Annotated in this window: 44 protein-coding genes, 1 tRNA gene, 1 other RNA gene and 2 pseudogenes (1 of these 48 only partly in view); 26 read left to right on the forward strand and 22 right to left on the reverse strand. The window is 45.1% G+C overall.

Annotation, left to right across the window (positions count from 1 at the left end):
• Positions 1-445 precede the first annotated feature (445 nt).
• Complete coding sequence (locus AACV78_RS06290; RefSeq protein ID WP_194009993.1) at positions 446-1,450, forward strand: hypothetical protein; 1,005 nt, start codon at positions 446-448, stop codon at positions 1,448-1,450.
• A 537-nt stretch (positions 1,451-1,987) separates the two neighbouring features.
• Here the strand turns inward: AACV78_RS06290 and AACV78_RS06295 are convergent.
• The 6 genes from AACV78_RS06295 to rpmI all read right to left on the reverse strand — a co-directional run bounded on the left by AACV78_RS06295 (position 1,988) and on the right by rpmI (position 6,768).
• Entirely contained in the window at positions 1,988-4,180 is a 2,193-nt protein-coding gene (locus AACV78_RS06295; RefSeq protein ID WP_194009994.1) for a sensor domain-containing diguanylate cyclase, read from the reverse strand.
• On the reverse strand, positions 4,177-4,785 hold the full coding sequence (locus AACV78_RS06300; protein WP_194009995.1) for a chemotaxis protein CheC: 609 nt from the start codon (positions 4,783-4,785) through the stop codon (positions 4,177-4,179). Before AACV78_RS06300 ends, AACV78_RS06295 begins: the two co-directional genes overlap by 4 nt.
• The gene (locus tag AACV78_RS06305) at positions 4,782-5,159 is read right to left on the reverse strand and encodes a response regulator (protein WP_194009996.1); all 378 of its coding nucleotides are present in this window, start codon (positions 5,157-5,159) and stop codon (positions 4,782-4,784) included. The genes AACV78_RS06300 and AACV78_RS06305 overlap by 4 nt, the downstream gene beginning before the upstream one ends.
• A gap of 239 nt (positions 5,160-5,398) precedes the next feature.
• Positions 5,399-5,929, reverse strand: a complete 531-nt coding sequence (locus AACV78_RS06310; protein ID WP_194009997.1) for a tetratricopeptide repeat protein — start codon at positions 5,927-5,929, stop codon at positions 5,399-5,401.
• Positions 5,930-6,194: 265 nt separating this feature from the next.
• The gene (gene rplT / locus AACV78_RS06315) at positions 6,195-6,551 is read right to left on the reverse strand and encodes a 50S ribosomal protein L20 (RefSeq protein ID WP_194009998.1); all 357 of its coding nucleotides are present in this window, start codon (positions 6,549-6,551) and stop codon (positions 6,195-6,197) included.
• A 19-nt stretch (positions 6,552-6,570) separates the two neighbouring features.
• A complete protein-coding gene (gene rpmI / locus AACV78_RS06320; RefSeq protein WP_194009999.1) occupies positions 6,571-6,768 on the reverse strand; it encodes a 50S ribosomal protein L35 in 198 nt (65 codons plus the stop codon).
• 262 nt (positions 6,769-7,030) lie between these two features.
• Here rpmI and AACV78_RS06325 point away from each other — a divergent pair, with 262 nt between their 5' ends.
• Positions 7,031-8,029: an MrcB family domain-containing protein gene (locus AACV78_RS06325; protein WP_194010000.1), complete on the forward strand. Its 999-nt coding sequence runs from the start codon at positions 7,031-7,033 to the stop codon at positions 8,027-8,029.
• A 76-nt stretch (positions 8,030-8,105) separates the two neighbouring features.
• On the opposite strand, the gene ssrS is transcribed toward AACV78_RS06325, so the two are convergent.
• Both ssrS and AACV78_RS06335 read right to left on the reverse strand, forming a co-directional pair.
• Positions 8,106-8,293, reverse strand: a non-coding RNA gene (ssrS, locus tag AACV78_RS06330) — 6S RNA.
• A gap of 50 nt (positions 8,294-8,343) precedes the next feature.
• Positions 8,344-9,660, reverse strand: coding sequence for a 5-(carboxyamino)imidazole ribonucleotide synthase (locus tag AACV78_RS06335; protein ID WP_194010001.1), 1,317 nt, complete (start codon positions 9,658-9,660; stop codon positions 8,344-8,346).
• A 337-nt stretch (positions 9,661-9,997) separates the two neighbouring features.
• Between AACV78_RS06335 and purD the strand changes: the two genes are divergently transcribed.
• Positions 9,998-11,278: a phosphoribosylamine--glycine ligase gene (purD, locus tag AACV78_RS06340; RefSeq protein ID WP_194010002.1), complete on the forward strand. Its 1,281-nt coding sequence runs from the start codon at positions 9,998-10,000 to the stop codon at positions 11,276-11,278.
• Positions 11,279-11,695: 417 nt separating this feature from the next.
• The gene (locus AACV78_RS06345; protein ID WP_194010003.1) at positions 11,696-13,861 is read left to right on the forward strand and encodes a HAMP domain-containing sensor histidine kinase; all 2,166 of its coding nucleotides are present in this window, start codon (positions 11,696-11,698) and stop codon (positions 13,859-13,861) included.
• 253 nt (positions 13,862-14,114) lie between these two features.
• Here AACV78_RS06345 and AACV78_RS06350 read toward each other — a convergent pair whose 3' ends face one another.
• A complete protein-coding gene (locus AACV78_RS06350; RefSeq protein WP_194010004.1) occupies positions 14,115-15,461 on the reverse strand; it encodes an O-antigen ligase family protein in 1,347 nt (448 codons plus the stop codon).
• 34 nt (positions 15,462-15,495) lie between these two features.
• Here AACV78_RS06350 and AACV78_RS06355 point away from each other — a divergent pair, with 34 nt between their 5' ends.
• The gene (locus tag AACV78_RS06355) at positions 15,496-16,926 is read left to right on the forward strand and encodes an SLBB domain-containing protein (RefSeq protein WP_194010005.1); all 1,431 of its coding nucleotides are present in this window, start codon (positions 15,496-15,498) and stop codon (positions 16,924-16,926) included.
• A gap of 21 nt (positions 16,927-16,947) precedes the next feature.
• Positions 16,948-19,185, forward strand: a complete 2,238-nt coding sequence (locus AACV78_RS06360) for a GumC family protein (protein WP_194010006.1) — start codon at positions 16,948-16,950, stop codon at positions 19,183-19,185.
• Between the two features lie 305 nt (positions 19,186-19,490).
• On the opposite strand, the gene AACV78_RS06365 is transcribed toward AACV78_RS06360, so the two are convergent.
• The 3 genes from AACV78_RS06365 to AACV78_RS06375 form a co-directional block, all read right to left on the reverse strand.
• Entirely contained in the window at positions 19,491-20,390 is a 900-nt protein-coding gene (locus AACV78_RS06365; protein ID WP_194010007.1) for a S1 RNA-binding domain-containing protein, read from the reverse strand.
• Between the two features lie 193 nt (positions 20,391-20,583).
• Positions 20,584-21,330 (reverse strand): dienelactone hydrolase family protein, encoded by a 747-nt coding sequence (locus AACV78_RS06370; protein WP_194010008.1) that lies wholly within the window; start codon positions 21,328-21,330, stop codon positions 20,584-20,586.
• A gap of 392 nt (positions 21,331-21,722) precedes the next feature.
• The gene (locus AACV78_RS06375; RefSeq protein WP_194010009.1) at positions 21,723-24,179 is read right to left on the reverse strand and encodes an ATP-dependent helicase; all 2,457 of its coding nucleotides are present in this window, start codon (positions 24,177-24,179) and stop codon (positions 21,723-21,725) included.
• 156 nt (positions 24,180-24,335) lie between these two features.
• On the opposite strand from AACV78_RS06375, the gene AACV78_RS06380 reads away from it, so the two are divergent.
• A complete protein-coding gene (locus tag AACV78_RS06380; protein ID WP_194010010.1) occupies positions 24,336-25,346 on the forward strand; it encodes a DUF4349 domain-containing protein in 1,011 nt (336 codons plus the stop codon).
• A gap of 227 nt (positions 25,347-25,573) precedes the next feature.
• Here the strand turns inward: AACV78_RS06380 and AACV78_RS06385 are convergent, their stop codons facing one another.
• Positions 25,574-26,668 carry a RuBisCO accumulation factor 1 gene (locus tag AACV78_RS06385; protein WP_194010011.1) on the reverse strand — a complete coding sequence of 365 codons (1,095 nt, stop codon included), beginning with the start codon at positions 26,666-26,668 and terminating at the stop codon, positions 25,574-25,576.
• Positions 26,669-26,784: 116 nt separating this feature from the next.
• Between AACV78_RS06385 and AACV78_RS06390 the strand changes: the two genes are divergently transcribed.
• Both AACV78_RS06390 and AACV78_RS06395 read left to right on the forward strand, forming a co-directional pair.
• Entirely contained in the window at positions 26,785-27,957 is a 1,173-nt protein-coding gene (locus AACV78_RS06390; RefSeq protein WP_194010012.1) for an RNA-guided endonuclease InsQ/TnpB family protein, read from the forward strand.
• 168 nt (positions 27,958-28,125) lie between these two features.
• Positions 28,126-29,070, forward strand: coding sequence for a response regulator (locus AACV78_RS06395; protein WP_194010013.1), 945 nt, complete (start codon positions 28,126-28,128; stop codon positions 29,068-29,070).
• A gap of 126 nt (positions 29,071-29,196) precedes the next feature.
• Here AACV78_RS06395 and AACV78_RS28650 read toward each other — a convergent pair whose 3' ends face one another.
• Positions 29,197-29,415 (reverse strand): hypothetical protein, encoded by a 219-nt coding sequence (locus AACV78_RS28650; protein WP_370528841.1) that lies wholly within the window; start codon positions 29,413-29,415, stop codon positions 29,197-29,199.
• On the opposite strand from AACV78_RS28650, the gene ubiE reads away from it, so the two are divergent.
• From ubiE to AACV78_RS06425, 6 genes are all read left to right on the forward strand, one after another.
• Positions 29,372-30,073, forward strand: a complete 702-nt coding sequence (gene ubiE / locus AACV78_RS06400) for a bifunctional demethylmenaquinone methyltransferase/2-methoxy-6-polyprenyl-1,4-benzoquinol methylase UbiE (RefSeq protein ID WP_194010014.1) — start codon at positions 29,372-29,374, stop codon at positions 30,071-30,073. The genes AACV78_RS28650 and ubiE overlap by 44 nt on opposite strands.
• Before the next feature lie 213 nt (positions 30,074-30,286).
• Positions 30,287-31,519: a DUF445 domain-containing protein gene (locus tag AACV78_RS06405; protein ID WP_194010015.1), complete on the forward strand. Its 1,233-nt coding sequence runs from the start codon at positions 30,287-30,289 to the stop codon at positions 31,517-31,519.
• A 202-nt stretch (positions 31,520-31,721) separates the two neighbouring features.
• The gene (locus AACV78_RS06410; RefSeq protein ID WP_194010016.1) at positions 31,722-32,030 is read left to right on the forward strand and encodes a DUF3493 domain-containing protein; all 309 of its coding nucleotides are present in this window, start codon (positions 31,722-31,724) and stop codon (positions 32,028-32,030) included.
• A gap of 455 nt (positions 32,031-32,485) precedes the next feature.
• Positions 32,486-33,064, forward strand: a complete 579-nt coding sequence (locus AACV78_RS06415) for an alpha/beta hydrolase (protein WP_194010017.1) — start codon at positions 32,486-32,488, stop codon at positions 33,062-33,064.
• Positions 33,065-33,680: 616 nt separating this feature from the next.
• Positions 33,681-34,889, forward strand: coding sequence for a DegT/DnrJ/EryC1/StrS family aminotransferase (locus AACV78_RS06420; protein ID WP_194010018.1), 1,209 nt, complete (start codon positions 33,681-33,683; stop codon positions 34,887-34,889).
• Between the two features lie 567 nt (positions 34,890-35,456).
• The gene (locus AACV78_RS06425; RefSeq protein WP_194010019.1) at positions 35,457-36,515 is read left to right on the forward strand and encodes a glycosyltransferase; all 1,059 of its coding nucleotides are present in this window, start codon (positions 35,457-35,459) and stop codon (positions 36,513-36,515) included.
• 109 nt (positions 36,516-36,624) lie between these two features.
• On the opposite strand, the pseudogene AACV78_RS06430 reads toward AACV78_RS06425, so the two are convergent.
• Both AACV78_RS06430 and AACV78_RS06435 read right to left on the reverse strand, forming a co-directional pair.
• Positions 36,625-37,354 (reverse strand): annotated as a pseudogene (locus AACV78_RS06430) (IS1 family transposase).
• Between the two features lie 108 nt (positions 37,355-37,462).
• Entirely contained in the window at positions 37,463-40,345 is a 2,883-nt protein-coding gene (locus AACV78_RS06435) for a CBS domain-containing protein (RefSeq protein WP_194074276.1), read from the reverse strand.
• Positions 40,346-40,904: 559 nt separating this feature from the next.
• On the opposite strand from AACV78_RS06435, the gene psbZ reads away from it, so the two are divergent.
• The 6 genes from psbZ to AACV78_RS06465 all read left to right on the forward strand — a co-directional run bounded on the left by psbZ (position 40,905) and on the right by AACV78_RS06465 (position 47,368).
• Positions 40,905-41,096: a photosystem II reaction center protein PsbZ gene (gene psbZ / locus AACV78_RS06440; RefSeq protein ID WP_194011167.1), complete on the forward strand. Its 192-nt coding sequence runs from the start codon at positions 40,905-40,907 to the stop codon at positions 41,094-41,096.
• 242 nt (positions 41,097-41,338) lie between these two features.
• The gene (gene ribH / locus AACV78_RS06445; protein WP_194011166.1) at positions 41,339-41,923 is read left to right on the forward strand and encodes a 6,7-dimethyl-8-ribityllumazine synthase; all 585 of its coding nucleotides are present in this window, start codon (positions 41,339-41,341) and stop codon (positions 41,921-41,923) included.
• A 484-nt stretch (positions 41,924-42,407) separates the two neighbouring features.
• A complete protein-coding gene (locus AACV78_RS06450) occupies positions 42,408-43,043 on the forward strand; it encodes a Uma2 family endonuclease (protein WP_194011165.1) in 636 nt (211 codons plus the stop codon).
• A 101-nt stretch (positions 43,044-43,144) separates the two neighbouring features.
• Positions 43,145-43,270, forward strand: coding sequence for a hypothetical protein (locus AACV78_RS06455; RefSeq protein ID WP_255512988.1), 126 nt, complete (start codon positions 43,145-43,147; stop codon positions 43,268-43,270).
• 322 nt (positions 43,271-43,592) lie between these two features.
• On the forward strand, positions 43,593-44,915 hold the full coding sequence (gene rimO / locus AACV78_RS06460; RefSeq protein ID WP_194011164.1) for a 30S ribosomal protein S12 methylthiotransferase RimO: 1,323 nt from the start codon (positions 43,593-43,595) through the stop codon (positions 44,913-44,915).
• Positions 44,916-45,901: 986 nt separating this feature from the next.
• Complete coding sequence (locus tag AACV78_RS06465) at positions 45,902-47,368, forward strand: DEAD/DEAH box helicase (protein ID WP_194011163.1); 1,467 nt, start codon at positions 45,902-45,904, stop codon at positions 47,366-47,368.
• A 305-nt stretch (positions 47,369-47,673) separates the two neighbouring features.
• Here AACV78_RS06465 and AACV78_RS06470 read toward each other — a convergent pair.
• A pseudogene (locus tag AACV78_RS06470) lies at positions 47,674-49,077 on the reverse strand (IS5 family transposase).
• 823 nt (positions 49,078-49,900) lie between these two features.
• Here AACV78_RS06470 and AACV78_RS06475 point away from each other — a divergent pair.
• The 4 genes from AACV78_RS06475 (at position 49,901) to AACV78_RS06490 (ending at position 54,616) form a co-directional block, all read left to right on the forward strand.
• Positions 49,901-50,965 carry a reverse transcriptase family protein gene (locus tag AACV78_RS06475; RefSeq protein WP_194011161.1) on the forward strand — a complete coding sequence of 355 codons (1,065 nt, stop codon included), beginning with the start codon at positions 49,901-49,903 and terminating at the stop codon, positions 50,963-50,965.
• 188 nt (positions 50,966-51,153) lie between these two features.
• Positions 51,154-51,224 (forward strand) — tRNA-Ile (locus tag AACV78_RS06480).
• Positions 51,225-51,701: 477 nt separating this feature from the next.
• Positions 51,702-53,228 carry a slipin family protein gene (locus AACV78_RS06485; RefSeq protein ID WP_194011160.1) on the forward strand — a complete coding sequence of 509 codons (1,527 nt, stop codon included), beginning with the start codon at positions 51,702-51,704 and terminating at the stop codon, positions 53,226-53,228.
• Positions 53,229-53,413: 185 nt separating this feature from the next.
• Entirely contained in the window at positions 53,414-54,616 is a 1,203-nt protein-coding gene (locus AACV78_RS06490) for a Coenzyme F420 hydrogenase/dehydrogenase, beta subunit C-terminal domain (protein WP_194011159.1), read from the forward strand.
• 165 nt (positions 54,617-54,781) lie between these two features.
• On the opposite strand, the gene AACV78_RS06495 is transcribed toward AACV78_RS06490, so the two are convergent.
• From AACV78_RS06495 to AACV78_RS06510, 4 genes are all read right to left on the reverse strand, one after another.
• Complete coding sequence (locus tag AACV78_RS06495) at positions 54,782-55,117, reverse strand: XisI protein (protein WP_194011158.1); 336 nt, start codon at positions 55,115-55,117, stop codon at positions 54,782-54,784.
• Positions 55,105-55,524 (reverse strand): element excision factor XisH family protein, encoded by a 420-nt coding sequence (locus AACV78_RS06500; protein ID WP_194011157.1) that lies wholly within the window; start codon positions 55,522-55,524, stop codon positions 55,105-55,107. Before AACV78_RS06500 ends, AACV78_RS06495 begins: the two co-directional genes overlap by 13 nt.
• Before the next feature lie 164 nt (positions 55,525-55,688).
• Positions 55,689-56,060, reverse strand: coding sequence for a DUF2237 family protein (locus AACV78_RS06505; RefSeq protein ID WP_194011156.1), 372 nt, complete (start codon positions 56,058-56,060; stop codon positions 55,689-55,691).
• A 52-nt stretch (positions 56,061-56,112) separates the two neighbouring features.
• Entirely contained in the window at positions 56,113-56,673 is a 561-nt protein-coding gene (locus tag AACV78_RS06510) for a GNAT family N-acetyltransferase (RefSeq protein ID WP_228042095.1), read from the reverse strand.
• A gap of 82 nt (positions 56,674-56,755) precedes the next feature.
• Here AACV78_RS06510 and AACV78_RS06515 point away from each other — a divergent pair, with 82 nt between their 5' ends.
• Positions 56,756-57,388 (forward strand): Vat family streptogramin A O-acetyltransferase, encoded by a 633-nt coding sequence (locus tag AACV78_RS06515; RefSeq protein WP_194011155.1) that lies wholly within the window; start codon positions 56,756-56,758, stop codon positions 57,386-57,388.
• Between the two features lie 211 nt (positions 57,389-57,599).
• Here the strand turns inward: AACV78_RS06515 and AACV78_RS06520 are convergent, their stop codons facing one another.
• A protein-coding gene (locus tag AACV78_RS06520) for a methionine gamma-lyase family protein (protein ID WP_194011154.1) crosses the window boundary here: on the reverse strand, positions 57,600-57,671 show its 3' portion. The gene runs 1,161 nt beyond the window's last position; the window shows 72 of its 1,233 coding nt (coding positions 1,162-1,233); its start codon lies beyond the right edge, outside the window — the gene reads right to left on this strand; the stop codon is at positions 57,600-57,602.

The following is a 57,671-nucleotide window of genomic DNA, read 5'->3' on the forward strand; positions in this document are numbered from 1 at the left end:
TCGCAGGTCAAAAGGTTTTGAATAGATAGGAGAAATAGTCTCAGAATGCCGCACTAGAAGCTAATGTGGTAATTGACACTCCTCGGCCTAAAGGCACGAGGATTCTTAAGACATTTGGGTCTTAATATCCCATGCAAGTGTGGGTTCCCAGGCTGACTACGTTTGCAGCGTAGCTGCGTAGTCATATCTCCTCAAAAATGTTTTGGGCGTAGACTTTCCCCCAGTCCGGAGGTAGGTTTTTACATCTTGTCTGATTTATCTATTCTACCATATTTATTTGTTAAGATGGGTTTGTTATTTTACTGAAAAATGGAAAAAAGCCGTCCTCAAAGGACGGGGTTTTCAACCCCATTTGCTGATAAATATTGTCCGCCGCCTAACGCCGATCGGTTAATAATATTATTTGCCGGCTCTCCACCCCCCCAAAAAAAAAAGAGCGCTACCCATGACACAACAGAACCTGCAGGAACTTCTCAAGCAGGGCGATCCAGAAGCGATCGCATCTAGCATCAACCGTACACTCAAACCCAAAGGCATCAACGCTGACGTGACGCGGGACAACGGCTGCCTCCACATAATTCTGGAGTCAGACAAAGTACCGAGTCAAATGGCATTGGTCGATTTCATCCGCAACGGGATGACGAATTTGGGAGTTGAATCAATTCATACTGTCAAGGTTTACGGGCGTCGAACAGGTGACGGCTCGGCTGCGTGGGAAGATGAAATAAATCTGATGCCCGAAGAGTCGCTTTACCCCTCCGAGAGTGGAATACCTGATGATTCTATAGGTTTAGATGATGTCGAACCCGAAGACGAAGACTATTATCAAGAATCAGAATTCGATCGAGATGACGGCGACGAAGACGAACACGAACACGAAGACATAGCCACGCCTGCGAAAAAACAATTCCCCAAATGGGTAATACCTGTGGGTATCTTAGTGCCTGTGGTGGCGATCGCAGGGCTTTACTTCACGGGAAATTTGCCCTTTGGCGGCTCGAACCCAGAACCAAGCGTCCCCGAAGCTGCTTCCCCCTCCCCCAAAGCCTCATCTGCATCAAAAACCCCCACCGCACCCTCTCCAAACGCATCTGGCGCAACTCCAAAGCCAGCTTCTCCTGTACCCAAAGCCTCTCCCACAGCAGCGCCCGCCAGCCCAGCTCCGACATCTCCAGCGCCCAAGGCAGCTTCTCCTGCACCAAAAGCCGTCGCGCCTAAGCCAGATCCTTGGAGAGAAGGCGTTAACAACGCTCAGAAGGCGGCTGTGTTGGCCCAGACGGCTCAGTCTCAAAATGAGTGGATTGCAGTAGCAAGCGAGTGGCAGAAAGCGGTTGGGCTGATGAGAGCCGTGCCGTCAACTAGCCCCAACTATCAAAAGGCTCAGCAAAAAGCGGCAGAGTATCAGGCTAATCTGATTGTGGCCAACCGCAGGGCGGCGGCAGCGCCTTAAGCTTTTCTGTTTCAAGATGGACTCGTTGGGTGGGGGATTTCTTGGGATGATGTGAAAGCCCAAAATTAGACTGGGTATGGGGAGACGGGGATACTGCTAAATGTATCAATGGGTAGGAGCATCTGGTGTTTTGCAAAAAGCATTTTTTGATGATAGTGCGAGTTCTTGATGTGCTCGCACGCTAAAATGCAAAACACCAGATGCTCCCCAATGGCTTTACTAGATTTAAATCCTATATTTCGGGAATCCATCAAAAATTATTAAGCCCGCTCCCGATCGCCATTTCGATCGCCGCACACAATCTTTCTGGCGCAACAGCTTATATGGTTTCCGGTCGATTGACCGAGCTCGCGATTGGTTCCTAGGCTGACACCAGGACGCACTACGAACCGTTTTTGTTATGTTAAATCGATCGCCCAGGATATTATTGCCAATTATTAAATTATTTAATTTTTAATCTAAAGTCTTAAATCTCAGGCGGTATTAATCCGGCATTCTTGCCAGTGTCTGTTCCCAATGCACAAATATGGGCAGAAGTCAAACGCTTGTCGGTGACGGGAAATTAGTATTGGGCCGGGAAAACTCCTCCCGGCGCGCGGGAGTTGCTGTGCCGTTGGTTTTGGGTGAGGCAGGGTCTACTTGGTAAACTTGGATGCGATCGCGCCCAAGTCGTTTAGCTTCATATAGCGCTCGATCGGCTGCAGCAATCAAAATCGAGGCACCCGATTCAAAGGCAGGAACCATACTCGCTACACCCAGACTGACGGTGACGTATGGGCTTACCTGAGAACCAGCGTGAGGAAGCTGCAAAGCTGCGATTGTGAGCTGTATGTGTTCCGCTACTCGCACGGCTCCTTGAATCTCGGTATTTGGCAAAATTACGGCAAATTCTTCGCCTCCGTAGCGAGCTACTAAATCGGCGGGACGATCGACTGAACGGCCGATCGCGCCGGCGACTTGCCGCAAACATTCGTCTCCCCCTGGATGTCCGTAGGTATCGTTGTAACTTTTAAAAGAATCAATATCGCACAGAATCAGCGACAGAGGCGTTTGTTCCCTGGCTTGTCTGCGCCACTCGATGTCTAAATACTGATCGAACCGGCGGCGGTTTGCTAGCTGAGTGAGTGCGTCCAAAGTAGCCAAACGCTCTAACTTGAGGTTGGCTGCTTGCAATTGCTGGTAGAGTTCTGCTTGCTTGATCGCGATCGCCAACTGGGCGGCCAGATTCGACAGCAACTCCACCTCTAACTGCATCCACTGTCGGGGACGAGACTGGTGCGCCATCAGCAGCCCCCACAACTCCTCTCCTTGTACTAGCGGCACTACCAAATAAGCTTTCACGGCGAATTGTGCGAGCCAGTCAATTTGATATGGTGGCAAATCGGCCGCCGAGACATCGGCCACGGGTCGGATTGCTCGATGTTGGTACGCTTCGATATAGAACTCGTCAAAAGAGAAATTGTCTAGGGTTTCCCCCAGCATCGGCTTGCAGTTGGGAGCTACAGATTCTACTGTTACTGACCCCGTGGGTGCAGCGCAGAGATTGCCGCTACAGGGGTGGAAGCGGACGATCATCACTCGATCGGCTTGAAGGAACTGGCGTACTTCGTTGACAGTCGTGCTGAGCACTTCGCCCAAATCCAGAGACTGGCGGATGTGCTGAGTAATTGTCGCCATCAGCAGTTCCCGTTCGTTTTGCTGCCGCAGCGCTTCTTCTGCCCGCTTGTACTCGGTAATATCTTGAGCGGTGCCGAAAATTTGTTCGGGTTCACCTGATGCTGTGCGGGCGAACACTTGATCGCGACAGCGGAACCAGCGCCATTGGCCCGATCGATGTTTCAGTCGGTACTCCAACTCAACAATGCTGCCGTCTTGAGCCTGGGGAAATTTTTGCAGGTGGGCGGAAACCTTCTCCAAATCTTCTGGGTACACCAAACTGGAAAACAAAGCCGTTTCCATCTGTAAAATTTCTTGGGGATGGTAGCCGAGCAATTTAAAAGCCTGACCGTTAACGTAGACGTTGCGCTGTTCGGTCAAATCGTAGATGTAGAGCAAATAAGGTGCCGCGTCTGCAATCTGCTGGATGAAATGTTGGCTCTCGCGCAATTCTTCCTCGACGCGCTGGCGCACTTGCACTTCTTCCAAAGCTTGATCCCGCATGGTGCGGTAAGCTTGGATGCGGTGAGTGAGGTCGGTCACGTCTTGAATCACCAACAGGGCGTAAAACGATTGGCCGTTCGATCCCAAAAAGTCGTAAGGCCAAATTGAACTCCCACTCTTTGAGGGCGCTGGAGAACCAACTGCTTCTGCTGGTGGTGCGATACCTTCTGGTTCCAACTCCACAGTCGATCGAACCAAGCCGACGACATCCAGTTCGGCAACGCCGGGTGGGAGTGCAGGGACAGCCGTCACAGTAGTTTGCTGGATGCGCTGCTGGCCGTCTTGCCAAGTTGCTGGAATCAGGTGCTTGTGAATTTGAGAAGAAAAAATTGTTGGCGGGCCTCCTGCAAAGATTTGCTCGAAGCGAGTTGCGTACTTTAGCTGGCTTAGGTGAGGAAAATGAGTTTTGATATTTGTTCCCAAGATTTGGTCGCGGGGAATTTTCGTCCAGTCTTCGAGACAGACATTCCAAAACAGCACCACAAAATCGTCTCGCAGCAAACACGCGCCGACTGGTACGCTGTCGAGAACTCCAAACTTTTCCTCAATAGTTTTGCTCTCTTGGATCATAGACCCCCGGCAAGTTGATTGATTGCAGCCAACAAGGTGTCAAAGGAATTGACATTGAAAATGAGGATGATATCTCCTTCAACGTGGAGTCTTTCAATAATGAAACGGGTCTGGGCTAATAAAACAACTGTATCAGTAGTCAAACCGCCAGATATCAGCAAACTACCGATCGTCCCTTCCATGTAATTGGGAATTGAGTAATTCAGGCGTTGTTGAAGTACGTTGCTGATTGCACCCATTACCCCGTTAATGACAATATTTCCTACTTCACTCAGCGTACCAATTTTGACTGAATCTAGGTCGTGAGTTCCGGCTTCTTCCCCGGTCAGCATGGTGACTAGACTGGCTGCGCTGTTGGTGGGAAAGACTAGCTGAGCAATGCCTCCAAAGGAGCCTGTAAATTTGAGCTGGACGGCGGCGATTTGTTCGCCATTGAGGTGTCCCTCTAATTGTGCTTGTAAGTCGGTGGGACAAAGGATTTGGAGGGAGGGGATTTGCAAGCGAATGGGAGATTCGATCATATCGTTCAAAATCCCCGCAGCTTGACCGATACCGATGTTGACAAGTTCTTGCAAAGCATCGATCTGTCGATCGGTTAATTTCATTGGGTACTCTCCTCGCTGGGACTGAGAGCTTTTTTGATCCACCCGAGCAGTTCGTCTGAGTTGGGCATTTTGTGTATGACTGCTAGGGCTCCGAGATCGATACATTCGCAACGGGTGGTGGATTGAATGTCTGCGGTAATTACGATGACTGGAATTTTATATCCTCGATCGCGCATGGCTTGCAGGACTTCCCTACCTTCCATTTCCGGCATCAACAGATCCAAGAGCATACAGTTTGGGGTTTTAGTGGCCAGCAGTTCTAGAGCTTCCGGGCCGCTCGATGCTTCCCAAGTCTCGTATCCTTCTGCTCGCAGGATTTTGCAGATTACCCTGCGAGTCAACCACGAATCTTCGACAACGAGAATTGATGTCACTACGTTCTCCTCCTTCTATTGTTTAGGACTGACTGGCGTTGCAGGTACTGCTTTTATCTTGACAGTAGTTTAAACTGCACCGAGGGCGCGCGATCGAGCGATCGGTCGAATTGCTGTTCTTAAAAATTAACGCATTAATGTATTGAATAGTTGAGTATCTTTTTCTCTGAAAATAAAAAACCCGGTTTCTGAGAGAAACCAGGTTTGCGGGAACTGTATTGCTCCGTGCGAACCGGCGCTCAGTTATAGATTACCAAACGCTTTTTGAGGGACTCTACTCGTCCTTTAGCAGTGGCATTATCTGGATCGCAGGCGAGAGCTTGTTCGTACATTTCCAAGGCTTGAGATATTAATTTTTTGCGCTCGTAAGCGTGACCCAGATTATTGAGAGATGTAACGTATTCGGGATCCAATTTCAGGGCTTCTTTGTAATTGCGGATCGCGATGTCGTATTGTTCTTGGCCGAAGTGTGCAAAACCCAGAGCGTTGTAAATAAACGCTGGATTTTCATCGCCTTCTAATTCTTGGGCTTTCAGAGCTTTTTGAAACAGTACGGTAGCCTGCGAATAAAGCTTCTTATCTACATAGATACTTCCTAGTTGGTAGTATTCCTGTGCTGTGCCTTTTTCGGTGGTCAGCTTATTTTCTAAGCGTTCCAGAGACATTTCCAGCTTCCGAGTTTTGAGAATTTGGCGGACAATAAACCAGGAACTGCTGCCAAGTATAGCCAGCAGAACTGACAGGTAAACAATCAGCAAATTACTATCCATGTTTTTTTTAAATTAGGTAGGTCTGTGGAGGGTTTTATTTATTTTAATGCGCGAGCAATCTTGAAAATTTGCTGCAACTGTATAAAAAACACGTGGCGATCGAATAGGGCGATCGCGATTGCGGAAAAAGCAAGAATTCAGAAGTAAGAACAAAGAAGGAAAAGTTAGTCTCAACCTCCTAAATTTATCAGGAGTTTTCCTTCTCTGGCAGATAGCTAAATCTTTCCTACTTCTGCTTTTTTCCTGCTCAAAACCGATCGAGCTTTCAAGCAGCAGCTCGGTTGGCCATTTCTACCACTTTACCGAAAGTTGCCGGGTCAATGATTGCCATTTGTGCCAGCATTTTGCGGTTGATTTCGATATTAGCCTTCCTCATGTTGCCGATCAGCTTGCTGTAACTCGTACCGTGTAGGCGAGATGCGGCATTGATCCGAGCAATCCACAGGCGGCGGAAATCGCGCTTGCGTTTTTTGCGATCTCGATAACTGTTACGCAGGGCCTGCATCACCCGCTGGTTAGCTGTGCGGAACTGTTTAGACTGTGCGCCTCGGAAACCCTTGGCCAACTTGAGAATTTTTTTGCGGCGCGCTCTGGCGACATTACCGCGTTTTACCCGTGTCATTTTTAATTTCCGTTAAACTTTACAAGTATGGAAGCATTAACCGGACGTTAGCGTCGTTGGTCTCATCAATGACGACCAGCTTAGATAGACGGCTTTTGCGAGCTGAACTTTTGTGTTGCAGCAAGTGGCTTTTGTAGGCTTTGCGGCGCACAATTTTACCGGTGCCGGTCGCTCTAAAGCGCTTTGCGGCTGCTTTGCGAGTTTTGAGTTTTGGCATGAGCTGGTGTTATTTGGACACAAGGCTTAAAGGTATCACGTTTTTGGTACTTTCTGCAAGGGAGATTTGCGGCGATATGTCAGGATGGGCGATCGGCTAATCTTGCAGTTGTTGGTGGCAGTTGACACCGCGCAAGCGAATGTGAGACCGCAGTAGCGGTATAATTAAGGGTTATACCCCTGGGTTATCCGCAGGGTTAATATTTGAAAGCTGCTGGTGAGGCACGATAATTAAATCGAAGATGTAACATTAATTATTGGTTATGGCGCTTAGAGAGTCCCTTGAAAAAATCATGTTTGAATATCCAGTGGTCAGTAACGACAACTTCAAGGGACATTCATTTGCTCGTTATGTCAGAAATGTAGTGCCGAAATCAATAAGTGGTTCGTTAAAATTACCAGAAATCTATAGGGTAAAAGCTTCAGCAGGTAATGGCTCTTGGGCTAAAGTTCCTTGGATAGCAATATTTAACAAGCTTGTGACTGAGAGTGTCATGTCGGGGTTTTACTGTGTTTATTTATTTCGCGCTGACTTCTCTGGCGTTTATCTTTCTCTCAATCAAGGAATAGCAGATAAAAGAGATCAGTTCGGACTTGGGGTGTCGAGAGAAATTTTAAGGGGTCAAGCAAAACTATTTAAAGATAAGCTTGGTTCTGACAAGCTCAGGGAATTTTCAGATCCTCTCGATCTTAAGCTTGATTCGATTCCAAAGACAACTACTGCTCGAAGGCTTGGAGTTGCGTATGAAGCAGGAAACATAGCATCGAAGTTTTATTCAAGGGAATCACTTCCTGACGATAAGAAGTTGGTAGGCGATGTTATGAAAATGCTTGAAATTTACTTCTCCCTGTTTGAGGAGGTTTCTTTGAAGGAGGAGGCTGATTCTGATTTGTTCCAGGAGGTTTCGTTGAAGAAGGAGGCTAAGAACAATGAAACAGAAAGAGAATGGTTTGAAGATCCGACAAAGTATAGACTTCATCGAGTAACAGAACGAAATCAGACGTTATCTAGAAAAGTTAAAGAGTTGCAAGGATATGAGTGCAAAGCTTGCGGTTTTGATTTTGAGTCTCGATACGGAGAAATAGGCAGAGGATACATAGAAGCTCATCATAATGTTCCAATTTCCAACTTGAGCGGGGCAAAGATTCAACTAGATCCGCTTAATGATTTTACTGTGCTATGCTCAAATTGCCATAGTATGATTCATCGAATTAAACCAACGCCAACCGTAGAGGAGTTGAGGCAAAACTTGAAGATGTAGTATGAGTAAAGGCGTTTATATCAAAAAAAAATAGGCTGGCCGTATTTCACAGCGCCTATCTCAATCGAAATTATAATGGCTCCCCGCAACGCCGTCTTACCTCAGCTTTTGACCTGGTATTTTACCAGGTGGGCACCGTTGGCTCGGACTTAAAGTTTCTGGGTACAAGCCCAGTTTACTGCTGTCCAAACATCTTGATTCCCGAGAGTTAAGAGTTATAGATCAAAAAAACATTATTGGCAGTCACCAACGTCGCAGTAGAACCTTTATTTAATATACAGCAACTAACCAGATTTTGGCAAGCTTTGAGCAATTTAAGCTGCATACCAGATGGATTCTACGGTTTGAGCGATCGCACTCGCCGAAGTTTCCCCATTTTGCACCGATTCTGCGTCGAGTACAACTGTAACGTGACCGAGTTTGCGACCGGGACGCGATAGTTTCTTACCATACCAATGTACAAAAGCGCCACTAATTTGTGCCAGTTGTTTTCGTTTTTCTACATAATCGGACTCGGCAGACTCGTAGCCGAGCAAATTTACCATCACAGCACCTGCACATTTCAAATCGCAATTGCCTAAAGGGAGTTGACAAACTGCGCGCAAATGCTGTTCAAATTGTGAAGTTTCGCAAGCATCGATGGTGAAATGTCCCGAGTTGTGGGTGCGGGGGGCAATTTCATTGACTAACAGCTTATTGTCGGCGGTTAAAAATAATTCTATGCCGAATACGCCGACAGCTTCCAAACTGTTGAGGAGAGTACGGGCGATCGCACCAGCTTCGGCTTTCACATCTAAACTAATATCGGCGGGCGCGATTACCACGCGACAAACCTGATTTTGCTGTTGGGTTTCGACAATCGGATAAATCGCTATTTCTCCAGCGGGCGATCGAGCAGCAATCACGGCCAACTCGCGATCGAACGGCACATACTCTTCTACCAGTAAAGACTGACCTTTCAGCTTAGCACTAATTGACTCAAAACTCTCCCGATCCTTGACAATAAAAGTACCTTGGCCGTCATAACCGTGGCGGCGAACTTTGACGACAAAGGGAAAATCTCTCGCCCAAAAATCCGAGTCTCCTTGCATCTGTGCGCTGTTGGAAACAGAAATTGCCAAATTGTCGATCGCCACTTCACTCAGGATGCGATCGTCCCCCGCACCCGTTTGCATCTGCTTCCCCTGCGATTTCCGTCCCAAATCTAGGTGCAAAGAAGCCAGATTGTCGAGCGCCATAAACCTCGGAATTGGCAAACCTAAATCTTGTAAATAACAGCGCTGCACGTACTTATCCAACAACGGAGACAGTGACGACAAACCAGGCAAGAATAACACACCTTGCTGTTCCAAAACGCGCAAACCATCCAAATCTACAAACTCATTTTCAAAAGTAACAACATCACAGTCATCCGCCAAATGAGCCGTAGCCAAAACATCATCAACAGCCGCCAAAACAGCACCCGCAGCCACAGCAACAGCCGGGTCAGTAGCCTCGGGAGTTTGCACTACCAATTCCACGCCAAGCGCCCTAGCAGCATCCCCCATCATCGCAGCTAGCTGGCCGCCACCGACAACGCCCACCCGCTTAAATTTGGCAGGCGAACTTGCAGCGGTTAGATTTGATTTCATCTGAGTAAAATTCCTTGTATCAACCTGACTATTTTATCCCAATTTGTCCCCGGATGAATTACATTGATTGAACATTTGATAGCTAGAAAATAGTTTGATTTACTAGCTGTTTTAGAAGTTCTACCTCTAAAATATCTCCGGTGAAACTCTTTAAATATTGCACGAACCCAGCCGTTGGGAAACACCGGTTGAGTAGCAGCATTCCAGAAAAGTGCCACATCTAGCAATTGCCTAGCGCCAAGCATGGCATAATTGAGGGCGCTGCAAAAAGCAGATAGACAGGTGCAAACACTGAAAATCAAACATTCAGAGAACAAAATTTATAGGTGAGGATGCTGTGAAAGTTTTGGTTGTGGGGAATGGAGGTCGCGAACACGCGATCGTAAAAAAACTGCTAGAATCTACGCGGATTAAACAAGTCTTCTGCGTACCTGGCAACGGTGGCACAGCTACCACCAAAGGCTGTCAAAATCTGTCGCTCAACATCGACGACTTCCAAGGCATCGAACGCTTTGTGATGGTCAACAACATCGGATTAGTGATAGTAGGGCCCGAATTGCCCCTATCGCTAGGCATCGTTGACTACTTCCAACAAAAAAAAGTGATGATTTTTGGCCCCACTAAAGCCGGTGCCCAAATAGAATCGAGCAAATCCTGGGCCAAACAATTGATGCTCGAAGCAGGCATCCCCACACCCAAAGCTGCCGTATTTACCAACGCAGAAGCCGCCAAAGCCTACGTTGTGGAGCAAGGAATTCCCATCGTCATCAAAGCAGACGGACTCGCATCAGGCAAAGGAGTCACCGTTGCTACTACCATCAAAATGGCTCACAGTGCCATCAACACCATTTTCCGCGGCGAATTCGGCAGCGATAACATCCGAGTCGTTGTCGAAGAATTTTTAACAGGTCAAGAAGTCTCGATTCTCGCCCTCACCGACGGAATCGTAGTAGAACCCCTGCTGCCGGCCCAAGACCACAAAGCCATCGGCGAAGGCGACAAGGGAGCCAACACAGGCGGTATGGGAGCCTACGCCCCAGCCCCAATTGTTACCCCGGAACTGATGGAAAGGATTCAAACAGAAGTTCTCGAACCTACCATCGCAGCGCTGCAAAAACGCAATATCGACTACCGGGGCGTTCTCTACGCCGGTTTAATGATTACAGCGGAAGGAGAACCGAAAGTCTTAGAATTTAACTGCCGTTTCGGAGATCCCGAAACTCAAGCGGTTTTGTCCCTCTTGGAAACTCCCCTGGAAGATTTGGTGCTGGCTTGTTGTCAGCAGCGTCTCGGCGAATATCCCATTCGCTGGAAGTCGGGGGCTGCTGTGTGCGTAGTTTTGGCTTCGGGGGGCTATCCTGGAAGTTACCAAAAAGGCAAAGTTATTACAGGTATTGAGGAAGCTGAAGCCAAAGGTGCAGAGGTGTTTCACGCCGGTACTCAGTTGAAGCAGCAGTTAGTTACCGAGGGCGGCCGCGTTTTGGGCGTGACTGCGACGGGGGAAACTTTGGAACAAGCTATAAACAAAGCTTACACAGCGGTAGATTGCATCCAATTTGAAGGTGTCTACTGTCGCCGCGACATCGGCCGTCGAGCGCTGGGCGATAGCAGCAATTAGGCATTGCGCGATCGACCGCCATCGGAAAGCCAAGCATTCTCAAAGTAGAAGTGTAACAATGAAGTTTGGCATCTCTGCGGTGGCGGTAGCGGACAAGTCGCTGCAGAAAATTCGATCGACCAAAAACTCTATGGGAGCAAATTTACTTAATTAAACGTGAAATATCGATCGCTAAAAAGATTGCTGTGTATATCTTCTTCCCTTTTACCTTGTTGCCCGATCGCTAATGACCCACGATCCATGACCCATGACGAAAAGCGAGCGGGGACACCCGCACTACTAATGACTGTTAACTGTTGACTGTTAACTGTTAACTACTGACTAATGACTACTGACTACTGACTACTGACTACTGACTACTGACTACTGACTAATGACTTAATCTTGTTTTTAATATTGAACTGGTGAACTGGTAAAATGCTGGCCATACTAAACAAAATCGGAGAAATTATTGCCCGCTGGTGGTCGGATTTTACCCTCCAGACTCGCCTGATGGCTGCTGCTACCCTCGTAGTTTCGTTAATTATGAGCGGCTTGACTTTCTGGGCCGTGAATACTATCCAGGAAGATGCCCGACTTAACGATACCCGCTACGGCCGCGACCTCGGCTTGCTGTTATCGGCAAATGTGGCGCCAATGATTGCGAAGAACGATCGCTCCGAAGTCGCCCGCTTTTCCCGACAATTTTACAGCAGCACCTCCAGCGTCCGCTATATGCTTTACGCCGACGAAGGAGGAGATATTTTTCTGGGAATACCTTTCTCCGAATCCGAGGTGCGTACTTCCCTGACACTGCGCCGCCAAATTAAACTCCCGGATAATTTTATCGCCGACATTGAGGCGAGAAATTTGACTTCTGTGCCTTTGGTGCGGCAGCATTTGACACCCGATGGAGAAGTTACCGACGTATTTGTGCCGCTAATTCACGAAGACAAGTATTTGGGAGTTTTGGCGATCGGCATTAACCCCAATCCCGCAGCAGTTATCTCTTCAAATCTGACTAGGGATGTCACATTAGCAGTATTTGTCACGATTTGGGTGATGGTAATTTTGGGCGCTGTATTTAATGCCCTGACCATAACTCACCCGATCAAACAATTAGTTTTCGGAGTCAAAAATATCGCGGGCGGGAATTTTAAGCAGCGAGTTGACCTGCCTTTAGGAGGAGAATTGGGTGAGTTAATCGGCAGTTTTAACGAGATGGCTGAAAAACTCGAAAGTTATGAAGAACAAAATATTGAAGAGTTGACAGCAGAAAAAGCGAAGTTAGAAACTTTGGTTTCAACTATTGCTGACGGGGCGCTGTTGTTGGATGCAAATTTGCAGGTAATTTTAGTCAACCCAACGGGCCGGCGGATTTTTGGATGGGAAGGTAAAAATGCGATGGGAATTAATGTCCTGCAGATTTTACCAGCAGAAGTGCAGCGCGATTTGGCAAGACCCCTGCAGGAAATAGCTGCGGGCGATCGCGAAGGCGGCGAATTTCGGATTTCTCTAAAAGAACCAGTTAACCGCACAATTCGGATTCTGCTAACCACCGTAATTCTCCACAAAGCCCCGGGTGCAGAACCGCTTTGCAAAAGCTGCGTCCGCGACGAAGAAAATACCTGTACCGAGTCGCAACGCCCGATCGCAGTAGAGTGTACTTTCTACGAAGAAGCCTCCAAACATCAAGGTTCTGGACAGTACCGAGAAAGTCTCAAAGGCATCGCCATGACAGTGCAGGACATCACCCGCGAAGTAGAATTAAATGAGGCTAAAAGCAATTTTATTAGCAATATTTCTCACGAATTGAGAACGCCTTTATTTAATATCAAATCTTTTATTGAAACTCTCTACGAGTACGGAGAAGACCTGCAAGAAAGCGAGCGCCGGGAATTTCTAGAAATTGCCAATCGAGAAACCGATCGCCTCACCCGTTTAGTCAACGACGTGTTAGACTTGTCGCGCCTGGAATCCTGCCGAATCTATGAATTAGAGGCCGTTGACCTCCCGCAAGCAGTTGAACAAACCCTGCGGACTTATCAGTTAAATGCCAAGGATAAAGGCATCGAATTAGAGCAACAAGTTGACCCGTGTTTGCCGCCCGCTTTAGGTCATTACGATTTGCTGCTGCAAGTATTTGCAAATTTAGTAGGAAATGCCTTAAAGTTTACCGAGGCTGGCGGCAAAGTGGCAATTCGAGCGTATTTGATAGAGTCGGAGGAGATAACCAACAAAGACGACACATCCGGGAACCACAACTTATTACCTAATTCCATAGATTCTCCGGTAGTGCGGATAGAAATTTCTGATACTGGTATTGGTATAGATACCGCCGACCAAAAAGCAATTTTCGAGCGCTTTTTCCGGGTAGAAAACCGAGTTCACACTCTAGAAGGAACGGGATTAGGTCTTTCGATTGTCCGCAACATTATTGACAAGCACCACACTAAAATTAATTTAGTGAGCGAAGTTAATGTGGGTACGACTTTCTGGTTTGACTTAGCAGTTTATCAGCCAAAACAATCACTAGATATGGAAAATGCTTGGCCGGTGGAAGCACAGGTTGAGACTGAAACAACTTCGAGTCATGTTAAGTAAACTAGACTTACGCACACCATTCTATATATAACAGTTCTCAAAAAAATGAGGTCTTGACTGACCGATATACGTCAGGTTCGATCGTTGTTCGGAATGCAAGTTTTTTCTACTACATCAGACTCGCATTCCGCACGTGCGCTCCGCTTTTGTTATGGTAATTAACCGGACATGGTATTAGTTATTATTGGAGTTCAGGCTAAACGTTGTGCGATCGAGTCTCCGGATTAATCAGTCTGACAAAATACTGACATCATCATTTTTTATGATCCTTATCTGTCGTATCTAAGCTCAATTTTACCGATAAAACTACATACCAACACCAACAAGTCCCAATCCCAAATAATCCCGTCTCTGTCAAATTAGTCATTAGCATAAATGTTAATAAATACAAAGGCAAAGCTGACTCGGGAAAACTTTCTTTAACTAAGTACTTTATACCTCTAAATATATTATTAAAAAATGACAAAATAAACAACAACAATCCGACCCAACCCAGTTCGCAAAGTAGATCGATAAAACCATTGTGAGAGTGGGGTGGCACAAAACCAGTTTTAACTACCACAATTCCGTAAGCTGGATTGTCCAAGCCACGCCAAGGCTGCCAAAATCCTGCCATCCCATAACCAAATAGGGGATTATTTTGATTAATTCGATCAATAATTAAAGGCCAAAAATCGGTTCTACCCGTTAAAGTCATATCTTTTTGCAAACCATCGACAACAATAGCCTCTAAATTATTTAATACTAAAATACTTATACCTATACTCGTCACCAAAAATAATATAAAGCAGACAAAAGCCCATTTTACAGGTAATTTTTTTAATAGGGCTAGATAACTCCACAAACTGATTAATACCACTGTCAAAATTCGACTAGCACCACTACAACCTTTTTGCAACCCCACTAAAGCTATTAGGGTTATAAATAAGGAGAAATATCGATATTTCTTTTCTTTAAAAGCATATAATATCCATAAAGAAGCAGTATTAGCCATTTGAAAAGAAAAAGGGTTTTTATGACCGACCACTCCTCTCCAACAACCGTCCGCTGCTGGATTTGTTTTCACAACTCCCCACAAAGCTAATATAGCACTTAGCCATCTCAATAATCCATAAATTTCCGACCAACTATACTGTTTGCCGACATAAATAGAAACCAGTGTTATTTGCCACAGAGCGCAAACAGCCCGTAAAGTAATTTCAGGAGTTTGTGACCACAAGCCAGATAGAGTCACCATCAACAAAAACAAACCCAAAAAAGGGTCTCCTGATATCCATTTAATGACTAGATAAACTATTTTATGGATAGTTTTAGTTAAGCGAGGAAATAACATTAATATCATTGCACTATAAATAGCAATTTGACCAATAATTGTTGGGGGTGTAGTGTTAAAGTTATATAAAACGCTAGGATGGAGTTTAGGAAAGGGCATGGCAGTGATACCAGTGAAGGTTAAAAAAAATATCACCACAAAAATCTTTTCTAATGTGACACCAAATTTGGGATAGCGTGCGACTAAAATATAAAGAGTTACACAGAAGATGGCCGCTAAACAGAAAAGCATCAACGCAAACATCGGCACCCTTAAAATATCTTTCATGGCTTTACCTCTATCATCAAATTTGTTACTACCTATGAAATGGCTTACCGTTCGTGCCTTAAAAGTGCCACTGCTGGTGCTGGTACTCACTCTCTCCTACCCTCAAACCAACTTCGCTCAGTCCGGCTCCCCCGCAATCAGGATTAATACTGACTATTATTTAGGTGGTGGAGACAATATCAAAATTGATATCTACGATTTGCCCCAGCTTAGTGGGGAGTATCAAATTCCCGCTGGGGGAGCTATTCAAATCCCGATTATTGGTAGTGTTTCCCTTCAAGGATTAACTTTAGAACAGGCCGCCCAAGTTATCACTAAAGCTTATGGTCGCATCGTCAAAAGACCTTTAGTTACCATCAGCTTACAAGCTGCCCGCCCGCTAAATATTTGGTTGTCTGGCGAAATAAGTCGTCCCGGCTCCTACTTATTACCTCTAGCTAATGGAGGTGGAACTAGCCCATCGGTGCAGTTTCCCACACTTCCTCAAGCTTTAGAAAAAGCTGGGGGTATTCGAGCTAGCGCAGATATCCGCCGAGTAATTGTCCGACGTCGGGTCAATGGCAACCAACAAATAACTATAACTTATAACCTATGGGATTATTTACAAACTGGTCAAACAACCCAAGATATAACGTTGCGAGATGGAGATCAAATATTGGTTCCCCCTCAAGAAACAATTAACTTAGCAGAAGTAAATCAAGTTAGTGAATCTAACTTTTCTCAACCAGCAGAGCAACCCCGTACTGTGTCAGTATTCGGAGAGGTAAAGCGCCCGGGTAGGTATGTAGTGATCGGTGGTGATACCCAAAATGGTCAAAGAACCAACGGACAACCGACCATCATTCGAGCTTTACAACTAGCTGGGGGCATCACATCAATCGCTGATATTCGCCAAATTCAACTTCAACGTTATACTAGAAGCGGCAAACAACAAATCAGCACTATTAACCTCTGGCAATATTTGCAAGAACAAGATACATCTCAAGATACTATGCTGCAAGAAGGGGATATTATTTTTGTCCCGACCGCGACGGCGATCGACCCAGGAGAAGTTTCTGTTCTAGCTAATGCTAGCTTTGCTCCGGGGAGTGTGCAAGTGAGTGTTATCGGAGAAGTCAATACTCCGGGGGGACTCAAGTTACCTCCTAATACTACTTTAAATCAAGCAATTATGAGTGCGGGGGGTTTCAGAGCAAGTCGCGCTAACTCTAGAGTTGTGGAACTGATCAGGCTGAATCCTAATGGCACTATATCCCGTTCCCAAGTACAAATTAATTTGAATCAAGGAATCGATGCTCAAACCAACCCACTTATTCAAGATAATGATATAATTATAGTGGCACGTTCCAGGGCTGCTATCTGGGGGGACAATATTAATACGATTCTCGCACCATTTGGTAATATTATTGGTGGGATTCTCGTTCCTACCAGGCTCATAGAGCTGTTCAAGCTATTAGGAAATTAGGAATCAAATAACATTTGTCTTATGGATAAAAAACTGTTTTCTTCCATCAAGAATGACCTTAATGCTCAATATCTGTCTGTCCCCTCCGCTAATTACCTAGCTGGTACCCCAGAAGAGGATGACCAAGTCCTTGATATGAATTGGGTAATAGCTGTCGTCAAGCGTCGTCTTATGGTGATGACCATAGTAGCTGCCAGCATTGCTACTTTGAGCGGTAGTTTCATTATCTGGAATGCCAAAAAGATTGTTTCTGATTACGAAGGAAAATTTACTGTTTTAGTAGAACCTCTTACGACGGACGATCGGCTATCAAAGCTCTTAGTCCAAGCTCAAAATAATAGTTTAGGTATAACAGACTTGAACAAAATTAAATCATCAGCGGAAGACGGTTCCTCAGTCGATTATCAAAGTTTGACGCGGGTTTTGAAAACCCCAGAAGTGCTAATACCATTAATTAATAAATTACAAAAAAGATATCCAAATATTGAATATAAAACTCTCAAAAATCGCTTAACTATCGAACGTGTGACTTTCTTGCGAGATGGAAAGCAGGGGGGTACTAAACTCCTAGATATTAGATACCGCGATCCAAACCCCAAGCGCATAAAATATGTGCTGGAAGAAATGGCCAAATATTACGTAGAATATATGGGCAAAGAGCGCTTAAGAGTTGGCAAACAAAGTATAGATTTTATTGCTAAACAAATATCACCCCTCCAGCAGAAAGTAGATAACTTGCAACAAGAATTACAAGTATTAAGAGTTAAGTATAACTTTAATCAACCAGAACTACGCAGCCGCAGCCTATCAGATCAACTAGATAGTTTAGCTAATCGTCGCCTCGAAGTACAAGCACAACTAGCAGAAAGTAGGCAGCAATATGAAAGCTATAAAAAAATATCTTTAACGGGCGATAATCGCTGGATTGTTGATGTTAGACCAAAGTCTTATGAAAGTTTAATGAGCAAAGTAAATGAAATAGAGTCGCAATTAGCTTTAAGCTCTACTCAATTTTATGAAAATAGCCTTCCCATTCAATCTTTGCGGGAAAAACAGCAAAGTTTGCGCGATTTAATGCAAAAAGAAGCTGAGTCTGTCCTCCTTCAGATGAAATCACAACTAGAACAGTTGGAAGCTCGCGAGCGATTGATAACTAATAGCCAAAATTCACTGCAAGCAAAAATTACTCAAATGCCCCAAGCTCAACGTCGCTATGATGACATACAATTAAAACTAGAACTAGCTAAAGATACTCTCAAACTGTTCCTAGAAAAACAAAAAACCTTACAACTAGATGCTGGTCAAATTGATGGCTCTTGGCAAATTATATCTAAACCACAGTTAGTCACGGAAGACAATGGCGATCTCCATGTAGTCATACCAAAACCAACCAAGCGCCACTTAGCTATAGCGATCGTGATTAGTAGTTTACTAGGTATTGCTGTAGGTTTCTTAGTAGAAGTTTTAAATACTGTTTTCCATACTCCAGAAGAAATTAAATCCTTAGCTAAACGTCCCCTTTTGGGAGTTATCCCGATCGCCAAAGCAATGAAAATTAAATCTCGTAGGAGGCAAAGGATATCAAGTAAGTTCACTAGCGTAAATTCAACCACTCACAGCGCAGGTTTAAGACAAATAATAATGTCTAATGATAAGGATTTTCCTTTGATTGAGGCATTTCATTACTTATATGCAAATATTCAGTTATTAAATGCTGAAGATCCGATAAGTTCTTTAACTATCACTTCGACTGCTAAAGGTGAGGGTAAATCCACTGTAGCAGTTTATTTAGCTAAAACTGCTTCTGCTGTAGGTAAGCGAGTATTATTAGTAGATGCTAATATGCGTTTTCCTCAACTGCACACATACCTTGGCATATCAAATATGAGAGGTTTAAGTGATGCTTTGACTTCTGATTTAAGTTTAAATGAGGCTATTCAGCGATTACCTGACGATGAGAATCTTTTTGTCCTCACTGCTGGTACTATTCCCCCAGATCAAATTAAATTACTTTCTTCAAAGAAAATGCACTATTTAATGGAGCAGTTCCTAGTATTATTTGATTTAGTAATTTACGATACGCCACCTTTAATTGGTTTAGCTGATGGTCATTTAGTAGCTTCTCAAACTAATGGTACAGTGCTGATAGTAAAAATAGAAAAGACCGATAGAGACATGGTAAGCAAAGCTTTAGATCAACTAAATGCAGCCGATATTAAAGTATTTGGAGTAGTAGCTAATGGGGTTAAGGGACGATAAATGAGAGCCCCGACTGCTTTAAAAAGTGGGGTGATAAGCAGGGCTGATTCATTCTACAAAAAATGATAATTTTGTAGGGTCGTGCCCCGTGCCGACCCTCTTCACCGACGATTTGTCCTCATTTCACGGGCTGGAGTAACCACGGGGTGATTACCCCTACAAGAGAATGAATCAGCCCTGGGGTGGTAAGCTGTCGCCCATTTAAATTGCATATTCGGGACGCTGCTCAGAGCAAGATCCCACTAATGGTTTGATTGATTCTTGACACACAATTTAAATGGAGAACAGCTTAATTATATCAAGACCTAAGAAAGAGTCTTTCGAGCGCGTTCCGATCGCTCTTCTGCGGTATCCATCACATCAGCCATTTTATCCACCATTTCCCCTGGATAATTTTCCAGTACCCGAGTAGAAAGGGAAATCCGGCCGCGACCTTCGTCGAGGTCAACTACCAGCGCCTTTATAGGTTGACCGGGAGCAAAAACCTGTGCCAGGTTATCAATATATTTTTGGCTAATTTGCTTGATGTGGAGTAAACCGCTAACTCCTTCCAAGTCAACAAACACGCCAAAAGGCTTGATGCTGCTAACTTTTCCTTCCACTAACTGACCGATTTGCAACTGACTGAAGGCGCTCGATTGAGCGGCCATCCGCTGGGAAAGTACGAGTTTGTCTCGATCGCGATCCACTTCCAAAAAATTCACCGTCAAAGATTGACCGATCAGCGATTCTATGTTATCGCGTTGGGCTAAGTGCGATCGGGGAATAAAACCGCGCATTCCCTCAACATCCACCGTCACGCCGCCCTTATTCGCCCCAGAAACCCGCACCTGAAGGACTTTACCAGTTTCCTGCAAAGCAACTAAATCTTCCCAAGCTTGCTGAATTTGTAACTGTTTCAGAGACAGAGTAACTTGGCCGTCTGCGTCTTGTTCGCGGATAATTAAAAAGTCCTGTTCCTCGTTTAGCGGAACCACTTCCGACAAATCCGTAACCGTTCTCAAAGCAGCCTCTGCGATCGGCAAAAAAGCCGAAGACTTGCCGCCGATATCAACATACGCGCCGTTTGAGTCGTACTCGAACACTTTGCCGCGCACCACTTGTCCCTTCTGGAACTCGTAATTGTGCTGTTCGAGGGCTTTAGCAAAATCATCCATTGAAAAAGATGCTTTTGCGCTTTGAGAACCTGTAGATTTGGAATTCATGTCAGTTTATTTATCAGTTGTCAGTTGTTAGTTGACAGTTGTCAGTTGTTAGTTGACAGTTGTCAGTTGTCAGTTGTTAGTTGACAGTTGTCATATGTTGAAGGAAGAAGGAAGATTTTCCCCCACTCTCCCACTCTCCCACTCTCCCACTCTCCTATTCTCCCACTCTCCTATTCTCCCCATCTTCCACTCTCTAAACAGGTTGAAGTTCCTGTTGAAATAGGTGCTTGACTTGCACCCACGACTCGGCTGCGGCGGTAGCGTCGAAACTGCCGCGATGGTCGCAGAAAAAGCCATGATCCGCATTGTACTGGAAAATTTGGTGAGGAATTCTGTGTTTTTCCAATTCGGCGGCGATTTGGTCAACTTGTTCTTTGGGAATGCTGGGGTCTTGAGTGCCAAAAAAGGCGTAGAGAGTGCCTTTAATGTCGGCTGTGCGGGCGATCGTCCGAGTATCGCCACCGGGGGTATTGGTGGCGATACCAGCGCCGTAGAAAGACGCTGTAGCCTTGATTTCGGGCAAAGTAGCGGCAAGGTAGGCTACGTGTCCGCCGAAGCAGAAACCGATGCAGCCAAAACCTTGTTGTTTGACGGATGGTAAAGTTTTGAGGTAATCGATGGTGGCTTGAATGTCACTGAGGAGTTCGGATGCGGTAGTTTGTTCTTTGTATTCTCTGCCGATTTTGATATCTTCCGGCGCGTAACCGGTTTCAAAGTTGGGGGCTTGGCGCTGGTAGATGGCCGGGGCGATCGCCACATATCCTTCCTTTGCTATTCTGTCAGTAACCTCGCGGATGTGCGAGTTAACGCCAAAGATTTCTTGGATGACGATAACTGCGGGAAATTCGCCGGCGGTGGCGGGTTGGGCTAGGTAAGCGGCAATTTGTAAATCTTTGTTGGGAATTGTGACGTTAGCTGTGCGAATTTCTGGGTTAGTCATAGTGAGTTTGAGTGCAATTATATTTCATTTGTGAATGAGATTTTTTTTAACGAACCGCGAAGGCGCGAAGAACACGAAGGAAGAAAAGAGAAGTTTTTTTGGCGAAAGTCTTTCTTTTCTTCTCTTCGCGTCCTTTGCGTCTTCGCGGTTTGTTTCAAAAATCTATTTTACAACATCACATTTGGGAATTGTGACGTTAGTTGTGCGAATTTCTGGGTTAGTCATAGTGAGTTTGAGTGCAATTATATTTCATTTATGAATGAGATTTTTTTAAACGAACCGCGAAGGCGCGAAGAACACGAAGGAAGAAAAGAGAAGTTTTTTTGGCGAAAGTCTTTCTTTTCTTCTCTTCGTGTCCTTTGCGTCTTCGCGGTTCGTTTAAAAAATCTATTTTACAACATCACATTCCCAGGAAATCTCTGTTTCAAAACTGGCATCACCGGACAAGGTTTTTGAGTTTGCAAATTCTCCGGTTTGTTCCAAGTAAAAGGCCCTTTATTCTCGGCCGCCATCCACAGCAAACTTTTGGCTCTAGTCATCGCTACGTAAAGCAATCTAAATTCTTCTGCTGTTTTCAAATAACCTGCTTGTTCCCACGCTTCACCGAGATTTGGTAAAGGATATTTTTCGTGCAAACTCGCTCTAATTTTTGCTCTCGCTACCTCTGCTAAGGTGAAATCTCCTAAAAATCTAGTTTGTGGCAAAACTCGCAAACTTCCGGGGATAGTTTGTTCGTGCAGAAACGGCAAAAATACGCAATCCCAATCTAAGCCTTTAGCTTTGTGCATGGTAATAATTGTGAGTTGACCTTTGCTGGTATAACGTTCTTCTATTTTGTCGTCTGCATCTACAGGTTCAAATCTTTCGGAACTGACAATTTCGCTCAGTACGTCTAAAATATTGTGCATTGAATTGTTGCCGGCGGTTTGGATTGCTACTCGTTCTGCTAATTTGTCGGCTGTGGCTAATTCTGTTTGGTCGTATTGCAGCGCTAAGGCTAAAAATGAGATAATTTGGTATGGTGGTAATTCTAAGCGTGCTTGCAGTAAACTGCAGCAAAAATAGCGACATTTCTGCACGGGATCGGACTGCTGCGGGTCTAGGGGGCCTGGATACAGGAATTGTTCGGGGCTGGTGGTAAAGGCATTGTAGTCTTGTTTGGGGATGAGTTGCCGATCGCTCAAAATCTTTAAGGCTGCTTTCAGGTAATCTGGTGAGTGCGGGCGATCGAGAAATTGCAGCAATGTTAAGATTTCCCAAGGTACTTGAGAATGTCTGTCGCGTTCTCCCACATCCTCAATTTTAATTCCGTATTTACGCAAATCAAAGCTTAATCCGTGTTTTTGCGGATTTTCTAGAACTTCTTTGATAAACTTGCCTTGTTTGTTTTCCCGCACCAAAACTGCCATTGATTTGAGATGTTCTAAGGGCAATTTTGGGTTATTTTCTGCATCTCTCGCTTCACCGTCTGATTCGATATTTGGGTCAGGGTTTACCCATTCAAGATCCGCAGGCGAAAATTGCTCAACCAACTCAATTACCCGCTTACCAATTAACTCAACACTATGGTAAATATCCCTAGGATTACACAATTCTAAACCGCGCCCAATGGGATCGGGATTGGCATTTTGTTGGGGGTCATCGCTGGGAACTGTTTGAATAATTTGGTTGCGAAAAGGCTGTTCTGTTCCGGCTAATTCCGACCGATTTACCCATTGCAACATAAAGTTAGCTGCATCGATAATTACCTGGCTGCTGCGACCTGCGCCGTCCATTGTCGCTAACTTATTTTCAACTTCGCACTCGTCACAAAACTTGTTAAAATAAATCGGGTCTGCGGGAGTGAATGTAGAATTTATCGCTTGATTTGGATCGCCAACTCTGATAAAATTTGGAGGTGAGTTACGATTGTCTGGATCTTGAGCTAATGTTTGCAAAAGTTCAGTCTGCAGAGGTGTTGAATCCTGGGCTTCGTCCTCGAAAACAGCAAATACTTGCTTTTGCTCGATCGCCCTCGCTCCCGGATTTTCCAACACCCGCAAAGCTGCTAAAATCATTTCGTCGTAATCGATAAATTCTCGACTCCTCAACAAAGCCTGATATTTTTGATATAAACCGCCAGCTACGGCTAAAATTTCATAGGCGTCGTCTGAATCTAAAGCGCTCATTTCTAACAACTCTTGGGGAGACAAACCAGAAGATTTCGCCTCGTGAATCACAGTTTTAGCTAACTGCGGCAAAATCTCCGTCCGCAAAACCGATTGTCGCCGCAGCCTCTCCGTTTCCTCTCCATCAAATTGCTGTCCTTCTAGCAAAATTTGATATCGGCGGGGATTTTCTGCGATCCAAAGTTCTACACAAGTGCGAATTAAGCGGTGACTTTGAGTCGGAGTCACTAAGGTAGAATTTTCTAAATTTAAACCCGATAAATCGGGATGGCGCATGGCAATGTTTAAAGCTAAACCGTGCAATGTGTGTACTGCAAAACCGCCTTGAGATAAAGACAATTCTGCTAATCTTTGGCGAATTTTAGCTTTAATATTAGCAGCAGCCGATCGCGTAAATGTCACCACAATTAACTGGCGGCGGTTGTGAAGCCGATGGCGGGCGATCGCAATTGCGGACGCAGCGGCCATTCCCGTAGACTTCCCGGCCCCTGGAACGGCGGAAACGGCAAGGGGGCCGCCTGTCCAATCTGCCATCTCGTGCTGCCCCTTACGCAGGCTGTCACGAATTTTACCGCAAGCTGCAGCCAAAAAAGCCGCCGGCTCTAACTCGGAGAAAGCGCTGTCAGGGCGATCGATCTCAGTAGTCGATCGGCTAAAATCAGAATCAAATTCATCAGTCATTATTACATCCGCGTTTATCTGCGTTCATCTGCGGTTAAAAATCCCAAAATCTTCAACCCCAACCGTTTCCATTTTTGTATCGGCTAAACTAACACCATCTATCCGAGCTTAAATTAAAACCAGCATAAAATTCAATACCTTACAGGAAAAACCCTAATGAAAACTCAACTCAAAACCAATTCCCGGCCGCACCAGCCCCACCTAAACCAACCCAACAACAGCACAATTCGTTTTGCTGTGGCGGCATTTTTAACTTTATCTTCAGCTATTGCTTTACCGAGTTGTGCCGCAAATTCGCCCTCCAGCGCTGGAGGTAGCGCAGATTCATCCAGCAGTCGCGAAAACCAAATTGTCGCATCTGCACCCCAACAGGCGCCCGCCCCAGTCACAAGACAAGGCGCACGGCCAAAAACTTCTGCTGTATCCAAAACAGCACCCCCAGAAACTCCAGCAACTACTCCCCAACTGATTAAAAAAGCCGAGCTCAGTGTCGTTGTCAAATCAATTGACACTAGCACTAAATCTGTTACCGAGATTGTGAAAAAGCAGCAAGGCGATATCTTGGGTTTCCAAAACCAAAAGCCGCCGGATTCTAGTATCCGCCAAACCGCAATGTTGGAGATTCGGGTACCTCAAGCAAAGTTAGAAACTACTTTAGATGCTTTAGCAAAACTCGGAAGCGTACAGAATCGAGGGCTTACGGCTGAGGATGTTACTACTCAATTAGTTGATAATGACGCTAGGCTGCGGAATCTTCGCAAATCGGAAGAAGTTGTGTTAAAAATTATGGAGCGATCGGGTTCTGTGGGGGATGTGTTGAAAGCTGCTCAAGAGTTGAGCAATATTCGGGAGTCGATCGAGCGGATTGATGCTGAGTTAAAAAGTTTGCGGAATCAAGTAGCTTATTCGACAATTAGTTTAACTTTAGAAGCCGCAGTCTCGGCTCAGCAAGATCCCGAACCTTCTCTCGGTTTGCGGGCGCAGGAAACTTGGGGGAAAGCGACTCATTCTGTGGGCGAATTGACTTTAGGTTTGTTTGCTTTTGGTATTTGGATGTTGGCTTACAGTCCTTATTTGCTGTTAATTGCCGCTGCGGTTTACGGCTTTAATCGATTTAATAAACAGCATTCTGCTCCGAAAATTCAAGAACCGAAACCGCCTCAGTAGTCAGTAGTCAGCAGTCAGCAGTCATTAGTCAGCAGTCAGCAGTCAGTAGTCATTAGTCAGCAGTCAGCAGTCATTAGTCATTCCACCCACGTAAAATTTATGTATTGTGGAACGGCCGGAGAAGCCGTTCTTAAAACCAACGACAACTAACAACTGACAACTAACAACTGACAACTAACAACTGACAACTAACAACTGACAACTAACAACTGACAACTAACAACTGACTAATCATCAATTTGCCATCCATCTTTGGTATAATCTTCATCCAGAATCTTTTTCGGCCTCATCACCAGCACGACTCGTCCCAAAATCGACAACTGCGGGGATGTTTCAAACCATTGCAATTCTAAATTGCCTGCGTTGTCGGTGAGGAAATAACTCTCAGCATCCCACTGTCTTTGGGCCCGATCGGCAATAATCAAAACTTCTTCAACTTTACCTTGCAGCGGTACCGGCAATCGATCGCTCATTTCCAAAATCGCCACTGGATCTTCGGCTTTCAAAATTACCTGCCATCCGGGAATCGCCACCCAAGCTCCGGCTCCGGCAAATTTTACCATTCGGAACGGCTCGATTTCCTCCGGTAAAGGCACTGCTATCAAATCTGACGCCGTAAGCGGCAATTTGCCGGCAACGGGGACAATCCGGGGCAGTTGTTCCTCAGAATCGACTCTGTAGGTGGGTAAGCGGGGCGCTTCGCGTCTCGGAACTACGGTAAAATCTACGAGCAATTGCTCGATTTGCCCCCTAGCTGTTTGGCTGCTAGCTAATTTTAAGCCGCGAGCAATTAAGCGCGATCGCTCTTGCAAATCGCTTTTCTGTCTCGCCAACTGCCAGCATTGGTAGGCTACAGCATCCCCTGGAGTGTCTGTGAACCCCTGCGGGAGACTCCCGAAGTGCGAAAACTCCTTCATGGCTTTGGCAACTTGACGAGCATCGTCAACATCCAAATTGTGGGCTAGGATCAAAGCTGCTGCTCCGGCTCGCTCTGTCTGAGACAAAATCCGAAATTCGTATAAAATATCACTTCCTTTGCGTAGAAAGTGCGATCGAACTTCTTCCGAACCGCCAGCGTTGACCATGCTGGTGTAAACTTGGGCTGCGACGCTGACTTGATTTTGCTGAATTGGCTCAAAACCAGTTGCTTCAAAAACCTTCTGAGAACTCCAGCCTGCTTGCTGTAAGGCGGTGCAGGCTTGTCCCCACTCTACCCAAGTGCCTTCCTTGCGGCGGAGCGATCGAATTAACTTTTCGACATCCACAGCATTAGTGGAGGGTGCAGGTGCAGAAGGCGAGAAATCTTGAGGTGTATCAGTCATAATTTAATCAAAAACCAGTGCTAATTTATCAGAAATTTGGGTAAAAACCCCGTCCTTTGAGGACAGCTTTACAATATCTTCAGGTTTGCTCACAAAGTAAGTGCTAGAATGTAAGCATGACACAAAAAGCTTTCAAGTACCGCTTCTATCCGACTCCGGAGCAAGAAACCTTGCTTCGGAGAACCTTGGGCTGTACTCGATTGGTGTACAACCGCGCTCTCTGGGCCAGAACTGAGGCATGGTACGAACGGCAAGAGCGAGTTGGCTACACCGAAACCTCTAGTTTGTTGACTGCATGGAAAAAACAAGAGGATCTTGATTTCCTTAATGACGTTAGTAGCGTCCCCTTGCAACAGGGCTTGAGACACCTGCAATCTGCATTTTCTAACTTCTTTGCAGGACGGGCGAAATACCCCAACTTTAAGAAAAAGCGCAATGGCGGCAGTGCAGAATTTACCAAGTCTGCCTTCAAATGGCGAGACGGTCAACTGTTCTTGGCGAAAACCCTTGAAGCCTTGGCGATTCGGTGGAGTCGGGCTATCCCTCAAGGCGCAGAACCTTCTAGCGTCACGGTGAGACTATCGCCTGCTGGACGCTGGAGTGTTTCGCTGTTGGTGGATATCGAGATTGAACCATTGCCCCAGTCTCCTAATGAAGTCGGGATTGATTTGGGTATTACGAGTTTGATGGCCCTGAGTACGGGTGAAAAAATTACCAATCCCTCATGTTTCAAGGCGAAACGCCACAAACTCTCAAAAGCTAAAAAAGCATTGAGTCGCAAGCAAAAAGACTCTAAAAATCGCCAAAAAGCGCGTTTGAAAGTCGCTAGAGTTTATGCGGAAATTAGCGATGCTAGACAAGATTTTCTTCACAAGTTGACAACTCGGTTGGTGAGAGAAAACCAAACCATCGCCGTAGAAGACTTGGCTGTGAAGAATCTGGTGAAAAATCACAAACTCGCCCTCTCCATCAGTGATGCAAGTTGGGGTGAGTTGGTAAGGCAACTTGAATACAAGTGTAAATGGTACGATCGCACTTTGATTAAGATCGATCGTTGGTTTCCCAGTTCTAAGCGGTGTGGGCATTGCGGTCACATCCTTGAAAGGCTGCCGTTGAATCTGAGAGAATGGAATTGCCCTAAATGCAGCGCTCACCACGACCGAGATATCAACGCCGCCCAAAATATACTTGCCGCAGGGCTTGCGGTGAAAGTCTGTGGAGCGAACGTAAGACCGGATAGGCATAAGTCTGATGGCGGTTGCGATGAAGCAGAAAGGTCTAGAAAGTGATTTCTAGAATCCCCGTGCGTTCACGCCGGGGCGGATGTCAAGTGTGATTCGATATCAGCAAGCATCGTGTCGCGGCAGAGCGATCGATTGATAGTAAGGGAAGTATGAGACTATTGTTACAGAATAGTTGCTCGCCTAAATTTACCAAGGGGAGTTTATCGTATTGTTATGGATAATGCCATTCCAGAGCTCGATCAAATTAAACGCCAGCTCATGACCCTACACCGACCGAAAAAACCCAAAATGTTGGTAGTAGACGATGAACCAGACAATCTGGATTTACTCTACCGCACTTTCCGACGAGATTTTAACGTACTCAAAGCTGATAGCGGGATTCGCGCCTTGGAAGTCCTCGGTATTGAGGGCGAGGTCGCCGTCATCATTTCCGACCAGCGGATGCCTGAAATGAAGGGAACAGAGTTTCTCAGCAAGACCGTACCACAGTTTCCGAATACCGTCAGAATTATTTTGACGGGTTTTACTGACATTGAAGACTTAGTGGATGCAATTAACTCTGGACAGGTTTACAAGTATATCACCAAGCCTTGGGACCCGAACGAATTGAAAATGGTGGTGCAAAAAGCTGCCGAGACTTATGAAGTTCTCAAGCAGCGGACTGAGGAATTGCACCGCGCCCAAAATCAAATACAACTGTTAGCAACAATCATGCAGGCGGCTGTGGATTATCCGAATTTGGAACTTAGTTTAGAACCAATGGCTACTGCTGTTAGCGATAATTTTTTGGCGGATGTTTGCATTTTGCAAATGTTGGAAGAAAATGTTTTAATCCCAGTCCAAGGCACTCACACCAGCGGACACACTGTGGAAAATTGGCTGGCTGATGACCCTCTGGTTGGGGAGGCAATTTCCTCTCAAACTATTCAGGGTGCTGTAAATATTGCCAGCGACGCAGCCCTAGCTAGTCTGCCGCACTATCAAAAATCTGGCGTTCAAGCTCACTTGATCGTGCCGGTGATTCACAAAGGTCGATCGCTAGCCCTGATGTCCCTCCAGTGGAAACAACCTTGTTCCCTGCGCCCCGACGAACTCACAACAGTTCACCTCGCCGCTCAAGAAGTTGCTTTGGTACTGACGAGTTTTCAAGGTGGTTAGTCATTGGTTATTGGTTATTGGTTATTAGTTATTGGTTATTGGTTATTGGTTATTGGTTATTGGTTATTAGTCATCAGTCATTAGTCATTAGTCATCAGTCATTAGTCATTGGTTATTGGTTAGTTGCTACCAATTACCAATTCCCAATTCCCAATTCCTAAGTCCCAATTCCCAATTCCCAAGTCCCAAGTCCCAATTGCTAACTCCCAAGTGACAAATAACAAACAACAAATAACAAATAACCAATAACAAATAACCAATAACTAATAACCAATAACTAATAACAAATAACCAATAACCAATGACTAATAACGCCGAAGGAATTAAAAATATCTTTAACAGAATTGCACCAGTTTACAACCAAATGAACGACTGGTTGAGCTTGGGGCAGCACCGGATTTGGAAGCAAATGGCGGTGAATTGGAGCAGTGCGGGCCCGGGAAATACTTGTTTGGACTTGTGCTGCGGTAGCGGGGATTTAGCTTTGCTGCTGGCAAAACAAGCAGGGCCTACCGGCTGTGTATTTGGAGTAGATTTTTCCGCCGAACAATTGGCTGTTGCTGCTTTGCGCGATCGACCTTTGCTTACCCAGACAAGTCCCATAACCTGGATAGAAGCTGATGCCCTAGACTTGCCTTTTACCGACAATTACTTTGACTGCGCCACAATGGGTTACGGCTTGCGTAACGTGACGGACATCCCCCGCAGCCTTCAAGAATTGCACCGCGTGCTCAAACCGGGCGCAAAAGCCGCCATTCTCGACCTCCACCGCCCCAGTAATTCCCTCATGCGGAGCTTTCAGCAGTTTTATCTCGACAGTCTCGTGGTGCCAATTGCTCAGCAATTTGGGATGACTCAAGAATATGCCTACATTAATCCTAGTTTAGAAAAATTCCCGATCGGTCAGCAGCAAGTCGCGATCGCCCGCGAAGCCGGATTTGCAGCAGCCACCCACTATCCCATTGCTGGAGCTATGATGGGAGTATTGGTATTAGTGAGTTGACTGTTGACTGCTGACTGTTAACTGTTAACTGTTGACTGTTGACTGTTGACTGCTGACTGTTGACTGTTGACTGCTGACTAATAACTACTGACTGCTGACTGTTGACTGCTGACTGTTGACTAATAACTAATAACTACTGACTACTGACTACTGACTACTGACTACTGACTGCTGACTAATGACTACTGACTAATTCCCAATTCCCAATTATTGATGAACCAGTCTGACATTTGGCTGTTGTTTGCTCCGCCTGTAGTGGGAGGCATTATTGGCTATTTTACTAACGACATAGCCATCAAAATGCTGTTTCGCCCCTATCGAGCTATTTATATCAAAGGGCGGCAGTTGCCTTTCACTCCCGGCTTGATCCCCCGCAACCAAGAACGCTTGGCCAAGCGAATTTCTGACACAATTATGGGTTCGCTGCTGACACCACAAGAATTGCAAAATTTGGCGCGCCGCCTTTTGCAAACCGAGCGGATGCAGTCGATAATTCTCTGGCTGCTGCAGTTGGCGCTGGATCAGGTAAAAGCAGACGCAGAACAAAAAACATCTAAAATTCTCGCTAACATTCTGCGAGATTTGCTGGGAGAATCTGTGCCGCGAATTCTCAAAGTTTTGGCGCGCCGGGAAGATTTTTTAGAAGCTCAGCTAAATCAAATTTTTGACCAAGTTTTGCTAGAAATTCAGCTAACAGAAGCTCAGGCGGCTCAGTTGGCTGATTGGCTGTTGCAGGTAGTAATACCGCCGGAAGTGCTGCGGCAGGCTTTAATTGACTTTTTGACCGATCGCAATATTTCGATTATCGATGAAGGGTTTCGAGAAAAAACCAGCGGCACTTATTGGGTTGTCGCCAATTTGTTTGGTTTGCGGAACACTTTAACTCGGCTGCGGACTTTTTGTCTCGACGACAGAGAAGCAACAAATAAGCGGTTAGCAGAGTTAACAGTTTCTTTGGGAATTCGCGGGCGACTTCAGGAATGGCTGCAAAATTTGTCAATGCAAAACTTACCGGTTTCCACTGTAAGACAGTTGCGAAAAACAATGCGCGACAGCGTTCGTACCTACGTTCAACAGCGGGGTACAGAGGTACTTGATGGGTTGAGCAAATCTATTGACTGGGAAAATATTTCGCGGTTGATTCTGAATCGATTGCAAACTTCAGCGGTAATGAGCGCTTCCCTAGAAATTGTCAGCAAAGAACTAGCTTTGGTTTTAGATCGTTATTTAGAGCGGGATTTAGAAAAAATTGTAGCTCAGGCTATCCCGATTTTAAATATCGACCAGGTGATTGTCGATCGAGTAAAAGGCACTTCTCCCGAAGAATTAGAGCTAGCAATTCAGGGAATTGTCAAAAGTGAGTTGCAGGGAATTGTAAATTTAGGAGGCATTTTAGGTGTTTTTGTCGGCTGTTTGCAGACAGTCATACTTTTGCTGCAGCGATGATTGATCTCGGCAGTTGTGAGATATTTGGTTGTAATATGATATCGAGCGCAGAATTTGCACGCACAGTAGACTTGCATTGAATTCCTACGCTTTTCTGAGCCTCCAATTATCTGCGTTTGTCTGTGTTGCATCTGCCTAGAATCTGCGGTTGCTCGATCGGTTATTTTTGACCCAATCCCTAATTTACTTATTTTCTAAATCTATGCCACTTCCCAATTCGGACGATCGCCCCTATACCCCAAAAAACCCCCGCAACCTCAGCCGCCAACAATACGAGCGTTTAACCGCAGAAATAGCCACTCCCTACCGGCCTCTGCGACAGTTGGTCTACGTAGCTTGTGGCGCTTCGGGCTTTATCGGCGGTCTGGTTTTCCTCGCTCAAATTGCCTCTGGCCGGGAAATAGGCTCTGCTTTGCCAAATTTTGCCCTCCAAGTCGGAGTCGTGGCTCTGATGGTGTTTTTGTTTCGCCTAGAGCAACGCGCCGAAGCCCGATCGCCGAAGTCAAAGTAACAAAAATTTACAAATCGACACAAAAATCTATTTGAGGTAAAGAAAAGTTAGAATAATAAAGAAATTATTACGAAATCCTGGTTTGCGATCGATCCCTGTCATGATTAAAGAGTGGGTTCAATTGGGGTCAGCACATTTAAAGACCCTAATCATAAGCCGCTTTTACTTCCTTCAATTGGGGTCAGCTTTGATAAAGACCCTAAATATATAAAACAAATTTCAGCCCAGCGCCAGCCTTCATTGATAGAAGAGCTGGCGTTTGGCATTTGGGGCAGTAGGGGGCGCGCGCGGCCAAGCACAGTTCCCAAAAAATAATGCCACAGCAGGAAAGCTGCAAATCCTGCTTATCGTCAGTCATCCCCAATCCCCAATCCCCAAATCTAAAATCTAAAATCTAAAATCTAATCAGATCTGTGTCAAAGTCTAATTAGAAAAAGTTGTTGGGAGATTTTACTATGAGCAGGTCATTTTGCAAAGTGCGGTGGACGCTATTTTTAGCTGCCGGTGCGGGAATTGTATTTTACAGCAGTGCGGCGGCGGCGGCGGCCGAAAAGGTAGTGCTCAAATACAGTGCGATCCGAATGACTTTACCAGTCAGCGAATTAGAAGTTTTTGCAGGAACTGGGAAAATGTCGCCCGGGTTAGAAATGCTGTTGTCCCAGGCAAAACAAGACCCGGAAGCGATTCGCAGAAATCTTACGAGACCGGTTAAAGTCAATCAAAGGTTTTTGGATGGGACGCTTAACAGTCAGGTTGGGGAAATTATTCTCGATGAAGTGGGTCAGGTAATTCGGACTCCTTCTGGGAATGCAAATCGAGAAGCTTTGAGATCGGCTCTGGTGCTGTCTGCAACTAATGATAACGAGATTACGCTGCTGGAAGCGATGAGGAATTATCCGGCTGCTGAAGTTTATGTTGAGGGCGATCGTTTAGTTGAAGCTTACGGCAAACTGGTGGCTTTGTCAGAACAATTGGGCGGCGTTTCGGAACGGCTGCAAAACATTTTGAACAAGATTCGTCTGCCTAGGTTGTAGGGGATTGTGTCAAGGATCGTTGATTTGTGCGATCGTACAATTTTTCGGAACCTGCATAAATTACACCAGACTCACATTTTATTTTTGCAAAATTTCCTGATTTTAACACCAGTCTAAAACAAGAATGCAGCGCTATACAAGCTCCCAACCCAACGGGAATCAGTTAGTCCCAAATCTCATATCGAAAAGCAGGCAATCTCACATGGTATAATTTTTCTCTTAAATCTATCCCTGGATAGATGTTATACAGTTAATAAAAAGTTGACAATGATGTTTCTTTTTGGGGTGTTTTGAGCAAAAAATGCGGCTGAGAGCTTCTGTATCTTCCATAAATAGAAATACGATCTGCTGGACATTACAGATTATGTGTTTTAAGATATGGAAATGCTGTCAGAGTTAGGCGCTTGCAAAAAAAATGACCAGTCATTAGTAAGCTAGTGCTATCACAGATAACATTACGCAACGCATTCCCCAAAACTTTTGACAAAAAAAAGTTAAAAACGGAAAGGGTGAGAGACTGGATTAATTAACAGCACCTCACATCCAAATAAAATCGTAATTTCAGGGTAGTACACTTTCATTCCATCGACTCTATATACTGGCTAAAAATAGCAACATGAAAAACGATCCTATTCGTCCAAAAGACCGTTTCTTGGTGTTCGGCGCTCCGGCGATCGAAGATGCTGAAATTCAAGAAGTGGTGGCAACCATGAAAACAGGTTGGTTGGGTACCGGCCCGAAAGTCAGGCTTTTTCAAGATGAATTCAATGCTTACAAGGGTTCCCAGTACGCGGTTGCGGTTAATTCCTGTACGGCGGGATTGCACTTGAGCGTCCTCGCTGCTGGCTTGAAACCAGGGGATGAAGTCATTACTACTCCAATGACTTTTTGCGCTACAGTTAATGCGATTATTCACGCCGGAGCAACACCGGTACTGGCGGATGTAGATCCGGTGACAATGAATATTGACCCGGCTCAAGTCGAAGCTAAAATAACTCCTAAAACTAAGGCGATTTTACCAGTTCACTTCGCCGGTCGTCCCTGCGATATGGATGCGCTTTGTTCCATTGCTAGCCGTCACAATTTGAAGTTGATTGAAGACTGCGCTCACGCGATCGAAACACAGTACAAGGGACGGAAAGCAGGCACCTTTGGCGACTTCGGATGTTTCAGCTTTTATGTCACCAAAAACATCACGACTGGCGAAGGAGGAATGATTCTGGCTCGCGCTCAAGCAGACTCTGACAGGCTCAACATTTTAGCGCTGCACGGTATGAGCAAAGATGCTTGGAAGCGTTTCAGCGACTCGGGTTACAAGCACTACGAAGTGGTGGAAGTCGGCTTTAAATACAACATGATGGATCTGCAAGCTGCGATCGGCATTCATCAATTAAAACGAGTCACCCCTTATTGGCAGCGGCGGGAGCAGATTTGGCAGCGCTACAATGAAGCATTTGCGGATTTGCCGATTACTGTACCGGCGAACCCAGAACCGGATACCATTCACGCTTATCACCTGTACACAATTCTGGTAGATGAAGCGAAAACAGGAATCAGCCGCGACGAGTTTCTCAACGCTATTAATGCTGAAAATATTGGTGTCGGCGTACATTACATGAGTATGCCGGAACATCCTGTCTATCAAAAAATGTTTGGATGGCAGACTGCAGACTATCCAAATGCTAGCTACATTGGGCGGCATACAGTTAGCTTGCCGATTTCAGCTAAATTAACAGATGCAGATGTGGAAGATGTAATTGCTGGTGTTAAGAAATGTTTAGCCCTAGGCAAAGCTAAAAATCCTGTTTTAGCAACTGCCGCCTAAAGTCCTCAGATAGGATGATTGATTCTCTCCTTAAGAATTAAACATCCTAGTCCTGACTTTTGACTCCCGCTCTCAAATCAGGCTGCATTTACATGATTAGCTTTCTTTGTAATTCCTAATTGGTCTGTAAACCTACCGAAAAAACAGAATACCCAGAACCCGGCGGTAGTTAAAAACGTCGGGTATCTGGGAGGGAGATAGCTTTTTAGCTTTAATGGGTTGACCTATTGGCTTTTGAGTTAAAAATGAGGTAGTTTGTTGGGTTTAATCCATCTTGAGAGTTGTTATATAGCAATAGGGCAGCGTCTAATAACTCTATTTACAGTCATTTGCGAATCTAAGCTGTTATACATTTAAATTGTGCATCTAAAATCAATCAAAATATTGTATGATGGGTACGCGAAACCGTTCCGAACATCCAATTTAAATGTAAAATAGCTTATGTGAGAAGAGCTATACTTCATTATCCTGATTCGTTGAGTAATATTGCTGATTAATATGTTAAAATTGAGTGCTTTATTCCCAATACATTCTCGAAACCGAGGAATCAGCGACGTATTTTTTTCAGTGTGTAAAGAATGGCAAGGCCCTGAATTGAAGGCTCGCATGGTTGTCCCGAGTTGCGATCGCGAATGTCGCGGCCCCAATGTAGTGGAAGCAATTCCGTCATTTCTGAGAAAACTATATTACCGCAGCCCTAGTCTTCCCATAATCAAGACAGAGAAGCGTTTTCTCAAAGATTTCAAAGATTTTGATCTGGCATACTTGTGGCCTGGTATATCATTAGATTTTGTAAAGAAGGTTAACAAGCAGAGCAAGCCAATTGTTTTGGAGCGAGTTAATAGTTATCAAGGCGAAGCTAAGATAATCCTTGATGATGCTTACTCTCGCTTGGGATTGGAACCTCAACACAGCATTACTCCAGAAAATATTCAGGATGAAAAGGAAAAACTCAACCTAATTGATTTTCTGTTTTGTCCTAGTCCGATAGTAGCAAAATCGTTTCAAGAAGTCGGGGTTCCTGAAGAGAAACTACTTGTAACGACAGAAGGTTGGTGGCCCGATCGTTTCCCCAATTATCAATCTCAAAAACCGCCGCAGGATGAAGTTAACGTCCTTTTCCTAGGTTTTGCCTGCGTCCGCAAAGGGGTTCATTTGCTGTTGAAGGCTTGGGAGCTAGCTGGGATTAAGGGAACGCTGACAATTTTTGGAGCGATGGAGCCTGCGATCGCTCAAACTTGCAGTCATTGGCTGAAACGTCCTGATGTCGTTCAATTTGATCATGCTTTTGACTACAGTTTTGCCTATCGCAAAGCTGACTTTTTTGCCTTTCCCAGTCTTGAGGAAGGTAGCGCACTCGTCATCTATGAAGCAATGGGTCATGGTTTGCCGATTCTTACTTCGCCGAGGGGAGGAGGCGGTGTGGTGCGTGATGGTATTGACGGCATAATTCTCGATCCCTACGATACGGATGCCTGGGTGGAGGGACTGCGAAAATTATCTAATTCTCCTGATTTGCGCGCTCAGATGGGAGCCTCCGCCCGCAAGCGAGCTTTGGATTTGACTTGGCCCCAAGTTGCTGCTAGGCGCAAAGAGCAAATTCTGCAAAAAATGAAAATTAAATAACCCTTTACCTGGGTTCCCTTTAGATAAATCTGATGTAACAGAAATGCTGTCCCCTGCAATTACTCCGAATTTGAAAGTGGCACTCACCTAGCTTTTTGGCGTTGCTGAATTAAGGTATGAATGCCCCGGTCATGGGAATATCGTCAAATTTCAAGTAATGTATTAATAACTTAATAGAATGCTTGAGAATTTGCCAACATTTAGAATAACAAAGAGTCTGGGGATGTAGCTTAGCTAAATAATGTCTTAGTCTTGTATTTTACCCTTCTAAGGAGTGTAAGATAAGTCTTGCTAACAATCTAATCTCCATCAGAAATAAACATGGGATATACAGACCATCCATCAGTTACATAAAAATAGCATTTCCATGCACTTACTTTGTCCCCTAATGGTGCAAATGCCTTAGCGCTACGATCCCCTAATACCAATCCTAAAATTCCTGGACTAAAGTGGTCAACCGCTGTCCAAAGCCAGATTTTGTCTGTTTTTTGCATAAGTTTGTAATTCATCGAGTTCACCAACTTCTGGAATTACTTCCGGGTCATAAACATCTGGTAACAGTTTCCCGATTTGTTTTCCCCAATTTATTACGCCCGGTATTATGAACTTTCTTAAGTCGTTCTATCGCCCGTAAACCTATGCCATTAACGTACATTTTTAGGCAATCACGTTTGATGGGTTAGCGCTTGACATAGCTGGGCATACTCATTAATGAATTGACGACAACATTGGACACAAATGTGGTTCTGTTTTCCTTTTTTCTTGCCATTTTTACGGATATGAGTTGATTTACATTCGCTGGCGTTGCATAAATCATTCCTCCTATTCCATACTCTAATATCAATTTCGGTTGCACTCCTCATGATGTTAGCTGTTAACAGTCAACAGTCAACAGTGAATTTACTATTTTGATGAAGAGAGGATTTGATATAACTCAGCAACGCCTCCTAAGTTTGAGGATAATGTTGTGCTAAAAAAACGATCGCACTAGCCCGATCGCCCAAATGGCCATCCAACAAAGCCGCCAACAAGTCATCTAACATCCGTTTAAATGCTGGCCCGGGCTTGTAACCCAAAGCCTTCAAGTCGTTACCGTTTAAAGGCGGCTCGACATTCGCCCATTTGGTGAGATATTCCAAAATCTGACGGCGGATACTGCGGGGACTTTGGAGGGCGATCGCAATTAACACCGGCAACTCATAATTCCTCAGCAGCAGCACCAATTGACTAGGTAACTTGCACTTCGGCAAATTTTCTGCTAATTCCTGATTTGCCACTTCCAAATTTTGTAGCCGCTTGATACTGTCTGCAGGTAACAGAAGATTTGCAGCTACTTTACCCCGATATTCTGGTGCTAAATAAGCGATCGACACTTCGAGCCGCATCAGCCAATCAGGAATATTGATAATGGGGAATGGGGAATGGGGAATGGGGAATGGGGAATTGTCTCTTCCCTCTTCTTCCTTCTTCCCTCTTCCTTCTTCCCTCTTCCTTCTTCCCTCTTCCTTCTTCCTTCTTCCCTCTTCCTTCTTCCTTCCATTCAAACATCGATCGAGCAAACGCAGCCGCCGCCACAAATTTCGATCCAACTCCAAAGTAGGATGAATACAGCGCAAAGCCTGCAAATCTCCCAACATTTGCAGAGCAAGCTTCCAGTAAGGAGCTTGCAAAATGTACCTCAATTCACTTTTGAGGCGAGTTTCCAAAGCCGGAGTTCGGCCGCTTTCCCCTTGAATGCGGTAATAAATCCCGCTTTCGGTAGCGTGGCGGATGTATTCTTCAGTTTGCGGCTCGATCGCAAATCCCAACCGCACCGCAAACCTTACAGCCCGATAAATTCGCGTCGGATCTTCAATAAAACTGTTAGCGTGCAAAACTCGAATTTGGCGCGCTTTCAAGTCTACTAAACCGCCAAAAAAATCTAACAATTCGCCACTGCGAGGCTCTCCCAACCGCACAGCCAGCGCATTAATTGTAAAATCCCTGCGGTACAAATCTTGACGGATCGAACTAGCTTCAACTTCAGGATTTGCAGCCGGATAAGGATAAAATTCAGTACGAGCCGTAGCGATATCCAGCCACAGGGAGCCGAAAACAGAGTCTTTGTGCCACAAAAGCGCGGCGGTTTTAAAATCACCGTGAACGTCCAAACGCGAATCTGGGTATAGTTTTTGTAGCGATGAAGCTAACTCGACACCGGCACCGGAATCGTGGGCGCTGCGGTTTCCATCGACTACCAAATCAATGTCTGTTAGCGCCACTTTATCGTCCGTTGCTAAGAGTAAATCCCGCACTGCTCCGCCGACAATATAAAGTTGCCACCCGCGCTCTCTGGCAATATTGGCTGCGATCGACAATAACTGCCATAATTCTGGACTAATGCCCGATCGCAACAACTGTTCAACAGATTCGGGCAAGGGACAATAGGATAATTCAATATTATTTCCCCTGTCTCGCGTTTTTTGTTGGTGCAATTCCCGCAATACGTCGGTGCGAGTCACAATTCCCAGGAGTTCGCCGTTTTCCAATACTGGCAAACGCCCGATATCGTATGTCACCATTAAAGCTTCAATTTCTGGCAGCAAGGTATCAGGGGCGATGGTTTTTAGCTGCGGAGTCATGTAACCCTTAGCCGGGGCGTGGCTGAAACCGTGGTGCAGGGCAATGTCAATGTCGCGGCGGGAAATAATGCCCGTCAGCCGATCGCCCGCATCGACCACAGGCAGCCCAGAATGCCCGTAACGTAGGAGGATGCGGTGAGCTTCTCCCACGGAGGTTTCCGGGCGAATGCTCCGCACTGGAGAGGACATTAACTCGCGGGCGGTGGGAGGGTGGGGAATTTGAGCTTTTAATTCATCAGCTAACTGATTCAAAATCAGCATGGGGTCAACATCGCGGGTGGCGAGGGATGCGGCGCTGGCGTGGCCTCCGCCGCCGAAAGGTTTGAACAGTTCGCTGAGGTTTGTGCTGGAAATGCGCGATCGACCGATAATAGCTAAGCGGTTGGAAACTGTCGGTTCAGCGATGTTGCGGTTGCTGTCGTTTTCGCTAAAGTTATAAACATTGCCTAAAAGTAGAGCATCGGTTTCAGTCAAATCGAGCAAGCGGGAAGCGAGGGAAGAAAGTCCGGGAACATAGTTGTCAGTAGATAGCAGCACCCAAGCTACTGTATAACCGTGCAAGGTTTCCGATCGCAAATTCTTGAGCGATTCTTGCAGCAAATCCTGCAATTGAGGAGACAAACCGGGTTCTACATACTCAGCGATGACCCCCAAACTCGCTCCCTGTTCCATCAACCACGCCAAAGCCATTGCATCTCGCGCCGTTGCGCCCTCAAAGGTGAGGGAACCAGTATCGACGTGGATACCCAGGGCCATGACTGTGGCTTCTGAAGGTAGCAGGCGGGATGCTGTGTCCCCGTTTTCTGTTGAATTATTGAGCTTTTCCCGCAGTTGTTCGACAATTAATGTAGTGGTTGCTCCGACTGATTCTATCTGGGTGAGTGTGGCGGGTATGTCTAAATCGGCTTGCAGGTGGTGGTCGAAAACGGCTATTTGCTTGATATGTGGCAAGTCTAGCCATTCGGCAGCTTTTCCCAAACGATCGCGCTGGGAGGAGTCTACTATACTAATCGATCGAATTTGTGACGGATTGACCGATCGGCGTTCGATCAGCGGATACTCGTCGCGGTGTAGCGCCAAAAAATCCCGCACTGTGGGGTGACACCCGCCCGTCAGCACAATTCTGGTACCTGGGTGCAGCACGCAAAGTCCCACCGCCGCGCCCAAGCTGTCAAAATCTGCCGTTGTGTGGCACAAAACTAAGTCCATAGCCGAAAATCCCCCTTCTCTCACTCCCACAGTAGCAATTTCTCGCGCTCTGATACGCGATCGGGCGATCGGGCTTTCACTCTTGGTTTCAGCTTAGCCCGAAAAGCCGCCAAGAATTGAAGTCCCCCTCTTATAGCGAAAGTCCTCGACCGAGGACTTCAGCTTTGAGACAGGGACTTCAGTCCCTCTCCGACTGCGGGTTTGGCTTAGTTGTTGACACAGCCTAGGACTGTAACTTAACCTTTCCAGTTTTCTGTGGAGTAGCGAACAATGATAAAATTGGTCACAATCTCAAGAGTCGCTGACTCAACCGACAATTTCTCGATCGACCATCAGGATACTGTCATTCGATTTTAGATTTTAGATTTTAGATTTTAGATTTACTCCACGGATAAATCTGCGAGCTTAAATTTTTATCTAAAATCTTGAGATATCCACTCAAAAGTGTCGGGGTACGATACCCGTTTTGGGCGGAATCAGAAACTATAATCTGGAATGTTTATCCAGATTATGGGAAACTATTTGTCAACAACGCACGGCTATATCGACAGGAGAAAAAATGTTATCAATTCTGTTTCAATTGGTTTTACTGGCTTTGGTACTGCTATCTTTTGTGATGGTAATTGGCGTACCCGTAGCCTATGCCACTCCCCAAAACTGGAGTCAGTCTAAAACTCTGATTTATGCAGGTTCTGGTCTGTGGTTTTTGCTGGTTATTGCAGTGGGCGTTTTGAACTTTTTGGTGGTTTAATATCGTCCGAGGCGATCGAAACAAGAAGGTAAAAGGTATAAGATAGAAGGCATTTATCAGAATTTTGAAGGTATCCGGCGTTCGGGAAAAGCTAAAACGATTACTGAACGCTGGATTATATGTGTTTTTGAAGTTGAAATTCCGATGAGATGTTTCTGTTGTATAACTTTTGCCTTCTGGTCGAGAAAAATCTAAAATCTAAAACTTGTACAACGAAGCCGAAGTATCTAAAATCTAAAAATATGACAGTTTTCGAGGGAACTTTTACTCAAACAGAATCTTTGCGCTTTGCTATTGTCATCGGTCGTTTTAACGATTTGGTTGTCGGCAAACTTTTGGAAGGATGTCAAGATTGTTTGAAGCGCCACGGGGTTGATATTGATCCTCATGGGGATCAAGTAGATTTTTATTGGGTTCCGGGATGTTTTGAAATTCCTTTGGTGGCCCGCCAAGCTGCTCTTTCTCGTCGCTACGATGCGGTAATCTGTCTGGGTGCGGTGATTCGCGGCCAAACTCCGCATTTCGATTTTGTAGCTGGTGAGGTTTCTAAGGGAATTGCTGCGGCTGCTTTTCAAACAGGTGTGCCGGTGATTTTTGGGGTGGTGACGACAGACACGATGCAGCAAGCTTTGGAAAGGGCGGGAATTAAGAGCAATTTGGGCTGGAATTATGGGATGAGTGCTCTGGAAATGGGCAGTTTGATGCGTCAAGTTAATGGTTTGGGCGGAAATTCTTACGGCCAATTGGCTGCTGCGTCTGCTTCAGTGATTTCGGGTGAGGCTAATCGGGCGATCGCCCCTGATGTATCCTCGAATCAAACGGTGTAGTTTCGCCGCAGAAACCGGGTTTCTTGGAGTTTTGTCGCGAGTTACGAGAAATTAAGGCAGAAACCCGGTTTCTTGGAGTTTAATCGCGAGTTACGAGAAATCTACAGAAACCGGGTTTCTCCAGACAATAAAACCGACACCTGGCAAAAAATCGCCCTGTGTGGTACGAAAAAACGTTCTTGAAAATAGCACAACACTAACAATTATTTCATCGCCTAGATACTGATACCATTTTTCTAAAGATGTGGTATGGATGAAATCTTAGCCCCCCCCTTACCAAGGGGGGGTAATATCTAGCGCTACTTTATGAAATTGGTATGATTTCTGATTCGGTCGATCGGTGCGATCGCTATTTTGAGATTGTGGATATAATCTCATAGCAAACCTCACTTCCTATGTCAAGTCTTTCTGCTAAAGTAGTACAAGAAATTGTGTAATATTTGAGCTTTCCGCATACTAATCGCCAGACAGAGGAAACCGCAACATGATCCAAACCATATCCAAAACAATTACGTTTGATGAGTTTGTTGCTTGGTATCCAGAGAACTCTGTCCACAAGTACGAACTACACAGCGGAGTAATTGTTGAAATGCCTTTAGGAACCGACGACCATTCGGAAGTTACGGGTTTTATCTCCGGTGAGATCAATTTTGAAATCAGGCGACTGCAATTGCCTTACTTCATTCCAGGTGGCTGCCTGCTCAAACTCGTCCGTAACGCATCAGGCTACCAAGCAGATGTAATAGTCCTAGACCGAACCGCACTTGCAAACGAGCCACGCTGGAAAAAAGAATCTATCATCACGATGGGGTCTTCGGTGCGACTGGCTGTAGAGGTCGTCAGCACGAACTGGCAAGATGATTACCTGGTTAAAGTAGCTGATTATGAAAGACTGGGTATCCCAGAATATTGGGTTGTGGATTATGCTGCTTTGGGTGGCAGACGCTTCATTGGCAATCCGAAACAACCTACTATCTCGGTTTACCAGTTAGTTGACGGGGAATATCAAATCAGCCAGTTTCGGGGAAATGACACAGTTGAGTCGCTGGCATTCCCAGAGTTGAGGTTGACTGTCGAGCAGATTTTTCGAGCCGGTCTGCCTGCAACTGAGCCGACTTAGAAGGACTGGGGCGATCGGGTATCAAAAGGATATCAAATAAAGTCGTATTCAATACGGACTATAATAGTTGGGTAACGTTGGGGTAAGTAAAAAAAACTAACATGAATCAAACTTCTACAGTTACGATCGCCAATACATTTTATACAATCCTCGTAGAAATCTCTGCAACCTCTGGAAAATCAATCCAAGTAGTTCTCGAAGAAGCAATCGAACAATACCGAAGATAACAGTTTTTAGAAGCAGCAAACCAAGCTTATCTTTCTCTACGCAATAACTCTGAAGCTTGGCAAGAAGAACTTGAAGAACGATCGGTCTGGGATATCACTTTAGTTGACAGTTGACAGTATTTCCATGAAATTAGGAGACGGCATTGCCGTGTCCCTACCGAAGATAACATTGTAGGGACACGGCACTGCCGCCTCCTCATCATTCCGGTGTTACCGGATTTGATATGAATTCCCGGTTCAGATCCACGCAACCTTGCATTTTTTGAAATTGTGTGATATTATAAAATGTTCTTAAAAATAGCGCAACACTAAATATTACTTCATGGCAACGAAGCCAACGATCGCATTTACTCACCTCGGCTGCGAAAAAAATCGCATCGATACCGAACACATGATTGGCTTGCTGGCTCAAGCGGGCTATCAAGTCGATTCTAATGAAGAATTAGCCGATTATGTTGTAGTCAATACTTGCAGTTTTATCCAAGCCGCGAGAGAAGAGTCAGTCCGCACTTTGGTCGAATTGGCAGAAGCTAATAAAAAAGTAGTCATCACGGGCTGCATGGCACAGCATTTTCAGCAGGAATTGCTGGACGAATTGCCGGAAGCCGTCGCCATAGTCGGCACTGGCGACTATCATAAAATAGTCGGCGTGATGCAGCAGGTGGAAAAGGGCGATCGAGTTTCCCTCGTCTCTAGCGAACCTACTTACATCGCTGACGAAACAACTCCCCGCTACCGCACGACATCGGAAGGTGTCGCCTACCTGCGAATAGCAGAAGGCTGTGACTACCGCTGTGCATTTTGCATTATCCCGCACTTGCGCGGAAATCAACGATCGCGCACGATCGAATCTATTGTCGCCGAAGCTAAGCAATTAGCATCCGAAGGTGTCAAAGAAATTATCTTAATTTCTCAAATTACCACCAATTACGGCAAAGATATCTACGGCGAACCGAAGCTGGCCGAACTGCTGCGCGCTTTGGGCCAAGTAGATGTACCCTGGATTCGGATGCACTACGCCTATCCTACAGGTTTGACTCAGCAAGTTGTCGCGGCAATCCGCGAAACGCCGAACGTTCTACCCTATTTGGATTTACCCCTGCAACACTCGCACCCGGAAATTCTGCGGGCGATGAACAGACCTTTTCAAGCTGGGATTAATGATGCTATAGTCGATCGGCTCAAAGCAGAAATTCCCAACGCCGTGATGCGGACAACTTTTATTGTCGGCTTCCCCGGCGAAACAGAAGAACACGCAGCACACTTGCTGGAATTTGTCAAGCGCCACGAATTCGATCACGTCGGAGTTTTCGTGTTTTCGCCAGAAGAAGGAACCCCAGCCTTCAGCTTGCCCCAGCAAATACCAGCAGAAATAATGGAAATGCGGCGCAACTCGGTAATGGCGGCACAACAAGCTATATCATTGAAAAAGAATCAAGAGTCTGTCGGTCAGGTAGTTGATGTCCTGATAGAACAAGAACAGCCAGAGACAGGCGAGTTGATTGGTAGATCCGCCAGATTTTCCCCAGAAGTAGATGGACTCGTCTATGTGACAGGAGAAGCGCGGTTGGGTTCGATTGTACCTGTGAAAATTGCGAGTGCAGATGTCTACGACCTCTACGGTCAAGTCGATTTAAGATTTTAGATTGAAAAATTGAAGAATTGAAGAATTGACTCTTCCCGACGAATCTGGAAGCTGGAACTAGATTAGCTGGAACAGTAGCCGGAGACGGTGTGACGAAAAAAACCGGACACCAGTCAAAAATAATTGGCGGATTGTCCAAGAAAAGTAACCATTAGTGCCAGATTGTGCAAAGATATGTAGAAAAGGGGCTGTAAAATTTTTTACCCCCCTCTGGTGACAATCGCTCCAACCCCGATCTCGTCGGGTGCGGAAATCTCTACAGAACGATCGGAAAATTTTAACGAATTTAATGTTTTGTTTCTGAATGTAAAGAGTTATGATAGTAACAAGCCAGAAATAAGCGGGGAGAATTTGAGATTGCTTCGCCGTCCGCCCTACACCACAACGGTATCCCGAAAGAGTGTTGAGATGGATAGGCGGTAACGGTAGTCCAAAAACGGATACAAGCCTCTGACGCCAGGAGTAGAGAGATTAAAAATTTTAGACGCTAGTTCAGACCCCACATTAATCTGTGGAGTAAATCTAAAATCTAAAATCAGAAATCTAAAATCGACTGACGAATCGCTGCATCCCCTGCTAAATCCCGCAGGCGACGGATTGCGGGATAGCGCCTGAACTAACAAACCTGTAACTACTACTATGTAGTGCAGTGCAGTGGGGCTGGTCATCATCCTCACTATAAAATGCCCGCGCAGGGAAAGCTCGCAAGTACCTCAAAGGAAGTCCAATGTACTATTTTAAGAATGTTGGAAGTCGATAAGCCGATCGCTGGCGGTTGGTATCGGTGATGTCACAAAATCAAAGACGGCTGTCGAATTGGTAAATTAGTCACCATCGACGGAGCTGCCCTATACTCGATTGCTATTTAAAAAGGTGCGCGCAGGCGCAGCACCACACAGAACTCATAATGAGTTCCTGCCGCCGAGCAGAAATCCGCATCCGAGTTGGGCAACTTAGAAGGCTAAGACTCGTTATTAGGAGCATTAATGAATTTATTGTTTGAAGGCTTAGGTCTTTCGGAAGAACTCGTTCTCCATCTGGAAACACTAGGCTTTACAGAACCTACTCCCATCCAAGTACAAGCAATTCCGCACTTGCTAGCAGGTCGCGACGTTGTGGGTCAAGCCCAAACAGGAACGGGCAAAACGGCAGCATTCTCGTTGCCAATCTTGGAGCGGATCGATCTAGATTTAACTGCGGTGCAAGCACTGGTGCTGACACCGACCCGCGAATTGGCGATGCAGGTAACAGAAGCTATCCGCGATTTGAGCGGTATCAGCAAGGAAGGCCCGGTAAAAGTAGGTCGCTCTCTGCAAGTTCTGACAGTGTACGGCGGTCAATCGATCGATCGCCAAATGCAGCGTTTGAAGCGCGGCGTTCACATAGTTGTCGGGACACCCGGACGCATATTAGATATGCTCAGCCGTGGCAGCCTGAAACTAGACAAAATACAATGGCTGGTTTTGGACGAAGCTGACGAAATGCTCAGCATGGGCTTTATCCAAGATGTGGAAAAAATCTTGGATGCTGCACCAAAAGATCGTCAAACGGCATTTTTCTCGGCGACGATGGAAGCTTCCATTCGGAAATTGGTAGCGCGCCATTTGCGTAACCCAGTCAACGTCACCGTCGAACAGCCAAAAGCAACGCCGAAGCGCATCAGCCAAGGCGTGTACATGATTCCGCGCGGCTGGTCTAAAGCAAGAGCTTTGCAGCCAATTCTAGAAATGGAAGACCCGGAATCGGCGCTGATTTTTGTGCGGACGCGGCAGTCGGCTGCGGAACTTACCAGCCAACTGCAAGCAGCAGGCCACAGCGTGGACGAGTATCACGGTAATTTGAACCAGGCACAGCGGGAACGCTTGCTGCATCGGTTCCGCCAATGTCAAGTCCGCTGGGTAGTAGCGACTGATATTGCGGCGCGGGGCTTGGACGTGGATCACTTGACTCACGTAATTAACTACGATTTACCCGATAGCGTAGAAAGCTACGTTCACCGGATCGGACGCACGGGTCGGGCCGGTCGCGAAGGAACAGCGATTACGCTAATTCAACCGGTCGATCGCCGCAAATTGCGTTTGATTGAACGCCACGTTCGATCGAGCTTGACAGTGCGGAACATTCCGACACGGGCACAAATTGAAGCACGTCAGTTGGAAAAAATGCAGGGTAAAGTTCGCGAAGCTTTGGCTGGCGAACGGATGGCATCTTTCTTACCTTTGGTGTCTGAGTTGTCCGAGGAATACGACTCCCACGCGATCGCCGCTGCAGCATTGCAAATGGCCTTCGATCAAAGCCGTCCGGCTTGGATGGGCGCGGATTACGCTCAACAAGAAGATCCCCCGATTGGTGGAGAAAACAGCGTCAAACCAATCTTGATCAAAAAGCGGGCTAAGACTGGTGCGCCGACTTTTTCTGGAGCACCGAGTGCTCCTGTTCCCCAGAACAGCTAATTGGTAGGGTGCACAATGTGCACCTTATTTAGAATTTTTGTAGTAGAGATGCGATCGATCGCACCTCTACTTTTTTTTATGGGTTGTAATACGAAATCCGAGCGAGTTCGGCGGTTGAAACCGCTCTGCAAGTCAAACAAAGTCTGCCTCCGCAGACTAAGAAGTGGGTACGTAGGGCTTGCTGAAAAAGTCAGAAAACAGCATTTAGAAAGATGAGTGAATTTGAGATCGCCTCGGCAATATAAGTTTTGTCAATTTTATCCTGGCAAAACATAGCTTTTACTAATACTTTAAGCCAAAAAACATCAAAAAAGGTTTTTGTTATGAAATAGACCGAAAAAAAGCCAAAAAGCCTGCCGTAGCAGGGCAGAAAGATTCATCACCAGAAAAGTTATGGCGATGCTTGTTTCAGAAGTATTATCAAGTTTAGTCATCACTCTACCGAGGCTAAATCTTCTTTTAGCTTCTCCAAATTTCCCTTCAATTAAGTTACGAATTCTCTCGTCTGATTGAGCTTGTTTTTTCATTGATTTGCTCAGATTTTTGGGAGGTCTTCCTAGACGGACACCGCTCATTCTTATGCCGAGTTCTTTGCACGAAGCTCTATTTTCTTGTGTTCGATATATCCGATCTACATGAATTGATTCAGGGTAAAATCCGGTGAATCGTTTAAATGCTTCTACTTGTATTTTTAAGTCTCCTGATTCGTTGAAATTATCCCAACTAATTCGGTCTAAAAATACGTACCCATTTCGACAACTGGCTGACAGTTTTGCCCCGAATTCAACGGATTTCCCGGCTTTCCCTCTGACAATGGGGCGGATATGTGGTTGCTTTAAACTTACTATTCTGTCGGGAATACTATGTTCTTTCTTCTCATACATTGACAACTGTTGACGGTAGACTTCTGCAACTACTAACAGCATTTTATAATGAGATTTACTCAGCAACTGTAGCTCACCCATTCCCTCTATATTCGTCAAATTTCTTTGGATGTATTGCAATTGTTTTTTAATTGCTTTTCTTCTTTCTTTTTGTCGTGGTTTGCGCTTTTTTGCTAGAGTTAGGTATTCTTTTCTGGCTCTGTTTCGATAGGTTCTCGGTTTTTTTTTACGGGTGACTGAATTTGATTGTGTAGAGCATCTATGATTTTTTCTGTATGTTCTCTTGCTTGATTTAATAGTCCTAAGTCCGTCGGATATTTAATGTCGGCTGGCGCGCAGGTTGCGTCTAATATTAATTTTCCTTGATTCTTAGGCTCACTTAGGTCTGATGACTTTTTTTCTACTTCCTCTCCTTGCACTTCAGTCTGGTTTTTGACCATTTTTTCATTGATTTTATTGACTAGGCTGACACCTATTCTTTGCCGAAAATAAACGAACATGGATGAGTCGAATGGTGCTTCATTACTATAACCACTCAGACCTAGAAAGTATTGTAGGTAAGGGTTTTCTCTTATTTGTTCTACTGTTTCGGCGTCGCTAGTTCCTAATCTTTCTTTGATTATTAATGCCCCCAAGGCCATACGAAACGATTTGGCGGGCGCTCCCGTTGAACTGGTGAAATTTTTGGCATATTCTACTTCAAATTCTGACCACGGAATTAGTTTTTCCATGATTACCCAACGATTATCCTCTGACAATTGTCCCTGTCCGTTAAGGTCAAAGTTGGACGGTGCTTTTGGGGCCCTAGTCAAGTTTTCGGTACATCAACGAAAGTGATACTGTGCATGGCTTTTGACTAATTTTAGCTCATAGTCTTACACTTTATCCACGCCGATCGCGAGTCAAAGTCTTTTCAGGTAAGGGTTTTAGGCTTATTCAGCAAGCCCTACGTAAAGATGCAAGACGTGCGATCGCCCGTTTGAAAGATCGATATGCTATCTTGAAACCGGGATAGTCAGAAAGTTACAAAGCTATAGTTCTGGTTCTATATACCCGACTGGTGCGCCTACCTTTGGTTTGAGCGTATACCGCTAAGTAATTTTAACTATGTTGATTAGAGCAATGGTAGCTCGATCGGCTTTCCGATAGGTAGCAGGTTCGATTCCTGTGTCAACCCCCACAAAGTTAGCTCAATTGGTAGAGCGATCGACTATTAATCGATTGGTAACAGGTTCAATTCCTGTACTTTAAACACCCTGGCCCTGGGTACGGGTAGCTTCACAGCTAAAAGCGGTACGGGAGAAATCCCAAGACGGTTCGATTCCGTTATTTTACAACTCTGTGATGCAAGTGTTTGTTAGCAGTCAAGGAGCTCGCGCAACTGTATCTCTCCCTGATTTGAGTGTGTTCCTTCGCTTTGCTAAATTTCGTTTTCCTGCGGGGATTCTGGATTGGTTGGGCGATCGGCATATTTGAGCATTACGATCTTTTTCGAGATTACCTACGGGTGGTTTTGCAGAAGTGGTGACAATCTTAATCCAGTCTTGGAGCTGCTTTTGCCCGCATCTGAACTGTAAACACTTGCACTTGCAGAGTTAAAAAAATATTGTAGTATGTATGCTATAGATTGATTGAATAGTAAGCAATTATGGCAAGTAAAGCTACATATAAATTGCACGTCACATCTGTATCTGCTGAGGGGCATCCAAAAAATTTACAATTGCACGGTTTAGCCGAATGCAACACCGCTGAAGAAATCGCTTTGGCAATGGGAATTAGCCGGGAAAAACTGCACTTTTTGACATTAAACAGTCCGGCATCCACAATTACGCATTACACCCGCTTCAAAATCTCGAAAAAAACAGGAGAGGAAAGAAGTATTGCGGCACCTAGACCCAACCTTAAGTCGGCTCAAAGGTGGATTTTAGATAATATTTTAGAAAAATTAGAAGTTCACAGTGCAGCACATGGATTTTGTAAAAAGCGCTCGACAGTCACCAACGCTAAACCTCATGTCGGTGCAGATATCCTAGTTAAAATAGATTTGCAGGACTTTTTCCAGTCAATTTCATACAAGCGTGTCAAAGGATTATTTAGCGGGTTGGGTTATTCGGAAACTGCAGCGAATATTTTCGGATTGATTTGCACCGCTTTTGAAATAAAGGAAATAGAAAAAGAGGGACAAATTAATTATACAGCTTCAGGAGACCGTCATTTACCTCAAGGCTCGCCTGCAAGTCCTGCTATTTCAAATCTAATTTGCCGTCATCTGGACAGCCGGATAGCGATCGCGGCTAAAAATCTTGGGTTTTGCTATACGCGGTACGCTGACGATTTAACATTTTCTGGCTGTGGGGAAGCAGCGCGCCGAATATCTAATTTGATGAAAGAAATTAAATTGATTATTGCTGCTGAGGGTTTCAGCATCAATCGCGATAAAACTAAAATTATGGGGCGATCGGTGCAGCAGGAAGTAACAGGTATTGTTGTCAACGCGCAATTAAATATATCTAAAAAAACTTTAAAATCTTTTCGTGCGACTCTCTATCAAATAGAGCAAGAAGGATTGTCAGGTAAAAAATGGGGAAATTCAACTAATTTAATAGCCTCGATTGCTGGCTTTGCAAATTACGTGTCAATGGTTGATCCCAGCAAAGGTGCAGAATTGCAATTGCGTGTCGATCGAATCAAGCAGAAATATGAAGGCAAATAATACCGCAATTACTAAATTATATAAAATTTTAGCTGACGGATTTTTCCTTGTGCTATGCTGGAAATCGAATAGTAAAAAAGTCACAAAGCTGTGGTTCGGGTTCTGTATGCCCGACCGGTGCGCTAACCTTTGTTAACAGCGTATACCGCCCAGTGCTTTTAACTATTTCACCCTCTAAAGTTCACCCCGAAAGTTAGCTCGCTGGTAGAGCGATCGGTGTATCGCCGATTTGTAGTAGGTTCGATTCCTACACTTTCCAACACCCTGGCCCTGGGTACGGGCACCTTGTTTGGGACAAGGCGACAATTTAATGGTATTGGGAAAAACCTCAATCCCATAAAACTTCTTTTGTGTTAATTACTCTGTCGTGCAAGTGTTTATAGCAGTTAAGAAGCTCGCGCAACTGTATCTCTCCCTGACTTGAGTGTGTCCCTTCGCTTTGCTTGCATCCGATTTTCCTGCGGGGATTTTGGAGGGGTTGGGCGATCGGCATATTTGAGAATTGCTATCTTTTTCCACGAGATTGCTGAAAGGTGGTTTAGGAGAAGTAGCGACAATCTTAATCCAGTTTTGGAGGCTCTGAATGCCCGCATTTGAACTGTAAGCACTTGCACTTGACAGAGTTAAAAAGATATTGTAGTATATATGTTACAAATAGATACCAAGAAGGCGATCGATGTTTAAATTAAATCTTTTTCGCTGGTTTCGCCTGCCCAAATTATCTCTAAAAATTTCTATGTGGAAAACCTTTTACATCCAACCCAACCAAATCGGAATCTTATATCACCGGAGCGACTTTAAGAAAATTTTGCTGCCCGGTACATACACTTATTTCGGCAGCCATTGGAACCTAAAAAGCTACGATCGCAACCAGCCAGAAGCGAAGATTGACAACTTAGAACTATTGCTGAGAAACCACGGCACCGAACTGCAAGAACATCTGTTAATTGTTAGAACAGAATTCAATCAAACAGCTTTAGTGCGTTTGGGTCAAAATTGGATAAGTATTTTGCCGAATCAATTGCGGGCTTTTTGGCGCGGATTTATTGAAGTTGAATGTCATATTTTCAATTTAGACGAAAATTTGGAATTGCCGGCTGAGTTTGTCCGAAAAGTGCGATCGACCGCTTTGCAAGGACTGAAAAAATTTCAAATTTCCGAGTCTGAAATTGGTTTGCTGTACGTGCAGAATAGCTTTTTGCGCCCTCTAGAACCGGGAGAATATGCTTTTTGGTCTGCGGATAAAGATGTTACAGTTCGCACTCTCAGTCGAGTTATTCCCAATCCTGAATTTCCCCAAGAAAATGTCTTAATTGAAAAACATCCCGATTTTGTAGCGGCCTACTGCGAACTTGTGCAATTACTCGGTCATCAAATTGGAATTGTGCGCGATCGAGGAAAAGTTATTGCTTTTTTGCCACCGACAAGCCGCAAGCTATTTTGGCAAGGTGTTGAAGTGGAAATAATTGACATCAATACTGATTTTAGTTTAGAGCATAGCTTAGTAGCTGAGTTGGTGGCTGGCACTCCAGAAGCTCTATTGCTCAGTGCCAAGTATTTGCATCTTTGTGAAGTTCCGGCACAGCACATTGGACTATTATATATTAACCAAGAGTTTCAATCGCAATTACCACCAGGAACTCATGCTTGGTGGAAGTTTGGACGCTCTTTTCAAACGGAAGCGATTGATTTGCGATTGCAAAATATCGAGGTATCTGGTCAAGATATTCTCTCAAAAGACAAAGTGCCTCTGCGCTTGAATTTGACTGCTGGTTATCGCATCCGAGATCCGCTGATGGCAAAAAATGGTTTGTCGGATATTACGGGATTTTTGTACAAGGAATTGCAGTTTGCTTTGCGCGGTGCTGTAGGGGAACAGACTTTGGATGGGTTGTTGGAGAGCAAAGGTGCGATCGATAGCAGTATATCTGAATACATCCGCGCCAAAACCGCAGATTATGGCATAGAAGTCGATTCTGTAGGTATCAAAGATATTATTTTACCTGGTGAAATTAAGACTATTTTGAGCAAAGTTGTGGAGGCGGAAAAATCGGCTCAAGCAAATGTAGTTAGACGCAGAGAGGAGACGGCGGCTACTCGGAGTATGTTGAATACTGCGAAAGTGATGGAGGATAATCCGGTGGCATTGCGTTTGAAGGAGTTGGAGGTTTTGGAACGGATTGCTGAGAAGATTGACCGGATTCAAGTTAATGGGGGCTTGGATAATATTTTGACTGATTTGATTCGGATCAATCGAGAGTGATATCAATTCCGGTAACACTCCTTATGATATAAACGGAGGAGACCGCAGTGCCGTGTCCCTACCCCGATTAATTGTAGGGAAACGGCACTGCCGTCTCCTAATTGTGGGTAATATTAATTCCCATGCTACCGGATTTGATATGATATTCTCGTAAATGCCATATCTCCATAAAATAAGTAATTTAGATGACCGCAACAGATTCTGCTAAGCACCAAAAATCCAAAGCCCTGAAACCGGGTAGCCGTCGCCCCGCTAAAGAGCTTTGCAGCGAATGCGGTTTGTGCGATACATATTATATCCATTATGTCAAGGAAGCTTGCGCTTTCTTAACACAGCATATCGCAGAACTAGAAGCAGAGATTCACGGGCGATCGCGCAATCTCGACAATCCCGACGATTGGTACTTCGGAGTCAGTCAAAATATGATGGCGGCTAAGAAAAAAGAACCAATTGAAGGCGCTCAGTGGACGGGAATTGTCAGCTCAATTGCGATCGAAATGCTAGAAAAAGGCATTGTTGAAGGCGTTGTCTGCGTCCAAAACACCAAAGAAGACCGCTTTCAACCGATGCCAATAATTGCCAGAAACCGCGAAGAAATTCTCGCAGCCAAAGTCAACAAACCAACTCTATCTCCCAACCTTTCGGTATTAGAACAAATCGAAAAATCGGGAATGAAACGACTGTTAGTAATTGGCGTAGGTTGTCAAATTCAAGCATTGCGAACAGTCGAAAAACAACTCGGTTTAGAAAAGCTTTACGTTCTCGGAACTCCCTGTGTGGATAATGTCAGCCGTGCAGGCTTGCAAAAATTCCTAGATACAACTAGCCGCTCTCCTGAAACGGTGGTTTCTTACGAGTTTATGCAAGACTTTAACGTTCACTTCAAACACGAAGATGGTTCCGAAGAAAAAGTGCCGTTTTTTGGCTTGAATACTAAGGAATTGAAAGATGTTTTTGCTCCTTCTTGTTTGAGCTGTTTTGATTACGTCAATTCTTTAGCAGATTTAGTGGTCGGCTACATGGGCGCACCTTTTGGCTGGCAGTGGATTGTAGTAAGAAATGACACCGGGCAAGAAATGTTAGACTTGGTAACGGATCAGCTAAACACTCAGCCGGTGATGTCTCAGGGAAACCGCAAAGAAGCCGTTCAGCAAAGTATTCCCGCTTACGAAAAAGGTGTTACTTTACCGATGTGGGCGGCGAAGTTGATGGGTGTTTTTATTGAGAGAATTGGGCCGAAGGGTTTGGAATATGCCCGCTTTTCGATTGATTCTCATTTCACTCGCAATTATCTGTATGTGAAGCGGAATTACCCGGAGAAATTGGAGGCTCATGTGCCGGAATATGCTAAGCGGATTGTCGCGCAGTACAAGTTACCAGAGGTCTAAACTTGTTGTAGGGTGCGTCATATCGTGTCCTGTTAATTACCATTAATAAAAAATGTTTGTAGTGAGGAATTTAGTCCTCGGAATGGATGCGGACTAAATTTCTCACTACAAACCAGTTTTTTTGTGGTAGCTAACGGACGCGCACTAATTCTTGGGTGATTGAAATTATGCAACTCCAAACCCTGTATATTCGCGGGCATAAGTTGGCTGAAGTCCTAGCACAATATCCTCTTTGGGGACTCCCATTTCTACCAATTCATCAGCAATCTGCCTGTCAGTTTGATTTCGCTGAATCCAGATTTTGCCATTTTTAATATCCAAATGAAACACACAGTTGTACACGCGGCGGTGTCCGTCCCATCCTAAATCGACGGCTAGATAGCGGTCTTTTTCTAGATCGAAAATTGTTTCTACCTCGATTTCTCCGTTAATGGGTGCTATCTTGCTATCTTCAATTAGGAGTTTTTGAATGCACTGACGGTAATGCTCTAGTCGATCCATTTGACTATTGCCTCCTGAACTGGGTTGTACACAATAAGCTTGACTTGGTGTTGTCTAACCGATGCTTGAGGTAACTCCCGACTGAAAAAAGATTCGTAAGTTGCGAGCGGAACTGCCAAATATAGAATGCGAGCTGGTTCGATTTTTTCTAAGACTAAACGATAATTTAAAAATTGTCCGAGGGCGGTATGAAAATCAGAGAGAGCTGAAGCACTTAAAAAGCTCTTGACTTCTACTGCAATTTTATTTCCTGATTTTTCCGCCGCGAGGAGTTTTTCTGCTCCAAAATCGATTTCGACTCTCTCATTCTCAGCAAATTCTAGCCTGAGAGGATCGTGAGTAATGACCCACCCAGATTTTTCAAGACCTCGCTTCACAGCATTATGAAATCTATCCTTAGCTGACACTGGTTATACCTCACCTCTAAACCTATGATAACTGATTGAAGTAAATTTCTAGGATACGTCAGTAAAGAAAGCCTGAATTATTGAAAAAACAATGCAAACTGACGCACCCTACAGTTTGTATAAAAACCCGATCGCCCTTATTGACTAAAAGCGATCGCACATTCCTACAAATCAGCAGCGTGTTCCTTCAATTCGTCCAAAGAAACGTATTCCAAAGTTAAAACGTGAGTCGCAGCCAAAACCACCCGCGGCGCACATCCAGCATCCATTGCTTCCTTCCACCGAGAAGCGCACAAACACCAACAATCCCCTGCTTTCAATCCCGGAAATTTAAACTCAGGAACCGGCGTACTCAAATCGTTTCCCATTCTTTTGGTGAATTGCAAAAAATCTTCTGTCAGTTGGGCGCAAACAGTGTGAGCCCCCAAATCGCCGCCGCCCGTATTGCATTTTCCGTCTCGATAATAGCCCGTAATGGGCGACGTGCAGCAAGTCTCTAATTTTCCGCCCAGCACATTTGTAGCTTCCGTCACCATCACAACTCCTCCGCAAAACTCTTCGATCTAATTTTACACAAAAGGTTGTTGTTTATAGATATTTTTCCATGACAAAGTTGATGAATTTTTGACCCCTCCGTTCTACTTCTTGCTTTTTAATCACCATAAATCCCTGGGTTTCAAAAAAAGCTCTAGCTGTAATGCTGGCTTCGGCAAATAACTTTTTAAGTCCTAATTCTTGGGCTTTTGACTCAATTTGTGTTAAAATAAGCTTGCCAACTCCTTGTCTTTGAAAGTCTTTGTGACAGTAAAAGCGATCGATGTGGCCGTTGGCTTCTAATTCTCCAAAACCTGCGATTATATCGCCCTCTTCTGCTACAAAAGTAAATTTACTGCTTAAACTTTGCATCCAAGTTTGAATGTCGGTGTCTGCAGGTGCCCAAGCATCTACTTGGGCTGTTGTATAATCGCGGATATTGACTTCGCGCACTGTGTCGTAAAAGAGTTGGGCGATTTTTTCTGTGTCGCCGATTTCGTAGTTTCGGATTTTCACTTGCAGGTGCAGATTGGTAGGATAGGTGGGTTTTGTCTGGGTATTGATGGCGTGTTTGGGATGCGAGGGCGGGTAAGCGCTGCTAGAATATTTTAGCAAGGAAATGATTCCCAAAATTATGGATATAAAGAATTTGGCAGGTATAATTAACAATTAAAAACTAAATATTTATTTGAAAAAAATGGCAGAATTTGGGCCCGATCCAAACCGACCTTATCCGATGGTAGACCAGCGCCGGGTTTGCTTTATCAAAAATTTTGTTAAATCGCCAAATATTATTGTCGGCGATTACTCGTACTACGACGATCCGATCGCCCCGGAAGACTTCGAGAAAAATGTACTTTACAATTACGGAAGTGAGAAATTAATTATTGGTAAATTTTGTGCGATCGCCACCAACGTCAAATTTATCATGAACGGTGCAAATCACAAAATTGATGGCATTTCTACCTACCCATTTCCGATTTTTGGCAACGGTTGGGAAACTGCTATGAATTTATTGATGGAACTGCCTAGCAAAGGCGATACTGTCATTGGTAATGATGTTTGGATTGGTTACGAATCAGTGATTTTGCCGGGAGTTAAAATCGGCGACGGTGCAATTATTGCTGCTAAATCTGTGGTAACGAAAGATGTTCCGGCTTATCGGGTTGTTGGCGGAAATCCTGCAAGTCTAATTAGACAGCGTTTCAGCGATGCTGAAATTGCACAATTATTAGAAATTAGGTGGTGGGATTGGGAAATAGAAAAGATTTCGCGCAATGTCAGCATAATTATGCAAAGCGATATTCAAGCCCTCAGTAAAGCTGGGTAAACTCGCAAATACAGCGATATTAATTTTAACTCTGATGCTGTGTACCGGTTCCGGCGCGATCGCGCCGGCGAACCCACTCCCAGCAGCCGACCCCGGATACATCTTCAAATCTGCGTTCATCAGCGTCAATCTGCCTGCATCTGCGGTCAAAAAATCCCCAAAAATCACCGTGTAAAGTCAGGGAACCCCCGTACCCCACCGCCCCTACAACTTACCTGGCCGGGCCTACAGCATCGATCGCAGCTTCCAGGGCGATCGATACGTGAGTCCAATGAGTCCCTCC

Source organism: Tychonema sp. LEGE 07196 (assembly GCF_963890365.1).
In the GTDB taxonomy this organism is placed as follows: Bacteria; Cyanobacteriota; Cyanobacteriia; order Cyanobacteriales; family Microcoleaceae; genus Microcoleus.

Excerpts from the sequence above, each read along its gene's own strand:
- AACV78_RS06405 (WP_194010015.1), top strand. The coding sequence starts at position 30,287 with ATGAACCAGTCTGACATTTGGCTGTTGTTTGCTCCGCCTGTAGTGGGA.
- AACV78_RS06485 (WP_194011160.1), top strand. The coding sequence starts at position 51,702 with ATGTGGAAAACCTTTTACATCCAACCCAACCAAATCGGAATCTTATAT.
- AACV78_RS06410 (WP_194010016.1), top strand. The coding sequence starts at position 31,722 with ATGCCACTTCCCAATTCGGACGATCGCCCCTATACCCCAAAAAACCCC.
- AACV78_RS06325 (WP_194010000.1), top strand. The coding sequence starts at position 7,031 with ATGGCGCTTAGAGAGTCCCTTGAAAAAATCATGTTTGAATATCCAGTG.
- AACV78_RS06370 (WP_194010008.1), bottom strand. The coding sequence starts at position 21,330 with ATGACTAACCCAGAAATTCGCACAGCTAACGTCACAATTCCCAACAAA.
- AACV78_RS06295 (WP_194009994.1), bottom strand. The coding sequence starts at position 4,180 with ATGATCCAAGAGAGCAAAACTATTGAGGAAAAGTTTGGAGTTCTCGAC.
- AACV78_RS06490 (WP_194011159.1), top strand. The coding sequence starts at position 53,414 with ATGACCGCAACAGATTCTGCTAAGCACCAAAAATCCAAAGCCCTGAAA.
- AACV78_RS06310 (WP_194009997.1), bottom strand. The coding sequence starts at position 5,929 with ATGGATAGTAATTTGCTGATTGTTTACCTGTCAGTTCTGCTGGCTATA.
- AACV78_RS06365 (WP_194010007.1), bottom strand. The coding sequence starts at position 20,390 with ATGAATTCCAAATCTACAGGTTCTCAAAGCGCAAAAGCATCTTTTTCA.
- AACV78_RS06415 (WP_194010017.1), top strand. The coding sequence starts at position 32,486 with ATGAGCAGGTCATTTTGCAAAGTGCGGTGGACGCTATTTTTAGCTGCC.
- AACV78_RS06345 (WP_194010003.1), top strand. The coding sequence starts at position 11,696 with ATGCTGGCCATACTAAACAAAATCGGAGAAATTATTGCCCGCTGGTGG.
- psbZ (WP_194011167.1), top strand. The coding sequence starts at position 40,905 with ATGTTATCAATTCTGTTTCAATTGGTTTTACTGGCTTTGGTACTGCTA.
- AACV78_RS06450 (WP_194011165.1), top strand. The coding sequence starts at position 42,408 with ATGATCCAAACCATATCCAAAACAATTACGTTTGATGAGTTTGTTGCT.
- AACV78_RS06420 (WP_194010018.1), top strand. The coding sequence starts at position 33,681 with ATGAAAAACGATCCTATTCGTCCAAAAGACCGTTTCTTGGTGTTCGGC.
- rpmI (WP_194009999.1), bottom strand. The coding sequence starts at position 6,768 with ATGCCAAAACTCAAAACTCGCAAAGCAGCCGCAAAGCGCTTTAGAGCG.
- rimO (WP_194011164.1), top strand. The coding sequence starts at position 43,593 with ATGGCAACGAAGCCAACGATCGCATTTACTCACCTCGGCTGCGAAAAA.
- AACV78_RS06455 (WP_255512988.1), top strand. The coding sequence starts at position 43,145 with ATGAATCAAACTTCTACAGTTACGATCGCCAATACATTTTATACAATC.
- AACV78_RS06335 (WP_194010001.1), bottom strand. The coding sequence starts at position 9,660 with ATGAAATCAAATCTAACCGCTGCAAGTTCGCCTGCCAAATTTAAGCGG.
- AACV78_RS06290 (WP_194009993.1), top strand. The coding sequence starts at position 446 with ATGACACAACAGAACCTGCAGGAACTTCTCAAGCAGGGCGATCCAGAA.
- AACV78_RS06360 (WP_194010006.1), top strand. The coding sequence starts at position 16,948 with ATGGATAAAAAACTGTTTTCTTCCATCAAGAATGACCTTAATGCTCAA.
- AACV78_RS06300 (WP_194009995.1), bottom strand. The coding sequence starts at position 4,785 with ATGAAATTAACCGATCGACAGATCGATGCTTTGCAAGAACTTGTCAAC.
- AACV78_RS06515 (WP_194011155.1), top strand. The coding sequence starts at position 56,756 with ATGGCAGAATTTGGGCCCGATCCAAACCGACCTTATCCGATGGTAGAC.
- AACV78_RS06390 (WP_194010012.1), top strand. The coding sequence starts at position 26,785 with ATGACACAAAAAGCTTTCAAGTACCGCTTCTATCCGACTCCGGAGCAA.
- AACV78_RS06435 (WP_194074276.1), bottom strand. The coding sequence starts at position 40,345 with ATGGACTTAGTTTTGTGCCACACAACGGCAGATTTTGACAGCTTGGGC.
- AACV78_RS06495 (WP_194011158.1), bottom strand. The coding sequence starts at position 55,117 with ATGGATCGACTAGAGCATTACCGTCAGTGCATTCAAAAACTCCTAATT.
- ribH (WP_194011166.1), top strand. The coding sequence starts at position 41,339 with ATGACAGTTTTCGAGGGAACTTTTACTCAAACAGAATCTTTGCGCTTT.
- AACV78_RS06350 (WP_194010004.1), bottom strand. The coding sequence starts at position 15,461 with ATGAAAGATATTTTAAGGGTGCCGATGTTTGCGTTGATGCTTTTCTGT.
- AACV78_RS06385 (WP_194010011.1), bottom strand. The coding sequence starts at position 26,668 with ATGACTGATACACCTCAAGATTTCTCGCCTTCTGCACCTGCACCCTCC.
- AACV78_RS06355 (WP_194010005.1), top strand. The coding sequence starts at position 15,496 with ATGAAATGGCTTACCGTTCGTGCCTTAAAAGTGCCACTGCTGGTGCTG.
- ubiE (WP_194010014.1), top strand. The coding sequence starts at position 29,372 with ATGACTAATAACGCCGAAGGAATTAAAAATATCTTTAACAGAATTGCA.
- AACV78_RS06465 (WP_194011163.1), top strand. The coding sequence starts at position 45,902 with ATGAATTTATTGTTTGAAGGCTTAGGTCTTTCGGAAGAACTCGTTCTC.
- AACV78_RS06375 (WP_194010009.1), bottom strand. The coding sequence starts at position 24,179 with ATGACTGATGAATTTGATTCTGATTTTAGCCGATCGACTACTGAGATC.
- AACV78_RS06395 (WP_194010013.1), top strand. The coding sequence starts at position 28,126 with ATGGATAATGCCATTCCAGAGCTCGATCAAATTAAACGCCAGCTCATG.
- rplT (WP_194009998.1), bottom strand. The coding sequence starts at position 6,551 with ATGACACGGGTAAAACGCGGTAATGTCGCCAGAGCGCGCCGCAAAAAA.
- AACV78_RS06505 (WP_194011156.1), bottom strand. The coding sequence starts at position 56,060 with ATGGTGACGGAAGCTACAAATGTGCTGGGCGGAAAATTAGAGACTTGC.
- AACV78_RS06475 (WP_194011161.1), top strand. The coding sequence starts at position 49,901 with ATGGCAAGTAAAGCTACATATAAATTGCACGTCACATCTGTATCTGCT.
- AACV78_RS06380 (WP_194010010.1), top strand. The coding sequence starts at position 24,336 with ATGAAAACTCAACTCAAAACCAATTCCCGGCCGCACCAGCCCCACCTA.